This window comes from Pseudomonas sp. GW821-FHT07G06, assembly GCF_058986625.1.
Genome location: NZ_JBYSVW010000013.1, coordinates 113,951 through 170,724, shown reverse-complemented (window position 1 = coordinate 170,724; position 56,774 = coordinate 113,951). Strand labels below are relative to the sequence as shown.

53 protein-coding genes and 1 pseudogene (2 of these 54 running past the window's edge) are annotated in these 56,774 nt (G+C 59.4%); 26 read left to right on the top strand and 28 right to left on the bottom strand.

Features of this window, described 5'->3' with window-relative positions:
* From AC3WJW_RS21895 to mhpA, 3 genes are all read right to left on the bottom strand, one after another.
* Nucleotides 1-435: the 5' portion of a TetR/AcrR family transcriptional regulator gene (locus AC3WJW_RS21895; protein WP_104448546.1), read on the bottom strand. The gene continues 180 nt to the left of window position 1, outside the view; 435 of the gene's 615 nt are visible here — the first part of the coding sequence; the start codon lies at nt 433-435; its stop codon lies beyond the left edge, outside the window.
* Nucleotides 436-658: 223 nt separating this feature from the next.
* Entirely contained in the window at nt 659-1,306 is a 648-nt protein-coding gene (locus AC3WJW_RS21890; protein WP_493727405.1) for a TetR/AcrR family transcriptional regulator, read from the bottom strand.
* Between the two features lie 2 nt (nt 1,307-1,308).
* Complete coding sequence (mhpA, locus tag AC3WJW_RS21885) at nt 1,309-2,967, bottom strand: bifunctional 3-(3-hydroxy-phenyl)propionate/3-hydroxycinnamic acid hydroxylase MhpA (protein ID WP_493727356.1); 1,659 nt, start codon at nt 2,965-2,967, stop codon at nt 1,309-1,311.
* Between the two features lie 324 nt (nt 2,968-3,291).
* Between mhpA and AC3WJW_RS21880 the strand changes: the two genes are divergently transcribed.
* Together AC3WJW_RS21880 and AC3WJW_RS21875 are read left to right on the top strand one after the other, a co-directional pair.
* Complete coding sequence (locus AC3WJW_RS21880) at nt 3,292-3,633, top strand: YciI family protein (protein WP_493727355.1); 342 nt, start codon at nt 3,292-3,294, stop codon at nt 3,631-3,633.
* 71 nt (nt 3,634-3,704) lie between these two features.
* Nucleotides 3,705-4,112, top strand: a complete 408-nt coding sequence (locus AC3WJW_RS21875; RefSeq protein WP_493727354.1) for a hypothetical protein — start codon at nt 3,705-3,707, stop codon at nt 4,110-4,112.
* A gap of 94 nt (nt 4,113-4,206) precedes the next feature.
* On the opposite strand, the gene AC3WJW_RS21870 is transcribed toward AC3WJW_RS21875, so the two are convergent.
* Nucleotides 4,207-4,659 (bottom strand): Lrp/AsnC family transcriptional regulator, encoded by a 453-nt coding sequence (locus AC3WJW_RS21870; RefSeq protein ID WP_493727353.1) that lies wholly within the window; start codon nt 4,657-4,659, stop codon nt 4,207-4,209.
* 151 nt (nt 4,660-4,810) lie between these two features.
* Here AC3WJW_RS21870 and AC3WJW_RS21865 point away from each other — a divergent pair, with 151 nt between their 5' ends.
* Nucleotides 4,811-5,428: a LysE family translocator gene (locus AC3WJW_RS21865; protein ID WP_493727352.1), complete on the top strand. Its 618-nt coding sequence runs from the start codon at nt 4,811-4,813 to the stop codon at nt 5,426-5,428.
* Nucleotides 5,429-5,489: 61 nt separating this feature from the next.
* On the top strand, nt 5,490-5,975 hold the full coding sequence (locus AC3WJW_RS21860; RefSeq protein WP_493727351.1) for a MaoC family dehydratase: 486 nt from the start codon (nt 5,490-5,492) through the stop codon (nt 5,973-5,975).
* Between the two features lie 124 nt (nt 5,976-6,099).
* Here AC3WJW_RS21860 and AC3WJW_RS21855 read toward each other — a convergent pair whose 3' ends face one another.
* A complete protein-coding gene (locus tag AC3WJW_RS21855) occupies nt 6,100-6,447 on the bottom strand; it encodes a hypothetical protein (protein WP_493727350.1) in 348 nt (115 codons plus the stop codon).
* Between the two features lie 73 nt (nt 6,448-6,520).
* Nucleotides 6,521-7,000: an NUDIX hydrolase gene (locus AC3WJW_RS21850; protein ID WP_493727349.1), complete on the bottom strand. Its 480-nt coding sequence runs from the start codon at nt 6,998-7,000 to the stop codon at nt 6,521-6,523.
* 188 nt (nt 7,001-7,188) lie between these two features.
* Here AC3WJW_RS21850 and AC3WJW_RS21845 point away from each other — a divergent pair, with 188 nt between their 5' ends.
* The 4 genes from AC3WJW_RS21845 to AC3WJW_RS21830 all read left to right on the top strand — a co-directional run bounded on the left by AC3WJW_RS21845 (nt 7,189) and on the right by AC3WJW_RS21830 (nt 13,346).
* Nucleotides 7,189-7,641 carry a thiol-disulfide oxidoreductase DCC family protein gene (locus AC3WJW_RS21845; RefSeq protein ID WP_493727348.1) on the top strand — a complete coding sequence of 151 codons (453 nt, stop codon included), beginning with the start codon at nt 7,189-7,191 and terminating at the stop codon, nt 7,639-7,641.
* Between the two features lie 113 nt (nt 7,642-7,754).
* A complete protein-coding gene (locus AC3WJW_RS21840; protein ID WP_493727347.1) occupies nt 7,755-8,627 on the top strand; it encodes a GNAT family N-acetyltransferase in 873 nt (290 codons plus the stop codon).
* Nucleotides 8,627-9,520: a polysaccharide deacetylase family protein gene (locus AC3WJW_RS21835; RefSeq protein ID WP_493727346.1), complete on the top strand. Its 894-nt coding sequence runs from the start codon at nt 8,627-8,629 to the stop codon at nt 9,518-9,520. Before AC3WJW_RS21840 ends, AC3WJW_RS21835 begins: the two co-directional genes overlap by 1 nt.
* Before the next feature lie 400 nt (nt 9,521-9,920).
* Nucleotides 9,921-13,346 carry a P-loop NTPase fold protein gene (locus AC3WJW_RS21830; RefSeq protein WP_493727345.1) on the top strand — a complete coding sequence of 1,142 codons (3,426 nt, stop codon included), beginning with the start codon at nt 9,921-9,923 and terminating at the stop codon, nt 13,344-13,346.
* A 629-nt stretch (nt 13,347-13,975) separates the two neighbouring features.
* Here AC3WJW_RS21830 and AC3WJW_RS21825 read toward each other — a convergent pair.
* Genes AC3WJW_RS21825 through AC3WJW_RS21810 form a run of 4 tightly spaced genes read right to left on the bottom strand, consistent with a single transcriptional unit; the run spans nt 13,976 to nt 18,217 of the window.
* Entirely contained in the window at nt 13,976-15,172 is a 1,197-nt protein-coding gene (locus tag AC3WJW_RS21825) for an ABC transporter permease (protein ID WP_493727344.1), read from the bottom strand.
* Nucleotides 15,172-16,383 carry an ABC transporter permease gene (locus tag AC3WJW_RS21820; protein WP_493727343.1) on the bottom strand — a complete coding sequence of 404 codons (1,212 nt, stop codon included), beginning with the start codon at nt 16,381-16,383 and terminating at the stop codon, nt 15,172-15,174. The genes AC3WJW_RS21825 and AC3WJW_RS21820 overlap by 1 nt, the downstream gene beginning before the upstream one ends.
* Nucleotides 16,383-17,069 carry an ABC transporter ATP-binding protein gene (locus tag AC3WJW_RS21815; protein WP_493727342.1) on the bottom strand — a complete coding sequence of 229 codons (687 nt, stop codon included), beginning with the start codon at nt 17,067-17,069 and terminating at the stop codon, nt 16,383-16,385. Before AC3WJW_RS21815 ends, AC3WJW_RS21820 begins: the two co-directional genes overlap by 1 nt.
* Complete coding sequence (locus AC3WJW_RS21810; protein ID WP_493727341.1) at nt 17,066-18,217, bottom strand: efflux RND transporter periplasmic adaptor subunit; 1,152 nt, start codon at nt 18,215-18,217, stop codon at nt 17,066-17,068. Before AC3WJW_RS21810 ends, AC3WJW_RS21815 begins: the two co-directional genes overlap by 4 nt.
* Nucleotides 18,218-18,570: 353 nt before the next feature.
* Here AC3WJW_RS21810 and msrA point away from each other — a divergent pair, with 353 nt between their 5' ends.
* On the top strand, nt 18,571-19,077 hold the full coding sequence (msrA, locus tag AC3WJW_RS21805; protein ID WP_493727340.1) for a peptide-methionine (S)-S-oxide reductase MsrA: 507 nt from the start codon (nt 18,571-18,573) through the stop codon (nt 19,075-19,077).
* Nucleotides 19,078-19,214: 137 nt separating this feature from the next.
* On the opposite strand, the gene AC3WJW_RS21800 is transcribed toward msrA, so the two are convergent.
* On the bottom strand, nt 19,215-19,658 hold the full coding sequence (locus AC3WJW_RS21800; protein WP_033047670.1) for a hypothetical protein: 444 nt from the start codon (nt 19,656-19,658) through the stop codon (nt 19,215-19,217).
* A 792-nt stretch (nt 19,659-20,450) separates the two neighbouring features.
* On the opposite strand from AC3WJW_RS21800, the gene gabP reads away from it, so the two are divergent.
* The 4 genes from gabP to AC3WJW_RS21780 all read left to right on the top strand — a co-directional run bounded on the left by gabP (nt 20,451) and on the right by AC3WJW_RS21780 (nt 24,586).
* Nucleotides 20,451-21,851: a GABA permease gene (gene gabP, locus AC3WJW_RS21795; protein WP_493727339.1), complete on the top strand. Its 1,401-nt coding sequence runs from the start codon at nt 20,451-20,453 to the stop codon at nt 21,849-21,851.
* A 110-nt stretch (nt 21,852-21,961) separates the two neighbouring features.
* The gene (gene gbdR, locus AC3WJW_RS21790; protein ID WP_493727338.1) at nt 21,962-23,074 is read left to right on the top strand and encodes a choline metabolism transcriptional regulator GbdR; all 1,113 of its coding nucleotides are present in this window, start codon (nt 21,962-21,964) and stop codon (nt 23,072-23,074) included.
* Nucleotides 23,075-23,247: 173 nt separating this feature from the next.
* Nucleotides 23,248-23,625 carry a c-type cytochrome gene (locus AC3WJW_RS21785; protein WP_493727337.1) on the top strand — a complete coding sequence of 126 codons (378 nt, stop codon included), beginning with the start codon at nt 23,248-23,250 and terminating at the stop codon, nt 23,623-23,625.
* A gap of 391 nt (nt 23,626-24,016) precedes the next feature.
* Complete coding sequence (locus AC3WJW_RS21780; RefSeq protein ID WP_493727336.1) at nt 24,017-24,586, top strand: hypothetical protein; 570 nt, start codon at nt 24,017-24,019, stop codon at nt 24,584-24,586.
* A gap of 187 nt (nt 24,587-24,773) precedes the next feature.
* Here the strand turns inward: AC3WJW_RS21780 and AC3WJW_RS21775 are convergent, their stop codons facing one another.
* Nucleotides 24,774-25,538, bottom strand: coding sequence for a tetratricopeptide repeat protein (locus AC3WJW_RS21775; RefSeq protein ID WP_493727404.1), 765 nt, complete (start codon nt 25,536-25,538; stop codon nt 24,774-24,776).
* A gap of 461 nt (nt 25,539-25,999) precedes the next feature.
* Between AC3WJW_RS21775 and AC3WJW_RS21770 the strand changes: the two genes are divergently transcribed.
* A complete protein-coding gene (locus AC3WJW_RS21770) occupies nt 26,000-26,413 on the top strand; it encodes a hypothetical protein (protein WP_493727335.1) in 414 nt (137 codons plus the stop codon).
* Between the two features lie 117 nt (nt 26,414-26,530).
* Here AC3WJW_RS21770 and AC3WJW_RS21765 read toward each other — a convergent pair whose 3' ends face one another.
* From AC3WJW_RS21765 to AC3WJW_RS21755, 3 genes are all read right to left on the bottom strand, one after another.
* Nucleotides 26,531-27,631 carry a polyamine ABC transporter substrate-binding protein gene (locus AC3WJW_RS21765; protein WP_493727334.1) on the bottom strand — a complete coding sequence of 367 codons (1,101 nt, stop codon included), beginning with the start codon at nt 27,629-27,631 and terminating at the stop codon, nt 26,531-26,533.
* A 128-nt stretch (nt 27,632-27,759) separates the two neighbouring features.
* Entirely contained in the window at nt 27,760-28,575 is an 816-nt protein-coding gene (locus AC3WJW_RS21760) for a carbon-nitrogen hydrolase family protein (RefSeq protein ID WP_493727333.1), read from the bottom strand.
* A 307-nt stretch (nt 28,576-28,882) separates the two neighbouring features.
* Complete coding sequence (locus tag AC3WJW_RS21755; RefSeq protein ID WP_493727332.1) at nt 28,883-29,839, bottom strand: AraC family transcriptional regulator; 957 nt, start codon at nt 29,837-29,839, stop codon at nt 28,883-28,885.
* Nucleotides 29,840-30,038: 199 nt separating this feature from the next.
* Here AC3WJW_RS21755 and AC3WJW_RS21750 point away from each other — a divergent pair, with 199 nt between their 5' ends.
* The 4 genes from AC3WJW_RS21750 (at nt 30,039) to AC3WJW_RS21735 (ending at nt 33,111) form a co-directional block, all read left to right on the top strand.
* On the top strand, nt 30,039-30,992 hold the full coding sequence (locus tag AC3WJW_RS21750; RefSeq protein ID WP_493727331.1) for a diiron oxygenase: 954 nt from the start codon (nt 30,039-30,041) through the stop codon (nt 30,990-30,992).
* Nucleotides 30,993-31,074: 82 nt separating this feature from the next.
* Nucleotides 31,075-31,509, top strand: coding sequence for an MAPEG family protein (locus tag AC3WJW_RS21745; protein ID WP_493727330.1), 435 nt, complete (start codon nt 31,075-31,077; stop codon nt 31,507-31,509).
* A gap of 87 nt (nt 31,510-31,596) precedes the next feature.
* Nucleotides 31,597-32,229 (top strand): dihydrofolate reductase family protein, encoded by a 633-nt coding sequence (locus tag AC3WJW_RS21740; protein ID WP_493727329.1) that lies wholly within the window; start codon nt 31,597-31,599, stop codon nt 32,227-32,229.
* 75 nt (nt 32,230-32,304) lie between these two features.
* Nucleotides 32,305-33,111: a glycosyltransferase family 2 protein gene (locus AC3WJW_RS21735; RefSeq protein WP_493727328.1), complete on the top strand. Its 807-nt coding sequence runs from the start codon at nt 32,305-32,307 to the stop codon at nt 33,109-33,111.
* A gap of 241 nt (nt 33,112-33,352) precedes the next feature.
* On the opposite strand, the gene sorB is transcribed toward AC3WJW_RS21735, so the two are convergent.
* The 3 genes from sorB to mqo form a co-directional block, all read right to left on the bottom strand.
* Entirely contained in the window at nt 33,353-33,988 is a 636-nt protein-coding gene (gene sorB / locus AC3WJW_RS21730) for a SorB family sulfite dehydrogenase c-type cytochrome subunit (RefSeq protein WP_493727327.1), read from the bottom strand.
* 10 nt (nt 33,989-33,998) lie between these two features.
* Nucleotides 33,999-35,240, bottom strand: coding sequence for a SorA family sulfite dehydrogenase catalytic subunit (gene sorA / locus AC3WJW_RS21725; RefSeq protein ID WP_493727326.1), 1,242 nt, complete (start codon nt 35,238-35,240; stop codon nt 33,999-34,001).
* Nucleotides 35,241-35,746: 506 nt separating this feature from the next.
* Nucleotides 35,747-37,390 (bottom strand): malate dehydrogenase (quinone), encoded by a 1,644-nt coding sequence (gene mqo, locus AC3WJW_RS21720; protein ID WP_493727325.1) that lies wholly within the window; start codon nt 37,388-37,390, stop codon nt 35,747-35,749.
* A gap of 465 nt (nt 37,391-37,855) precedes the next feature.
* Between mqo and ilvD the strand changes: the two genes are divergently transcribed.
* A complete protein-coding gene (gene ilvD, locus AC3WJW_RS21715; RefSeq protein WP_493727324.1) occupies nt 37,856-39,538 on the top strand; it encodes a dihydroxy-acid dehydratase in 1,683 nt (560 codons plus the stop codon).
* A 132-nt stretch (nt 39,539-39,670) separates the two neighbouring features.
* Here ilvD and AC3WJW_RS21710 read toward each other — a convergent pair whose 3' ends face one another.
* The 3 genes and pseudogenes from AC3WJW_RS21710 to AC3WJW_RS21700 form a co-directional block, all read right to left on the bottom strand.
* On the bottom strand, nt 39,671-40,396 hold the full coding sequence (locus tag AC3WJW_RS21710; RefSeq protein ID WP_407802995.1) for a methyl-accepting chemotaxis protein: 726 nt from the start codon (nt 40,394-40,396) through the stop codon (nt 39,671-39,673).
* 132 nt (nt 40,397-40,528) lie between these two features.
* A pseudogene (locus AC3WJW_RS21705) lies at nt 40,529-41,284 on the bottom strand (MCP four helix bundle domain-containing protein); the annotation flags it as partial.
* A 96-nt stretch (nt 41,285-41,380) separates the two neighbouring features.
* Nucleotides 41,381-42,055: a DUF2238 domain-containing protein gene (locus AC3WJW_RS21700; RefSeq protein ID WP_493727323.1), complete on the bottom strand. Its 675-nt coding sequence runs from the start codon at nt 42,053-42,055 to the stop codon at nt 41,381-41,383.
* A gap of 158 nt (nt 42,056-42,213) precedes the next feature.
* Here AC3WJW_RS21700 and AC3WJW_RS21695 point away from each other — a divergent pair, with 158 nt between their 5' ends.
* Nucleotides 42,214-42,645 carry a nuclear transport factor 2 family protein gene (locus AC3WJW_RS21695; protein ID WP_102699839.1) on the top strand — a complete coding sequence of 144 codons (432 nt, stop codon included), beginning with the start codon at nt 42,214-42,216 and terminating at the stop codon, nt 42,643-42,645.
* A gap of 135 nt (nt 42,646-42,780) precedes the next feature.
* Here AC3WJW_RS21695 and AC3WJW_RS21690 read toward each other — a convergent pair whose 3' ends face one another.
* Nucleotides 42,781-43,596: an AraC family transcriptional regulator gene (locus tag AC3WJW_RS21690; RefSeq protein WP_217837951.1), complete on the bottom strand. Its 816-nt coding sequence runs from the start codon at nt 43,594-43,596 to the stop codon at nt 42,781-42,783.
* Nucleotides 43,597-43,729: 133 nt separating this feature from the next.
* On the opposite strand from AC3WJW_RS21690, the gene AC3WJW_RS21685 reads away from it, so the two are divergent.
* Complete coding sequence (locus AC3WJW_RS21685; RefSeq protein WP_493727403.1) at nt 43,730-44,248, top strand: carboxymuconolactone decarboxylase family protein; 519 nt, start codon at nt 43,730-43,732, stop codon at nt 44,246-44,248.
* Nucleotides 44,249-44,432: 184 nt separating this feature from the next.
* On the opposite strand, the gene AC3WJW_RS21680 is transcribed toward AC3WJW_RS21685, so the two are convergent.
* Nucleotides 44,433-45,521, bottom strand: a complete 1,089-nt coding sequence (locus AC3WJW_RS21680; RefSeq protein ID WP_493727322.1) for a polyamine ABC transporter substrate-binding protein — start codon at nt 45,519-45,521, stop codon at nt 44,433-44,435.
* A 55-nt stretch (nt 45,522-45,576) separates the two neighbouring features.
* Nucleotides 45,577-46,878: an NAD(P)/FAD-dependent oxidoreductase gene (locus AC3WJW_RS21675; protein WP_493727321.1), complete on the bottom strand. Its 1,302-nt coding sequence runs from the start codon at nt 46,876-46,878 to the stop codon at nt 45,577-45,579.
* Between the two features lie 157 nt (nt 46,879-47,035).
* On the opposite strand from AC3WJW_RS21675, the gene AC3WJW_RS21670 reads away from it, so the two are divergent.
* Nucleotides 47,036-47,923 (top strand): LysR substrate-binding domain-containing protein, encoded by an 888-nt coding sequence (locus tag AC3WJW_RS21670; RefSeq protein ID WP_493727320.1) that lies wholly within the window; start codon nt 47,036-47,038, stop codon nt 47,921-47,923.
* 283 nt (nt 47,924-48,206) lie between these two features.
* On the opposite strand, the gene AC3WJW_RS21665 is transcribed toward AC3WJW_RS21670, so the two are convergent.
* The 3 genes from AC3WJW_RS21665 to AC3WJW_RS21655 are packed head-to-tail and all read right to left on the bottom strand — an operon-like array spanning nt 48,207 to nt 51,183.
* Entirely contained in the window at nt 48,207-49,715 is a 1,509-nt protein-coding gene (locus AC3WJW_RS21665; RefSeq protein ID WP_493727319.1) for a tripartite tricarboxylate transporter permease, read from the bottom strand.
* Nucleotides 49,716-49,730: 15 nt separating this feature from the next.
* Entirely contained in the window at nt 49,731-50,216 is a 486-nt protein-coding gene (locus AC3WJW_RS21660) for a tripartite tricarboxylate transporter TctB family protein (protein ID WP_493727318.1), read from the bottom strand.
* Between the two features lies 1 nt (nt 50,217).
* On the bottom strand, nt 50,218-51,183 hold the full coding sequence (locus AC3WJW_RS21655; RefSeq protein ID WP_493727317.1) for a Bug family tripartite tricarboxylate transporter substrate binding protein: 966 nt from the start codon (nt 51,181-51,183) through the stop codon (nt 50,218-50,220).
* 359 nt (nt 51,184-51,542) lie between these two features.
* Here AC3WJW_RS21655 and AC3WJW_RS21650 point away from each other — a divergent pair, with 359 nt between their 5' ends.
* From AC3WJW_RS21650 to AC3WJW_RS21635, 4 genes are all read left to right on the top strand, one after another.
* On the top strand, nt 51,543-51,800 hold the full coding sequence (locus AC3WJW_RS21650) for a DUF2790 domain-containing protein (protein WP_493727316.1): 258 nt from the start codon (nt 51,543-51,545) through the stop codon (nt 51,798-51,800).
* An 85-nt stretch (nt 51,801-51,885) separates the two neighbouring features.
* Nucleotides 51,886-52,557, top strand: coding sequence for a heavy metal response regulator transcription factor (locus tag AC3WJW_RS21645; protein WP_007979096.1), 672 nt, complete (start codon nt 51,886-51,888; stop codon nt 52,555-52,557).
* Between the two features lie 8 nt (nt 52,558-52,565).
* On the top strand, nt 52,566-53,996 hold the full coding sequence (locus AC3WJW_RS21640; RefSeq protein WP_493727315.1) for a heavy metal sensor histidine kinase: 1,431 nt from the start codon (nt 52,566-52,568) through the stop codon (nt 53,994-53,996).
* Between the two features lie 107 nt (nt 53,997-54,103).
* The gene (locus AC3WJW_RS21635; RefSeq protein ID WP_493727314.1) at nt 54,104-56,491 is read left to right on the top strand and encodes a DUF3772 domain-containing protein; all 2,388 of its coding nucleotides are present in this window, start codon (nt 54,104-54,106) and stop codon (nt 56,489-56,491) included.
* A gap of 98 nt (nt 56,492-56,589) precedes the next feature.
* On the opposite strand, the gene AC3WJW_RS21630 is transcribed toward AC3WJW_RS21635, so the two are convergent.
* Nucleotides 56,590-56,774 carry the final stretch of an aldehyde dehydrogenase family protein gene (locus tag AC3WJW_RS21630; protein WP_493727313.1) on the bottom strand. 1,306 nt of this gene lie beyond the right edge of the window, so the window shows 185 of its 1,491 coding nt (coding positions 1,307-1,491); the start codon falls outside the window, past its right edge; it ends in the stop codon at nt 56,590-56,592.

The following is a 56,774-nucleotide window of genomic DNA, read 5'->3' as shown; positions in this document are numbered from 1 at the left end:
TATCGAGAGCAATTGCTCCTGGCGAAAGGTGTAGCGCCCACTGGAAAGTCCGTTCAGAAGATCGGTCGTCGCCTGGCCGCTGAACATTTCGCGCAATGCCGGGGTGCTCATGGCGAACTTATGGATAAAGGCCCCCCATTGGGAATCCTCATGCGCTCGACGGATAAAGAACCGGATTCCATTGGCAAGCCGCTGAGCGGGATCGGACAGGGAGTTGAAGCTCTTGCTGACGCGCTCATGCATCTCCGCCGCAAGCTGCCCGGCAACGGCCTCGAACAGGCTTTCCATGTTGTCGATGTTGCTATAGACCGTTCCGCGCGCCACGCCGGCCGCTTGTGCAAGGTCCAGGATGTTCACTTGCGAGGTACCTCGTTCAGCGAACAGGCGAAAAGCGGCTTGATGAAGGCGGCGTTGCGTTGGATTCAGGGATTCCACGGTTCTCTCTCCAGGATTACCTTTATGACGTCAATTGAACACGCGTGTTCAATTGACGTCAACAGTGGTTTTTGAATTAAATCCCTCAATCCCGATGAAAAGCGTTATATCTCTTGAAAAAAGAGCGTACAAAGCCATAGAAGGCTCAAAATGAGCTCTTCGCACAAAACGCAAATGAACATTCATGTTCAGTATTTTTGGGCAACGTCGGGATGACATCCGATCAGGCGGGAAGCGGCTTGCTGGCAATTTTCCTGGCTCTGGCAGGTGTTGCACCCAGCGCCTGGAGAATCATTTCGCTGACCCGCAGATCGTGTTCCAGCGCTGCACGGCCCTCGACAACCGAGCGCATTGCTCCAGTGGTGCATGACAAGACCATGTCCAGGGCAACGCCTTCGTCCACGTAGGCGAAAGTGCCCGCACGCAGCCCCTCGCGCAAATCGTCAAGGACGTGGGTAGCCAGGCGCGAGCGCATTGCCTGATCGAAATGGATGATGCGCAGCAGCGCATTTGCCCATTGATGGTCGGTAGCGGCCCGACAGATAAACATGCGCACGCCAATCGAAAGCCGCTGCGCACCGCACTGCACGTCCGAGGTCAACTCGGAAATGGCGTCAGAGAACTCGGCGGCCATGGCGATGCCCACCGCCTCCAGCACTTCGTCGCGCGTGCGGAAATAGTTGTAGATGGTCCCGTTGGATACCTCCGCTTCCGCGGCCACCTCCAACAGTGCGATCTCCCCCACCTCTTTGCGCGCAACCAGACGCAATGCCGCGTCCACCAGGCCGCGGCGGGTGCGCTCTCGCTTCTTGTAGCCCCTGGTAAGCGGTTGGGGCGCGGCATCGTCTAACGAAAGTGTGGGGGAAGGCATGATCAAGCTCGCAATCGGGTGGGCTCGTTGATAGTAATGGAAACGCGGTCAGGCGTGGCGTCATCACTCATCAGCAGGCCCCGGCAGTCGCGAAGGAGTCTGCTGGCCTCTGTGCCAGGGACGTGATGCATGATGATACGGTCAGGACGAACGGCGACCAGTGTTCCTTTTGCAGCCAGCGGCAGGATGTCATGGTTCATGTCTTCGATGAAGTCACAACGGCCGCCGGAACGTTGACCGCGAGGTCTGACCTCCAGGAAGTGGCCCCCCATCTTTTCCCAGGCAACGATCTGATCAGGGGTGAGCAGCGACAACGGGTCAACACCGAATCCAACCAGGGTCAGGTTGTCTCCCAGTGCATCGTCGCTCAGCTTGATCTGCTTTTGCAGGGTGCGAATCCAGGCCTGGGGAAATAGGCTGCCACGGACCAACTTGTCACCCCTGCGATGCTGCACGAACAGACCGTGCTTGAAGGTGTTTTTCGGCTTGATGTCCAACTGCTCGAAGTACCTCCTGGTAGAGGGGGTCAACGCCAGCGTGCGCATCAGGCCATGGATGAAGAATGCGGCGATCCTGTTCTTGGGCATCACCAGGCGGCCCATGAGTTTTGCCAGATTGATCATCGCCTGGGCATGCGGGCGGCGCTCTGCATCATAGGTATCGAGTATCGCAGGCGCGGCGTGACCACGAAGGACCCAAGCCAGCTTCCAGGCAAGGTTGGCACCATCACGCAGGCCCGCGACGAGACCTTGCCCCACAAAAGGAGGGGTGATGTGTGCGGCGTCGCCGACGAGGAAGGTACGTCCCTTGCTGAATCGATTGCAGCAACGCGCGTGGAATCGATACACCGCCTTGCGCTCGATTTCCAGTTCCTGCGGATTGACCCATGGCGCAATGAGCCGCGCGATGCTTTCCGGGCTTTCCAGCTCCTCCCGGGATTCGCCGGGCTGCAGCATGAATTCCCAACGCTCCCTGCCACCGGGGGCGGGCATGTGCGGCGTGGGCCGCCGCGGATCACAGATAAACTCAATGTGATCAATGGCTGACTGATGCCGGTTCCTGGCATCGACAATCAGCCAATCCTCTGCATAGGTTTGCCCTTCGAACTCCTGGCCGATCAGAGCCCTGACCCTGGAGCTGGCGCCATCCGCTCCGATCAGGTACTGGGCGCGAACGGCATGCGACTGCCCATTTTCATCCCGTACGGTGGCGACCACGCCGTCCGCTTCCTCAACCAGACTCTCCAGCTCGAAACCACCCAGGCTGGTCACTGATTTCAGTCGGGAAACCTGGCCACGCATCGCTCGCTCGAGGTCGGGTTGATAGAACGTCACAAGCTTGGGATGGCCATCGATGCACCCTTGGGTATCGGCTCGACCGAATTGCCCGAGGACCGGAGAGTGCATCCTCACTTCAGGGATAGCGATCTTCTCGAAAGCGTCCTCCGACAGTCCGGCCAGTTGCAGGATGCGCAGGGCCTCGTTGTCCAGGGCAATGGCACGAGGCATCAGTACGATGTCATGGAGCTTGTCCAGCACCAGGGTCGTAACCCCATAGCGGCCGAGCAGGGCCGCGATTGTCGCCCCTACCGGACCGTTACCGACGATCAGTACATCGACAGTGGAGGTAGGCAATTCGGAAACTTTCTTGTTGTTGTTCATCTCGAGCCCTTGTTGTGATTGAAGTCGTGAGGCGCACAGGTCTCATCGTCAGGCAGGGCCAAGGTATGCAATATTGAGGAATATTTCAATATTGATGTTTTCGTCATTATTGTTTTCGAATCATTGCCAGGCCAATCGGGAGGCATGCCGAACAGCCCTTCGCGACGGGCAGCTTTCGCCAGGCGCTGTCGCCGACGAGCGGCAGCCTTGCGGCGGCCCAATGCGCTAGCCTTTAAACGCTTGCCCGAGCAGCCAGCGAGCCCATTGGACGGTGCATGCCGCCCACAGGCATCACGACCGCCATCAATTCCCGGAAGAAGCACCGTGGCCAAATACCTGATCTCTTTTCCAAGCGCGGCGATGGTTGTGCCCGATGGCGAATGGGAAGCGGTGCGCCGCGACTCACACGCTGTGATTGATGAGGCGAAAACCGCCGGTGTCTACGTCTTCGGTGGCGGAATCGACGACGGCGTACCGCCCATACTCGTCTCTGCCGACGGCGCGGTTGCACTGGGCGGCTATCCTTGGGCGCCCACGCTCGACGGCGGCTTCACCGTGCTGGAACTGCCTTCGCGCGATGAGGCCATCGCGTGGGCGGCGCGCATTGCCAAGGCCTGTCGCTGCGACCAGGAACTGCGCGTCTTCGGGTTCGACCCGCAGTCCTGAGGGCAGCACTGAAACCGGCAAGCGCGGCCTGACACTTCATTCATTGCAGATCATCACAGGTACGCCCCACCATGCGAAATCCACTCAAGCATTCAAGCGTTCGTCTTGGTTTTTTACTGGGTGTTATCTCAATGGGGCTGACCGCTTGCAGCAGCGACGAGAACATGACTTCAGCGACTAAAGAAATTACTCGACCCCCTGTCGATGACAGCGAGACGTCGTCTGTGCGAATCACAACCAGTTGGCTACAACACTCACTTAGTCAAACGGGTTGCCTGCAGCACGCCAGAGCGGCTCTTACAAAAGCGAGATACTTTGTTGAAGCAGGAGAAAGATCAGTCTATGGGTTGCGTGAAGGCATGACTTTTTCGATTCGCTGCGACTACGAAGGTGTTGCTTTTCTCGCAGTTGCTTATCGCCACAGGCCAAGTACTCAGACCCAGGATCGGATCCTGAATGAAATCACCAGGCTATTTTAAGGACTTACCCTTCCCGGACGGTGCCTGGAATACGTCTTCGAGGGATTCTTGCATCACTCCTGCCCCTCATGAAGAACCACATGCAGCCTGTCCATCAGAAAGGAAGGGGCCGATCCTGGACGACCCGTTTCATGACGAGCGTCGAGGTCAGCCGTTGCACGTTGGGTAACGTCGAGAGGCTCTCATCGTAAAGCCTCTGGAAGGCCGGCAGATCCTGGGTTACCACGTGCAGCAGGTAGTCCGGCTCCCCAAACAGACGCTGGGCATCGACCACCTGGGGTATTTCGACGAGCGCTGTCTCGAAAGCTTCTACAGCTTGCCTGTCACCCTCTCGAAGGGTGGCAAACACCATGGCGGAAAAGTTCAGTCCGAGTGCGCCGGGGTCCAGCCGTGCGCGATAACCCAGCAACACCCCAGACTCCTCCAGGGCCCTGACTCGCCGATGGCACGGGGAAAGGCTCAGGCCCACGCGCTCGGCCAGTTCGGTGACCGACAGGCGACCATCCTTTTGTAGCTCGGAAAGAATGTTTCGATCAATCCTGTCCATATAGAAGAATCTCCCAACCAGAGCCGTTCTGATGACCATCTTTGAAAGTAAATTCTAACAAGATTTCATTATTCTTCCTTCAATCATTCATTGCCGCGCAGCGCTCGAAACGATGCAGATGCGGCCGTTGATTCAAGGAGTAGGTAGCATCATGACCTTTAGCGTTTTCGTTGCGTTCTGGGCTGTATCGATTCTGTTCATCATCACGCCAGGCGCCGATTGGGCCTACGCGATTTCGGCAGGGTTGAAGCATCGAGTCGTCCTGCCCGCAGTGGGCGGTCTGTTATCCGGCCATTTAATCGCCACAATGATTGTTGCCGGCGGTGTGGGCACATTGATCGCCAATCATCCTGTGGCCTTGTCGGGGCTTACGATTGCCGGAGCGGGTTACCTGCTTTGGTTGGGCGCCAATATGCTTGCCCGCCCTTCTACACCTCACGCGGATGAAACTCAGGCGTCGGGCTCATGGAAGCGCTGGGCGCTCAAGGGGCTTTGCGTGAGCGGGCTGAATCCGAAAGTGTTCCTGCTGTTCCTGGCGCTCTTGCCTCAATTTGCCGACGCGACCGCTCCCTGGCCCGTACCGATACAAATGATTGCGCTGGGACTGGTCCACACTGTCAGTTGTGGCGTGATCTACCTGCTGGTCGGATTTGGCTCGCAAGTTATTCTTCGGGCGCGCCCTGCGGCCGCTCAACGAGTCAGCCGATTTTCTGGAGCCGCCATGATCATCATCGCGCTGGTGCTGCTGATCGAACAGACCCGCGGCTGATCCTTTATCAGCCATACATTTTACATTTCAGCCACTGCTTCACCGCTACCAGGGAGCGCTTATGAAAAGCCCGAGAGAACGTGCCGCCGAAGGTCTCCAGGTCGGTGAACGGTTCACCATAGTCCGCTGTTTTACAGAGGATGATATTCGTCAGTTCGCGCAAATCTCTCGAGACTACAACCCCGTTCACTGCGACGCGCACTACGCGGAACTGCGCAGGTTCAAGGCGCCCATTGCCCATGGCCTTCTGACCGCCAGCCTCGTCACCGAAATTGGCGGGCAAATCGGCTGGCTGGCGACAGGGATGAGTTTCGAATTCAAACGACCGGTTTATCCAGGCGAGCCAATCACCTGTCACTGGCTCATCGCTGACATCGATGAACGTGGTCATGCAAAAGCCGAAGTCCGGATTCTCAACGCGCAGGGAGTCACGGTGCTGGAGGCGACGACGACCGGGGTGCTACCCGGTACTGAAGAACGGGAGCGCCTCAGGCAAATGCTGGCTGAGGGCGATGTCACTAACGGAGCTGTCATGCCCATGACTTGATGTCGTGGAATGGTTGGCGCCTGGTGGTTCCTTCGTGACAGGCCACAATCAGCCAAAACAGTCATCCACCGAGTTGTTGGCGAAACAGGAGAAATCGCCTCATCGGCCGTTTCATTTGACAGGGTTATTGTGGATCACCGACCCGCTTGCGTACTGCTTTTGCAAGCAGCGAATAGAAAACGATGAGCAAGGGAATTGGCAAAGCCACCAACAACAATGCGCGAGTGACGTCCGACAGGCCGCCAGTATTGAGGGTCCCCGGCAACGAGGCCAGTGTAATCATGATCACCAGAGACGCACCCAGATTGCACATGCAGATGGCCATGGCCCGGTAAAAAATTCGCCAGGGCCTGGAGGGGTGATCGATGTTCCTGGTAGATGGCGGGATAACACCAGGGCGGGGTAATACGATACAAGTGCCAATAAGCCCGGTAATGGACTGAAAGGCAAAGACGAAAAATGTCAGTGTCATGAGGGATCAATCAATTCGGTGGAAGCGCGATGACGGAGTTTTGCACAGTCTCGGCTAGAAGCAGACGCTCTAGTCACAGCGTCATTGGAGCCTTCAAGTCGGGGATAGTCGTCTCGGGTATTGATGTTGGGGACTTCAGGTAACCACCCTTCGACAACGTAGACTTCACATGCATCAATGCTCGATAAAAGACCGGATGACATTCGGTAAATGGTAAATCATCAAGGGATGCCCAAAAAAAACTAAAGGCGTGGCCATGGTCGTCGAGCGTGTAGTGAGTCCATTCTTCTGGCAACTGTACTTGCGCTTCACAAAGTTGAAACGACCAAATCTGATCCAGATGCTCAGCAATCCAACAGCCCATATCACAAACAACCGTGGCAGCAATACCGGACTCCTCTTTCAATTCGCGTAGCGCGGCCTGAGGTGGTGTTTCGCCGGGCTCGATTGTACCTTTGACCAGTTGCACGCCTGCCAGTGGGTGACGGAACAATAGAATGCGTGGGACCGACGAATTCAAAAGAATAACGGGGCAGGCTTTGTTGGGTGACATAGCGATCTCCTTATCGACTGCGCATCACATAATATCGCCATCCCCTGCCTCCATGACCAGATTCTGGATGTCCGCTTTGGGCTGTCAATTGCACCTCTGCGCGACCGAGAGCAATCAGCCAATTGCAGACTGCACCGCCAGCACGCGGTTATGATCGCGGATACCCAGGCGCCCTTGGACCCACGCTCATGCCAGCCTCGAAAATCCTCCCCTCCCCCGCGCCGCTGCTCAAACCCGGAGAGACGGTGGTGTTGTTCGACGGTGTCTGCAAGCTGTGCAATGGCTGGGTGAGGTTCGTGATTCGCCATGACCGCCAGCGGCGCGTGCGGTTGGCGGCGGTTCAGTCACCCGAGGGACAGGCTCTGCTCGTCTGGGCAGGTCTGCCCATGGATCAATTCCACAGCATGGCGGTGATCCGCGACCGATACTACTGGGAGCGTTCCCAAGCATTTTTCGAAATCTTTGCCCAGTTGCCCGCCATCTGGCGCCCGGTGAACCTGTTGCGCATCATCCCTCGCCCACTTCGAGATTGGGCCTACGACCGCATTGCCCTCAATCGTTATCGGCTCTTCGGGAAGTACGACACCTGCCTGTTGCCGGATCCTGATCATGAACAGCGCTTTTTGAAAGCGCCCCGCTGAACGCCTAAAGGCGACGTGACGAGCTGGATCAATACTCGGGTTGAAGCTATACCGAAAGGGTTCCGGGCGGGGATGGAACACACGCTCGATTAGCGTCTGAGGAGCATTTCACGGTGTCGAATCAGCTGGTCATACGCAACATGACCCGTCCCGAGCTGGACGAACTCGTCGAGTGGGCTGCCCGTGAGGGTTGGAATCCCGGCCTTCACGATGCCGAGCTGTTTTGGGCCACGGACCCTGCCGCCTTCATCGCGGCGTCCCGGGACGGCGAATTGATCGGCGGCGGTGCCATCACCTCCTACCATGGCGAATTCGGTTTCATGGGCTTTTTCATCGTCCGGCCTGAGTATCGCAGCCAGGGCCTGGGCAATACCCTCTGGCACGCACGCCGCGAGCGACTCCTCGCCCGCCTGCACCCGGGCGCGAGCATCGGCATGGACGGCGTCTTCGCGATGCAGGACTACTACGCCAAGGGTGGCTTCGTCTTCTCCCATCGCAACCTGCGTTTTCGTGCCGAGATCAACGAGCGCCCGACGACCTCCCAGGCAGACGACCAAGACATCGTCCCGTTGGCCGCCGTCCCGTTCGATCAGCTGGTCGATTACGACCGCACCTGCTTCCCCGCCCCGCGCGCAACCTTCCTGAGCGGGTGGATAGCCCAGGCCGATGCACTCGCCTTGGGTTGCCGGCGCGAGGGCAGGCTGAGCGGCTATGGCGTGATAAGGCGCTGCCGGGAAGGCTGCAAGATCGGCCCCTTGTTCGCCGATGACGCCCTGGCGGCCAATGCCCTCTACACGCGCCTGGCGGAATTTGCGCAGGGTGGCCCGCTGTTTCTCGATGCCCCGGAGAACAACCCCGCAGCGATGGCACTCGTGCACCAACAGGGCATGACCGAAGTGTTCGGCTGCGCACGCATGTACCTCGGCCCTCCTCCGGCGATCGCGCACGAACGTGTGTTCGGCGTCACTACCTTCGAGCTGGGCTGATGTCCGCCCGCGACCTCATCGGTTATGGCGGCCGTCCACCCCACCCGCGATGGCCCGGTGAAGCGCGCGTCGCGGTCCAGTTCGTACTCAACATCGAAGAAGGCGCGGAATCCTGCCTCGTCAATGGCGACGCCCAGTCGGAGGCCTGGCTTCACGAGCTACCGGGCCGCCCGCCGCGCGTGGGGGAACCGGACTTGAGCGTCGAGGGCATGTACGAATACGGATCGCGCGCAGGTGTGTGGCGCATTCTGGAACTGTTCCGCGCCCGAGGCCTGCCGCTGACTGCCTTCGCCGTCGGCCGGGCACTGGAACTCACCCCGGCGATCGGCCAGGCGCTCTGCGCGGCCGGCCATGAGATTGCCGGGCACGGCTACCGTTGGCTGGACTATCGCGACATGCCTGAAGACGAGGAGCGGCGCCATATCCGCCTCACCCTCGACGTGATCGAGCAGGCCTGCGGTAAACGCCCCGTCGGTTGGTACACAGGAAGGGTCAGCCAGAACACCCGTCGCCTGTTGCGTGAGGAAGGCGGGTTTCTCTACAGCTCGGACGCCTACAACGATGACCTGCCCTACTGGCTCCCGGGCTCGCCCGCCCACCTGGTGATCCCCTACACACTGGTCAACAACGACGCCCGCTATCTGCTGCCGAACGGTTTCGCCTGCGGTGAAGACTTCTTCCGGCTGCTCAAGGATGCGTTCGACCTGCTGTGGCAGGAAGGCGCGCAACACCCGAAGATGATGAGCATCGGCCTGCATGGGCGGATCAGTGGCCATCCCGCTCGTGCGATGGCGCTGGCGCGCTTTCTCGATTACGTGCAAGGCCACGACGCGGTGTGGATCTGCCGGCGCGAAGAGATTGCCAGGCACTGGATAGCCCGGTTCCCTGCCTGAGTGGGGTTCGGAACGGCCATGCCGGTTTATCAATATCGTCCGCTCTGCATCAGGCGCCCTGCTCCTCCTTGAACATCGCCGGGGCGTTGCCTGCCACTGATGTGCGTTTTGGGTCAGTTTCAGCCGGTCATGGAAGGCAGAAACCGACCCAAAGCTGATGGTGGCGACGGGCAGAAATCGGCCAGAAGCGGACGTTCGCATGCGACCGCATCGGCCAGCATCGGACACATCAAAGATGTCTAAAATGGCGATTCAGAGCCTAGAAGGGAGGCAGATAGCTAAGAGATAGCGTAAGGCAGTTGCTCGGAAAATCAGTAACTCCCTTGTCATCACGTGCGGTCGCCCGTGATATTAATGTGCTATTTTATTTCCTGATCTGACCCCTCGAAAAGGATTTTCCGTGTCACGCATATCCTTCCAAAATGAGCAGCCGTCTGAGCTGGACGTGTTTCCTGGTGGTAGCCATGACAAGGTGGCCTCTGCGATGTGTGACTACATTGCGGACGACAAAAACTCCAGGGTTATCGGGCTCGATGGTGAGTTCGGGTCAGGCAAGAGCTCCATCCTAAAGATGCTGCAGCAAAAGCTCGTGAAGGTCGATCAGAATTACAAGGTGTGGTTTTTTGATTGTGAGCAAAACTATCAGGGCTCAATAAAGAGCAATTTTATCGAACTATTTACCGAAGAGTTAATTGACAAGGTCGGCTCTAAAGAGAAGGTAAAGGAATCACTTAAAGATAGTCGAGATCGTGCTTTAGGACGGCAATTCACGTATACCAAGAGTACGGTGAGTCGTGTCAGTTCCTGGGCATTGATCCTCGTGATTGCCCTGTTTTTCTCGACTAGCTCTTTTAAAGAGCTATTTGGGATAAGCAAAATGAAAGATCCTGTTGTTGCTTGGATCTTTGTCCATATTGCTTCCCTGATAAGTCCCTTGATTGTGTTGCTTGTTGCGCATTTCAAGCTGAAAAACACTACGGTGGGCGACCAGCCTTGGAGTATTCTTCACCTCTTCAAGGGAGGGTCTGATGATACAATCAACGAAAAAATTAAGGTTGCTAAGGAAGTAACGCCTTTAGATCTCAAGCGTACACTTGAAGATGATTTGAAACTGGTAGGTGATCTTCATTATGTCGTCATCCTGGACAACCTAGATCGCTTGCCGAAAGAGAGTTTGCGAGCAGTATGGAGCGATCTAGAGATTTTTACCTGGGTCTCGGCAGACAATAACTTTACGGTTGTCGTGCCGTTTTGCTCAAATAAAGTTGCGAAATATCTCGCACCCGAGAATGAGCGAACTTATGATTCGCGAGACTTTATAGCAAAAAAATTCCCAGTTGTTTTTCGTGCTCCGCCTATTATTGCTGCGGGTTGGAAGGATGGCTTCTACCAATTGTGGAAAAATACCTTTCCAGATGTCTCTAAAGACGTTGCGGAAAAATGCGCGCTGCTGCTTCAACGCCATAGTCCAATGAGAAACAAGTTGGTAACTCCTCGCTTGCAAAAGCGCTTCATCAACGATATTGCCACAACTTCTCTGACGCTGGGTGATGATATAGATATCGTCTGCATTGGGGCGCATCTGTTACTGTGCAAGTACGATGAACTACCACTTACAGAAGTGATCAGGGCAAATGGCCTTTCGGATGCCTATAAGGAAGCCAATCCAAAATTTGATGATGCTGACCTTATTATTACCCAGAATCTTCTAGTAAGGCATGCGGGCTCTGACTTGGAGGGTGGGTGGCAGATACAGTTTCTTCAAATCCACTTCCTGACCGACAGAGCCATTGCGATGGCCGAATTGATTGATGAGCCTTTGCTGTTGTCGGTCAGTGAGAGAGATGGTGAGCGGTTTGCTGAGCTCGTATCAACATTCGGGTTTAATGATGCCTTCAAGCGGTACCTCTCGAAAGATGTCTTTAACAAGGATCTGATTCGAGTACTTGCGGATGCATCTGAGAAACTATCCGAAGAGAATTTACAGCGTGTAATTTCTCTATTGAATTCCGAAGGAAAGGCGTTTCAGGGTGGTGTCTCAGATGAAGGAGACGAGTTCTTTGCTGCATTGAAGATCTGTCGACTGGCAGGTTTGAACACTGCCGGAATGGAGCGGCTGAAGGCTGACTTGGCGAAATCTCTGAGGTTGGCTGTTAATGCTGGCGTCGATACTGAAACCCTTGAGGTTCAGCGAGGTCTGCTAAGGGACTACGACCTCTTTATCGATGCACTTGGTCATGAGCCAATTACGTTTAGCGTAAGTAATGCTGCTTACTTTATTCACGTTTTTGCTGAGTGCAAGGATCTGAAGGTTGTAAGCGTTGATCACTTTAAATTTACGCCGGCTGGACTAAAGAGTGTGAAGCAACACATAGTTGCGCTGCCGGATTCGACTGAGATTTTGCTTGTCAACGAAACTCAGCGGGAAATACTATTGGATGTCCTCAATGGTGCCCGTAAAATAGGGCAAGACCTCCAAGTTCCCGTGACTGATGAGGAAGTTTTGCAGCTTTCGCAATCGCTAACGGCTTATCCAAATAACGAAGCACTTCTTTACGGCATGGCTCTGACCAAAGAGTTGCCGGAAATAGCTATCACTCAACTCATTGGCCAATCCTTCGAAAATAGAACTGTAAATCAAAATGCTGCAGTGGCTGTGGCATTGATGGTGGCCAAGAAATTTGATGACTTAGCCAAGGTGGAAGGTCTTGATAAGATTGTAGAAGGCAATGTTTTCAAGCTACTTTTTCGAGGTGTGGGTAATGCAGATACACTCATTTCGGGATATCTTGATCCGACAGTAGGGGCATTTATTTCCAAAGTTTGGGCCTGGATCATTCATGATAACGCGGCATGGAAGATGAATTCCGTTTATGTTTGTCGTAATTTCAGCAAGATAGCTACCGCCATTTCGTCTAGCGGTGTCGATGTGCAATCGCTATTCGATTGGTTTGGAGACTGGCAGCATAACTTTAAAGCGGACTTCGACACTCTTGATAAACTTGATGTAGTTTTTATAGATAAGTTTGTCACATCCTCCGTCGAGCAGTACAAAGACTTCAAGCTTAAAGTTCTGGATTTTTACAGTTCCGACCGCAGTAGCGAAGAATGGGAGCGAATTTTGTTGAGCGGTAGTGACAATCATAATAGATTGATCGGATGGAGCTACGAGCAGGAAGGTTTTACCCTCGCCTCCACCTACCGCAACTGCTTTATCGGTATTTTGAGAAAAATCATGGTGGGCGAGTTGGAGAGCCACGAATGCGCTCGTGCTCTGCGTAGCCTAGCTCCACTGATCACGGTCGCAGACCAGGCTCAGAAAAATCTATTGGGTGCTGACCTTCGAGATGTTGTGTATGTGGAAGGCGGCACTGCCGAATCAGCAGTCTGGCTTTTAAGAAACTTCGGCAACCTCATAGTCGATATTCAGCCTGCCAATACTGCTGAAGTTGGCAGACTGATGGGACTCCTGGATTACCTGAGGATGCATGCGCAGGAGACGGATGATGTACTGGCTTACCTCGAAGGTCGTGCGAAACAAATCGCCAGTTTCAATTACTCTGAGGAACTTCGTGAGGCAATGGCTACTGCCGTAGCCAAGCTTAAAAAGTCTGCGCCAAAGCTCTATCAAGCGTTCGCTAAGCGATCTATGTTTAAAAGTATCTTCAAGAATATCCTGAGTTCTGAAAAAAAGGCCGAGCAGACGAGAGCGGAGTTGCTCGAGGCAGAGCAGGCGAGCGCTCAAGATGTTATTGAGACAAAGCCCGAAGAGCCAGACTCGCTTTCAACACTGCCTGACGCCGGCGCCTCTAATCCAAAAAAGTAAAGCTGAAGCCCCCCCAGGCCCGCACGGGCCTGGTAACAAATCGTTCAGGGCCAAGTCCCTAAGCTTTCTGTGCGCGACGTACGCTTTGCCCATGCCAGAGAGCCTGCGATTGCAGCTCAGAATGCTCCTACGCAAATTCCAAGAGAGCGCGGATCAGCATGACGTAATGGAGAGACCCCAAAGTAGATTCGTCCTCACAGACGAGATGCGACGATCCCATGGCAGCGTCGCAAAAGGAATATTACCGACAGCAACGCCGCCATCGATAGGACGAGCTCAGTGGATCTCCTAGTTTTTTAATGAATACTCCAGTGAGGATATGTATAGGCTTGCGGCTGCAGAGCGCCGCAAAAGCTTTGCAACCAAAGATGTGAATGACCGCTCCTGGCCGATCGCTGCCTGTCGCGAAGGGCTGCATCCGACCCTAAGCGGTCCCTCGAAACTTTGATCAACGTAAACCCGCAGGAATGTATCCTCTATGGACACTCTGAATTCCGAGGACTTGCTGCCGGAGTTTTGCACTCGGTTTTTGCCGCCACCACCCCATTAAAATCACCGGCCCAGCGCCGGCATTTTCGTTATCGTCACGCAGCGTACCGCCAGCCCGTTCAGACTCATCGGCCTGGCTGCTATTCACTGCGCAGAGCCGCCACCGGATGCAGGCGGGCCGCTCGCAGTGCCGGCGCCAGGCCGGCGAGAATGCCGAGCACCGCCGCCAGCAGCAGTGCCAGCAGCAGAAACAGCGGCTGCAGCGCCAAGGGCAGGCTCGGCATGGCCAGGTGCAGTAGCCCGAGCAGCAGGCCCATCAACAGCAGACCCAGCAGACCACCGGCCAGGGACAGCAGCGTCGCTTCGGCGAGGAACAGCCCGAGCACCTGCCGCGGACTGGCACCTATCGCCCGCAACAGGCCGATTTCCGCCGTGCGCTCGCCCACAGTGGTGGTCATGATGGTGAGAATGCCGACGGCGCCGACCAACAGGGAAATGCCCCCCAAGGCACCGATGGCCAGGCTCAGGGTGCCGAGAACGCGGTTGAAGCTGCGCAGCATGTCGTCCTGGGTGCTCAGACTGAAGTCCTCCTCGCCGTGCCGTTCGCCGAGCACCTGGCGAATCTGCTGACTCAATGCCCGCGAAGTGGTGCCGGCGCCGAACACCACATGGACTTTGACCACCCCGGTACGGTTGAACAGGCTTTCGGCCCAGTCCACCGGGATGTAGGCGATATCGTCGAGGTTGAAGCCGAGCAGCTGGCCCTTCTGCGCCATCACCCCGATCACCCGGAAACGCACGCCGCCGACGCGGATCAGCTCGCCCAGCGGATTGCGTGCACCGAACAGCTCGACACGCAGCTGATGGCCGAGCACCACATAGGGCGGCGAACGACCGTCACGGGCCACGGGCAGGAACTCGCCCAGGCTCAGCTGCATGCGCCAGGCCTGCGCCAGCTGATGGCCGCCACCGAGAATGTCGCTGCGCCGGCTCAGTTGACCGAACTGGATATCCCCGCTGCCCGGAATGATCGGCACCGCCGCCTCGACATGCGGCAAGCGCCGCAGGGCGTCGGTATCACTGATGGTCAGTGGCCGTACGCTGCCGAGCAGACCGCCGAGGCCGCTGGTCTGGGTCTTGCCCGGGCGCACGGTGATGATCCGCGTACCAAACTGCGAGAAGTTCTCCAGCACATAGCCGCGCACGCCTTCGCCTATGGCCGTGAGCAGCGCCACGGCGGCTATCCCGATCGCTATCCCGAGCAGGGTCAGCAGGCTGCGCAAGGGGCGACAGGTCAGCGCCGAGCTGGTCAGCCGGAAACCATCTTGCCAGCGCATCAGTGCGCTCCCGGCGGGCGTAGCGCCGCCACCGGCTCCAGCGCCGCGGCCCGAGCGGCCGGCAGCCAGGCGAACAGCAGCGCCGTGCCGAGTGCCAGCAGCACCGCGCTGGCCCGCGCCCACCAGGGTGCATAGAGCGGCAGATCGAACGCCAGGCGCCCCAGCCAGAGCAAGGTTTCGGCCAGCAATAGCCCCGTCAGCGCCCCCGCCAGGGCGAGCAGCGCTGCCTCGCCGAGGAACAGCAGGCGCAACTGCGCCGCCGTCACACCTATGGCTTTGAGCAGGCCGATCTCGGCGCTGCGCTGACTCACCGCAATCCAGGTCACGTTCATGATCAGGATGCCTGCCACCAGCAGGCTGATCGCGGCAATCCCGGCCACCGCCAGGGTCAGCACCGTGAGTATCTCGTCGAAGGCGCTGAGCAGGCTGTCCTGGCTGATCAGGGTGACGTCTTCCTCACCCTCGTGGCGCTCCTTGAGCGTGGCGAGTATCAGCTGCTTGCTGCGCTCGAGAAAGCTCGGCCCACGCACCTCGACAAACACCCGCAACAACCCCTCGCGATTGAACAAGGCCTGGGCACTGGCCACCGGGATGATCAACATTTCGGCGAAATCCATCCCCAGGGATTCGCCCCGCTCATCGAGGATACCGACCACCCGGAAGCGCCGGTCGCCGGCGCGCAACCATTCACCCAGCGCCGGGCGCGCACCGAAAAGCTCGCGCCGGAGTTTGCCGCCGATCACGCAGACGGCCTCGCCCTGCTCAGGGTCCAGCGCCGGCAGGGGCTGGCCCTGGACGACCGTCAGTTGGCGAATGGCGAAGAAGTCCCGGGTGGTGCCCAGGGTCAGCACCTCACGATTGCGGTTGCCGACTATCACCTCCATCTGCCCGGCCTGCATCGGCGCGACCCGGCGGATGCCCGGCAACCGGGTGATGGCCTGGACGTCCTGCAAGGTCAACTCGTGCGGTGTCAGGCCGGTGAGCGGCGGCATGCGCCCCGTGGTTTCCTTGCGGCCCGGGAAAACGATCAGGATGTCGCGCCCGAGCAGCGAGAACTCGTTCAGGACGAAGGCCCGCGCGCCCGCGCCGAGACCGGTGAGCAGATTGACCGCCACCACCCCGATAGCGATGGCCAGCAGCAGCATCAGGCTGCGCGAGCGATGCCCACGCAAGGCGCCGAGCCAGAAGGCCAGGGCATCGGCGGCACGCATCAGGCCAGCGCCCGCTGCGACGCAGCACTGTGGATCCGCCCGTCGCGCATGTGCAACTGGCGCTGCGCGCGGGCGCCCAGGCTGACGTCGTGGGTCACCACTATCAGGGTCAGCCCCTCGTCGTTGAGCTCCTCCAGCAGGCTGAAGACTTCGGCGCCGGCCTGGCTATCGAGATTGCCGGTGGGCTCGTCGGCCAACAACAGCGCCGGCTGCATGACCATCGCCCGGGCGATGGCGACGCGCTGGCGCTGACCACCGGACAGCTCGCCCGGGCGGTGGGCAATACGATCGCCCAGCCCCAGGCGCGCCACCAATTGGCTGCTGCGCTTGTGCCGTTGCGCCGCGCCGATGCCGGCGAGGACCATCGGCAGCTCGATGTTTTCCAGCACCGTCAGCCGTGCGATCAGGTGGTAGGACTGGAACACGAAACCTATCAGTTGGCTGCGCAATTGGGCACGCCGCGCCTCGCTCAGCGTCGCCGTGGCCTCGCCCTGCAGCCAGTATTCGCCGGCGCTCGGCGCATCGAGCAAACCGAGGATGTTCAGCAGGGTCGACTTGCCCGAGCCCGACGGGCCCATCACCGCCATGTAGTCACCGGCGGCGATGTCCAGATCCAGGCCGTCCAGCCCCATCACCTGCTGCTCGCCCAACTGGAAGGTGCGGCTGCCGCCGCGCAGGCGGATCATTGCCTGGTCTCCGCCGCATCCACCGGGATCACCGACACGGTGTCCTTGAGCCCTTCCTGCTCGAGGCTGGCGACTATGCGCGCGTCCTCGTCCAGCCCTGCGAGCACCTCGGTCCAGCGCCAGTTGCTCAACCCGGTTTGCACCTCCACCTCGCGCAACACCCGGGCGCTCGGGTCATAGCGCAGCACGCGCTGCCCCTCCAGCAGGGTTTCGGTGGGGATGCGCAAAGTACGTTCGCGCTGCTCCAGGAGGATCTCGACATCGGCGCTATAGCCGGTGAGCAGGACCAGATCGGGCGGCGGCTGGTCGAAGCGCACCTCGACATCGACGGTGCGCGCCTGCTTCTCCAGTTCACGCACATAGGGCGCGATGCGGCTGACGCGGCCAGCGAATTGCTGGCCACGGAAGGCATCCAGGGTGATCCGCACGGCGGTTCCGGGGCGAACCCGGGCTGCGTCCACCTCATCGATCGGCGCCTCGACATACAGGCAGCTGTCGTCGATCAAGTCGACTGCCGGCGGCGTGGGAATACCCGGCGGCGAAGGGGTGACGAACTCGCCGAGTTCGCCGTTGATTTCTGCAACTATGCCGGCGAATGGCGCACGCAGGGTCGTCTGCTCCAGCAGTGAACGCTGCAACTGCAGGCTGGCGTCGGCCTCGCGGATCAGCACGGCACTGGCATTGCACATCAGCTTCGCCAGGTTAGCCTTGGTCTCGGCCTGATCGAGGCGATCGGCGGCAACCAGCTTGCGGTCGGCCAACTGGCCCAGGCGATCGAGGTCGCGCCGGTCCAGATGAGCCTGCTGGCAGCGCTGTTCGCGGGCGTTGCGTTGGGCCTCCAGCCGCGCCTCGGCCTCCTGCAGCCGGGCCTGTTGCTCGTCCTGCCGCAAGCGCATGAGCACCTGACCCGCCTGGACCCGCTGGCCCTCGGCGATCAGCAACTCGGCAACCTGGCCGCCGACATTGAAGGACAGATGCGAGCGCCGACAGGACTTCAGCGTACCCGCGCGGGTGTTGGCCACCAGCGTCTCCACCGGCCCGCGCTCAACCTCCAGCAGCCTGACCGGCAACGGCTGTGGTCGACTCAACCAGCCGCCCAGCACCACCAGACAGGCCAGCATCGACGAGCCAATCAATAATCTGCGCATGGACTTCACCTCCTCCCCACATGGCTTGAGCCTAGGTCAGGAGGGTAAAAGAACAACGCGAAACGTCATTTATCCGACGTTTTTCAGACGAGCGTCAGATAAATGGCGAATGAGATTTATTTCACTCGCAACGGCTATTCGCCAAGCCATGCCAACTCAATAGAACTCCTTGCCGTGGCAACGCTGCGACGTCGAAATATCTTCGGAAACTGTGCCACGCTTTGCCTATACCCGAGTGTCTTCAAGCGGCCAGGAGCGGTCATTCCAGTTCTGTTTGCGCGAAACCTTGGAATTGGCCAGCACGCCCTCATAACAGTGGCTATACACAACGTCCCCGAGAGGAAGGACAGACCATGACCAGACAAACCGAAACTGCCATTCTCGCCGGCGGCTGCTTCTGGGGCATGCAGGATCTGCTGCGGCGCTATCCCGGTGTGCTGCACACGCGGGTCGGTTATACCGGCGGCGATGTGCCGAATGCCACTTATCGCAACCATGGCAACCACGCCGAAGCCATCGAGATCGTCTTCGACCCTGCCGCGATCAGCTACCGGCAGATCCTTGAGTTCTTCTTCCAGATACACGACCCCAGCACGCCCAACCGTCAGGGTAATGACCAGGGCCCCAGCTATCGTTCGGCGATCTACTACCTCAATGAACAGCAACGCGACATTGCCGAGGACACCGCTGCCGATGTCGATGCTTCACACCTTTGGCCAGGCCGAGTAGTCACCGAAATAGAACCGGCGGGGCCTTTTTGGGAAGCGGAACCAGAGCACCAGGATTACCTCGAACGCATACCGAATGGCTACACATGCCACTTCATCCGCCCGAACTGGAAGCTCCCCAAGCGCGCCTGAAAGTCGAGTTCATGAGGCGCAGAGGAAACCGACTCTGACCGCTGGCTGCCTTTCGCGAAGGGCAGCCCTGGATTGATGAATGTCCCCTGGTGACAGGCAGAAAACGGCCGATAGGGGACACTCATCAAAACACCCAATCAGTCCACTTCGGACGCACACTGCGCACGCAAACCAAGATCATTGATGCCATTGCAATCGCTGCTGCGGCCGCTCTGCCTGGCACTGCAATAGGCTCGCTGGTTGAGATCATTGATGCTATAGCAAGAACCACCTCCCACCTCTGCGCTGCACTGCGCACGCAAACCAAGATCATTGATGCCGTTGCAATCGCTGCTGCGGCCGCTCTGCCTGGCACTGCAATAGGCTCGCTGGTTGAGATCATTGATGCTATTGCAAGAACCATCTCCTACCTGTGCGCTGCACTGCGCACGCAAACCAAGATCATTGATGCTGTTGCAATCGCTGCCCCGGCCGCTCTGCTTGGCACTGCAATAGGCTCGCTGGTCAAGATCATTGATGCTGTTGCAACCGGCAAACGCGTAACCGCTGAACATCAACAACATCGCAAGAATCAGTTTCATTTCACACTTCCTTGGGCTTGCCAGGAAACAGCCTGGCGCTGGGTGATCCTGTTTCAACAAACATCGCGACACGCCATCAAATTGACATCATCTAAAGAAAAAGTTCCGGAAGCGGATTGAGGGTTTCTGCAGTTCAGCAGAACGTCGTCCTGATTTCACAATCACTCGATTACGACATGCCATGGAAATGCTGATTGATGTCCTGTTTAGCGGGTTTTGCTACTGAGTCCCCCTACCCTATTAAAAGGTTCTTCACGCAATCCCGGGGGAAAACAGATCTGTAGGAGCTGCCGAAGGCTGCGATCTTTTGATCTTGATTTTGCGATCTGGAAATTGCTGAAGATCAAGATCAAAAGATCGCAGCCTTCGGCAGCTCCTACAGGGGAACGCGTGCACCACCAACAAAATCCGCCAGCCCGCCATCGCCAGCAAGCCGGCTCCTGCCGTTATCGGTGCTCCCCGGAATTACGTGAACAACCTATTAAAAGCCCTCTCAATAAACCGAGATGATTACCTTTGGCCGCTTAGTGACCAGTCGGTTTTCATCGCGAACACAATGTCTTCCTGTGTCGATATCAGACACGGATGTGACGTGATCAGGTAACTGAATCATCGGACAAGCCGGGTAAGGTGGCGCACCTTTTCATCGAAACGACCACGTCACGATGATGGGCTTGATAAGAACTGCAGCGTTTGAAGGGTGCTTCTTTCAGGAAGCCCGGCAGGCAGCAATGATGATCTGTTGCCCCTATCCATCCGCTTAAATGTCGATCGGCAGAGAATAAAAAACCAATGATTAGCCCGAGCTCCAAGGATTCGAGTGGCCAATTGGCGCAGGGCTTCAAGCCTCGTCACGTAACAATGCTGTCAATCGCCGGTATTATCGGCGCCGGTTTGTTCGTTGGCTCAGGGCACGCCATTGCGGCGGCCGGCCCGGCGGTCCTGCTGGCCTATCTATTCTCTGGCCTGCTCGTGGTTCTGGTCATGCGCATGCTCGGTGAAATGGCGGTGGCCAACCCGGACACCGGCTCTTTCTCCACCTATGCCGACCAGGCCATCGGCCGTTGGGCCGGCTTTACCGTCGGTTGGCTCTACTGGTGGTTCTGGGTGCTGGTGATCCCTATCGAAGCGCTGGCCGCCGGGCATGTATTGAACCAGTGGTTTCCCCAGATCGATGCCTGGCTGTTCGCCCTGGGGTCGATCATTGCACTGGTGGTGACCAACCTGTTCAGCGTGTCCAAGTACGGCGAATTCGAGTTCTGGTTCGCCATGGCCAAGGTGGTGGCGATCATCGGTTTCATCGGCGTGGGTTTTGCCGTGTTGATGGGCTGGGTTCCCGATCGGGAAGTCAGCGGATTGAGCGGCCTCATGGCCGAACACGGCGGGTTTGCTCCAAACGGGCTGTCGGCGGTAGTCGGCGCCTTCATCACCATCATGTTCAGTTTCATCGGTACCGAAGCGGTCACCATCGCCGCCGCCGAATCCGACAATCCCTCGCAGAACATTGCCAAGGCCACCCGCTCGGTGATCTGGCGCATCGGGGTGTTTTACCTGCTGTCGATTTTCGTGGTCATCTCCGTGGTGCCCTGGAATGACCCACTGCTGGCTTCGGTAGGTTCCTACCAGCGGGCGCTGGAAATCATGAACATTCCCCACGCCAAGTTCATGGTGGACGTGGTGGTGCTGATCGCCGTGGCCAGTTGCATGAACTCCTCGATCTACATTGCCTCGCGCATGCTGTACTCGCTGGGTCGTCGCGGTGATGCGCCGAAGGCACTCAAGGCGACCTCCTCCGAAGGCGTGCCGCGGGCAGCCGTCATCGCCAGCACTGTGCTGGGCGCGGCGATCACCGTGTGGAGCTACTTCATGCCCGCCGGGTTGTTCGAATTCCTGCTGGCCAGTTCCGGCGCGATTGCCTTGGTGGTGTACCTGGCCATTGCGGTGTCGCAGCTGCGCATGCGCCGGATGTTGCGTCGGCAGAACGTCGAGCTGACCTTTCGCATGTGGCTGTTTCCCTGGCTCACCTGGTTGGTGATCCTGTTCATCTGCGCGGCGCTGGCCGTGATGATGGCCTCCCCTGATCACCGTACCGAAGTGAGCACGACCATTGGCCTGGCGCTGGCGATTTCCTTTATCGGCCTGGTGACATCGCGTCACCCTGCGCAGGCTGCGAGGGTGACATCGGCGGGATAAAACCAGCGAGGTAGTTGCGCCGAACCTGATACCCCCTTCGCCAGGACAGGGGGGTATTACCCGCACCTGTGTCTCAGGCCGTCATCGCTTTTTGTGAGGACATGACCACGATGTCATCGAACTCCACCGTGTCCGACGGTACGACTCAATCCGTCGGTTTTCTGCTGCTGGACAAATTCACACTTATTTCCCTGGCGTCCGCAGTAGAGCCACTGCGCATGGCCAATCAGTTGTCGGGGCGAGAGCTGTATCGCTGGCATACGTTCAGCCCCGGTGGAAAGCCTGTCTGGGCCAGTGACGGCGTGTCGATCACTCCGGATGCTTCGTGGAACAATCCGTTGGTGGCGGACACTGTAATCGTGTGCGGCGGTATTGGAATCCAGAGCGTGATTACCCGCGAGCACACTACCTGGCTGCAAGCCTTGGCGCGTCAATCCAGACGCTTGGGAGGTGTGTGCACCGGTAGCTGGGCGCTCGCAAAAGCCGGGCTGCTCGACGGCTACGAGTGCAGCGTGCATTGGGAATTTCTGGCCGCCATGCAGGAAGCTTTCCCGCGAGTCAGCATCAGCGCGAGCCTGTTCACCCTCGACCGAAACCGCTTTACAAGCTCCGGCGGAACGGCCCCCATGGACATGATGCTGCACCTGATCGGTCGCGATCATGGTCGTGAATTATCCGCAGCCATCTCCGAGATGTTTGTCTACGAGCGCATACGCAACGAACAGGACCATCAGCGCGTTCCCCTCAGGCATGTACTGGGAACTCATCAGCCCAAGCTGCAGGACATCGTCGCGTTGATGGAAGCCAATCTCGAGGAACCGATCGACCTGGATAACCTTGCAGAATACGTTGACCTGTCACGTCGACAGTTGGAGCGGCTATTTCAGAAATACCTTCACTGTACGCCGTCACGCTACTACATGAGGTTACGTCTTGTTCGAGCGCGACAACTGCTCAAGCAAACATCATTGTCGATCATTGAGTTGGCGTATGTATGCGGTTTCGTGTCCACACCGCATTTTTCCAAATGCTATCGCGAGTACTTTGGTGTTCCACCCAGTGAGGAGCGTTCCGGCTCTGAAGCGAGTCGCAAATTGGCAACGCTTGCGACTACGCAACAGTCATCGACCAAACCGTTGACAGCGCTCGACCAGGCGCGAAACGAGTCGACCTTTGCCAGTGTTCGCATGATGGATCGTTCCGCTTTGGTGGAGTCGTGCTGATCGGCCGCCCCAGCTGCATTCTTCGTAGTGAATGAGTTTACTCAATAAGATCACGCAGGAGATTCAACGAGCATCAGAAAAGACTGTATGTATGCCGACACGATGACTGATATCTTTCCCGCGCACCTGATCGCGCCCAATCGACGCTGATCCCATCAAGGAAGATGAAAACAATGAAAACATTATTCATCGCTACGCTAGGAATTTTATCGCTCATTCAAACATCACTGTCCTTCGCGGATAATGCTAACGGAAAAAGTCTCTACTCACAGAGATGTATCATGTGCCACGGAACAGATCTCAAAGGAACAGGACCATTGGCTAATAAAAGCAATCCTCCTACGCCTGACCTTACAACCTCCGCGTTCAAAAAACGGTTAAATGATTATCCGGGCGTTATTGTGTCATCGATAATACTTCGTCCAAATGGAGACTTGATTCCGAGAACTTTGCAAGAGAATGGTGTAAAGCTATCGCCGTACGCCTGGAGGGTTAAGGATCTGCGCGATATAAATCAATACATGAGTAGTGTGATTTCAAAAGATCGATGATTTTGAGTTGAGAGGTGGGCACAGAAATCCAGGAGCCCTTTCAAACTTGAGGGTTTGTGGGGCAATACCCGTGAGCCCGTCGACCTCTCGCGGTCACATCGCTGATGACCAATCTCTGATTGATACAAGTTCGGGCGGCTCTTCGCATCCGGCAGCACTCGGCTGCGGTCGTGACAGACAAATAACGGCCAGGAGCGGCCTTTCCCGGTTAGAACCGAACACCTGTACCTGCACATATCCGACTGGATCCAATCGGCATGTACTGGCAAGCGCCAAAAATGCTGCCTGGAGGGTTTTGAAACTTGTTGTTACAAGCAGGAATACGTATCATTAATATTCAAAATCAGGACGCAGGGAGAGCATTGTCCATACAATAAGGTCAAAAAAAATAATGCTTAAAATGCTCCTCGTGTACGTTCATCTGCTCGCCAGCTGTATTGCCCTCGGCAGGGTATTGCTAGCCGATCACAAGCTTTGGAATTGGCGCAAGGAAGCGCTGGATCAGGCGAAGCTTGAGTATCTGGAAGAAACCAGGAAAATCGCCACCCTCGCGTTACTGGCCCTTTGGGGCAGCGGTCTGCTGTTGATACTTCAGGGGTATCTCCTCGAGGGCACTGCGTACTTGCTCAACCAGAAACTCTGGGCCAAGGTGGCGGTTGTCGCGCTGCTGACCCTGAACGGCGGTCTGTTGCATCGCGTCGGCTTCCCGCTGTTGCAAAAAGCCCCCTTCGTCTTGTTACCGGGTTCCGACCGCGGTCGCCTTGCACTCTTGGGGGCGTTCTCCATGAGTGGCTGGCTGTTCGCCGCTTTCCTGGGGGTGGCTCGAGCCTGGAATCATGTCATGCCATGCTTGCATGTGATGGGGGTTTTCACGGCATTCGCATTGCTGGCTTGTGCCGTGGCGCTTGTGGTCGCCAGCACGGCGGGCACGATACGGGGTGAGGAGCCTACGGTTTCATAGTGGGTGTAGCACCAACTCAAGCGTGGATAGCATGACACCTCCCTCGACACAGGAGTCCAGCCAGGCATCCATGCTTGAAGTTGTGGTTTCGTCCGTTCCAGGCCACTGGAATCGCTGGCAGACACAATGGCTCGAAAGAAGCCCTTCGTAACAGGCAGCAGTCGGCCAAAAGCGGACACCCGCAAACTCACCCGCGCACCAGGTAGGCCCCTGAGGGAACCCGATATCGCAGCTTCTTGCATTTGCCGGGTTTAGGCTGATGCCCCGGCGGACGATCAGGAAACCAGATTCGGCATTTGCCCGGAGGCGGCATATGGCCGCGGGGAATCTCGACCTCGGCGTACGCCCGCTCTGGCCCGATATTAGCCATTTGCAATTGCCCCTCGGCCCCTACTCTGCCCGCCGTCGGTACATCCGAAACCCGATTTGCCTCTGCAGTAATGAAGTTGCCAGCCTCACGCCCGGTGTCCGCAGTGGATTGCCCGACAACCGCCACTTCCGCTTCGCGGCGCCTTTGGGTTTCCTCTTCCAGCGCCTTCTGTACGGCAACCACGTCCTCCTTGGCATTGGGTGGATTACCCGAAGATTGGGCTTGCTGCGCCGCCTGGATCAATTGGAAGTTGCGGTTGCGCAACTGGACGTTGTTACCCACCCGCATATTCGAGCGCGCCGCCAAGGTTTCAGCCTGCTGGTACTGCCCCTGCTGAAGTCGCAAAACACCGAGGTAATGCAGCGTCGCGGGATTGTTCGGCTGGATATGCAGGGCACGCTCAAGCGTGGCGGCGGCCTGGTCCAGTTGGCCGTTTTCATACTGCCGCGAGGCTGTTTCGATCAGGGTGGTTGATGCGCTGTTGCTCTGCGCGGGCGCTCTTCGCTCGGCAGCGACAGAACAAAACGACGCGACAGCGCAGAACACCAGGATGAGGACCGGCAGAGAACTCTTGTTTGGCATCAGGGGGCGGACTCGACTGAACTCGGACGGCACTGCCGATACAGGGCCGCTATAGACCCGGCCAATACCCTGAAGTTCCTGCTGCAAGGGCCGTCGCAACCGGTACTTTTTTTGGTACTTCACGGAATCCCGGGGGAACACAGATTACGAAATATCTGTAGGAGCTGCCGAAGGCTGCGATCTTTTGATCTTGCTTTTGCGATCTGGAGATTGCTGAAGGTCAAGATCAAAAGATCGCAGCCTTCGGCAGCTCCTACAGTTTCCCGGGATTATGTGATGAACCTTTTTTTTACCACCCCACGACCGAGACCGTTGGCTATTTAAGCACCGGCCCTCTAGAACTTTTCCCTATTTACCGGTCTATGTGGATAGGCACATCCGCTCGGTAAGCACGCCCCCCGCAGGCTACCCGCCGCCAGATGGCCACACGTCCGATTGTCCATCAGAGGTTGTCTTCGCTCATGAAATTCCATGTCCCACGGAGAGTGCTCTTCGGCCTGTTCGCGTTCGCGGCAGTGGGCTCGGCATCCGCCACACAGATGAAGGACTCAACCCCTGTTTTTGCAACTCAAGCCCCAGCCATCCAGACTCCCGTCCAGGCCGCCGACAACCCTTGGCCGACCTTGGCCAGCATGGCCGGCAAGCAGCCAGGGCCGTTGCTTGCCCATGACGATCGATACTGGCATGACGGCCGTTGGCACGATCGTAGAGACGATTGGCGCCGAGACGACTGGCGCAGGGATCAGTGGCGTAGAGACCAGTGGCGTAGAGAGCAAGCCCGCCGAGAAGCTGAGCGCCATCGTGATTGGGAGCGCCATCAGGAAAGAGCCATGCGGCACCGTTACGAGGACGATCGCCGTTACTATCGTCGCTAGTGCGAAGCCCCGGAGCAATCCGGGGCGCAAGCAGGGCCACAAACGGCCAAAAGCAATCTCAATGGATTTCCGGGGCGGTGCGAACAATAGCCCCTGATCGTCCTTGCGCAGATACGATCAACTGCCAGTCCTGATCTTGCTCCAGAGACGGGTGCGTACGCGTTCCATTTTCAGCGAGATCGGCTCCAGCGGGAACAGAGTATCCAAAACCTGCTTCGACGGATAAACATCAGGATTATTGCGAATATTCTCATCGACCAGCGCGGTGGCGTCCTTGTTGGCATTCGGATATGCCAAGTAGTTGGAGGACTTGGCGATGACCTCAGGGCGTAGCATGTAATTGATGAAGGCCATTCCTTCCGCTGGATTCGGGGAGTCGTTAAGCAGCACAAGGTTTTCCACCCAAACCGGTGCACCTTCGCGAGGAATGCTATAGATGATATTGCGTCCGTTACCAGCAAGTCTGGAACTCTCTTGTGCCCCGAAAACTCCGCCAGCCCAGCCGAGCACAACACAGATGTCGCCATTGGCCAAGTCAGCGCTGAATTTGGATGAGTCGAAGTAACGGATGTAAGGGCGCAGCTTCAGCAACAGCGCCTCAGCTTTGCGGAAGTCCTCAGGATTCTGACTGTTATAGGGCAGCCCAAGGTAATGCATTACTATCGGAAAAATCTCGCCCGGTGCGTCCAGCATGGCCACGCCGCATTGGCTTAACTTGGCGAGGTTCTCCTCCTTTAAAATCAGGTCCCATGAATTGACCGGAGCATCCGGACCAAGGATCGACTTGACCTTGTCCGCATCATAACCAATCCCGGTGGTCGCCCACATATACGGAATTGCGTATCGATTACCGGGATCGTTAGCTTGTAACTTGGCAAGGATATCCGGGTTGAGATGGTGATAATTGGACAATTGCGCGCGGTCTATTTCCTTGAGGACACCGGCCTTTATCAGGTTTGGTAACAGCCCATCGGTAGCAATCACCACGTCATAGCCGCTACGACCGGCCATGACTTTACTTTGCATGACATCGGCGTTATCGAACGAGTCATACGTCGCTTTGATGCCGGTTTCTTTGTGAAAATCTTTCGTCGCATCCGGTGCGATAAAGTCGTACCAGCTGTAGATATTCATCTGGGGCTCAGCAGCCTCAGTGCAGAGAATGCTTGTACTCAACAGTGAGGCAAGGACTAGCTGTAAACCGACTTTCGGGTTCATCTGGAGACTCCGGAGCGGTAGCGCTGTTTAAAATACCAGCGCTGCGCCTGCTGATTGTTAGATTTATATGGCAGGGCCGACATCGGCAAGATCAATAACGTATTACTGGGGAAAAGAATTCGAGCGACTCAAGAAATCAGCAGCTCGCGACGACCGTCCGTATGCTCGAGTTGTACCCCTGTCAGATGCAGGCGACGGTCGTTGAGATAGTCGTAATCCCGACGGGACTCCTTGAGCTGGCCAAGGTCAAGCGTGACCACCTGTTGACACTCCTCGCGACCGGCCTCAAACATTATTTGCCCGAACGGGTTGACCACCGCGCTGCCCCCCGCGAACACCAGGCCGTCGTCCCCTTCTCCCACCCGATTCACCATGACAGCAAACGCCTGGTTTTCCTGGGCGCGAGCCATGATTGCCGTGCGATGGACCGGGCCGTAGGGATCCATGTTGCCGTTAGTGACCAGTATCAGCTCGGCGCCGAGCTGCCCGAGGGCGCGGGCACTTTCCGGGAGTTCGATGTCGTAGCAAATCAGGATGCCTACACGTACGCCCTTCCACAGTGCCGTGACATAGCGGTCACCCGGCTGGAACAGACCACGCTCCGATGGCCACAAGTGGGTCTTGCGGTAGTGCAAGGCGATACCTTCTGGGGTCACCAGTACCGAGGTGTTGTAAAAGATACCGCCATCATTCTCCGCAATGCCGACGACAACCGAGACATTACGCTTGCGCACTAGCTGCTGGACGGCCTGTAAGGTGGGGCCATCCAAGGGTTCGGCCACACTCGCCAATTGCTCGGCATCGACAAATCCCGTCAGGTGGGTTTCCGGGAAGATCAACAGATCCGTGTCAACCGCGCAGGTAGCGATAGCCTCCAAGGTTCGCCCGAGGTTGTGAACGACATCGCCGTCACGGCCAGCCAGTTGCACCAACTCAATCTTCATCTCTGTTCCTTGCACAGTTAAGTAAGGGCCCAATCCGCCAGGGTTGGCCAGAGTATGCTGCGCGGTAGAGCGATACGTAATTACCCCCCAGGGGTAACCACAAATGAGTAGTGACGTGAAAGCAACATTGCAGGATGGGGTTGAAATCAAGTGAGCGTCCGCTGATTCAGACGGAGGATCGCTCCAATTTCTGATGGGTTCAATCACCCTGCTGGACCCTACGTCCACACAGGGAATGGCCGCTTCACGCTACGAGGAGACATTCTCCGCCTGGCTCGATCAGACTGCCCACAGGCACCGGACCTTCTCATGCCGATTGTCTGCGCCAGGTACCGGGTGATGTGCCGAACTGGCGCTTGAATGCGCGACTGAACGCCGCTTCGGATTCGTAGCCCACTGCAAAGCCGATTTGCGCCACGTTACCGCGACCTTCGCGCAGCTGTTGAGCCGCCACGTGCATACGCCAGAGCGTCAGGTATTGCATCGGTGGCTGTCCAACCAATGCCGTGAATCGCTCCGCGAATACCGAGCGCGACATGCCCACTTCAAGCGCCAGGGCTTCTGCCGTCCAGCCCTCGGTTGGACGGGCATGGAGCAGCGCCAGTGCGCGCCCGATATGCGGATCTCGCAAACCCGCCAGCCACCCGCGCCGTTCAGGGGCGAGGTTCGCGACATACTGGCTGACGGCTTCGACGAACAGCAGTTCGGAGAGCTTGGCGATGACCGTTGTCGAGCCGACGCGCCCTGCCGCGATCTCGCTGACAGCGAAACGGAACGAGCTTTCAATCCAGGCGCCCGAAGCCGTCGCGCGGACATCCAGCTTCAACAAGGATGGCAGCGACGAAAGCAACGGGCTGAACGGTGTTTCAGAGCCGAGGAATCCGCACAGTAGCTGTGTGGCCTCGCCGCCCCCGCCGCACTTGATGCGTGATATGCCGCCGACTTCCGGCGGCTGAATGACTTCGCGCGCCGACATGGGCGCAACGCCTAGATCACTGCCAAAGGTATGAACGTCATTGCGAGGAAGCAGAATGAGTTCGCCTGCCCGCACGTCGAGAGTGGGGCCATCGTCGATGCGCAATTGCATGTGCCCCGCCGCGACAAAATGCGAGGCAATGATATGTCGAGGGGCGGCCAGGAACGGTTTGCAATCGTCGGCGGAGATTCTTCCGCTCAGACACCAGGGCGCAGTGAACTCCGCCTCGAGGAAGACCCCTCCAGACAGCCGGATCACCCGCAATACATCAGATAGCGCATCCAGCAATTGCCAGCCCTCCTTTCCGGAGTCCCGAGCATGTAATCAGGCGCACTGGTCATTCGCCGCCTGAACGGCGAGGCCTAGATTAGCACCAACGCGGACTCAGTGATCGAGACCATCCCCAGACGCTTCACCGATTGTCATTGACTCCCGCGCTAACCGTAATTGGCCCATTCCAACTCGACCACGCCAGCCGGAGATCAGTATGAACACCGCCGCCACCCTGCCCCGCCCGGACTCGGGCAACGCCGTCCGTTATGCGCAACTTGTCAGATCCTCGAAGAAAGCGGAATGGCAGATCGATCGCGACTTGCTGCAGGAGCGCAGCTTCGACTTCTCGCGCAAATTCTTGCCCGACGGCCTATCGCATATCGACCGCCTGACCTTCCTCGGCGCAGACGAGGCGCGCCTGCTCAGCCAGATTCAAGGCCGAACCTATGCGTACATTTTTGGCCTGGTCGAGCGCTTTATCAGTGCCAAGATGCTCGATCAGGGTCGGGCCCATGTATTTGACGATCAGCTCGCACTCGAAGCGCTGGTGCGCTTTTCCAACGACGAGATCAAGCATCAGGAGCTGTTCCGGCGCATCGAGACGATGATGGGCACTCGATTGCCGGCGGGATATCGTCAGGTTGCCGATCCGAACGATGTGGCGCGCGCGGTGCTGGCGGCCAGCACCTGGGCGGTACTGGCGCTGACCTGTCATATCGAGTTGTTCGTTCAGACGCACTACGTGCAGAGCATCGCCCCACGCGAGGAGTTGTGCCCACTGTTCAAGGACGTCTTCAAGTTTCACTGGAAGGATGAAAGCCGCCACGTCGTACTCGATGAACTGGAGTGGGAGGCGGAAAACGCGAAACTCTCCCCGGCCGAGCGCGACCAGGCCGTGAACGATCTGATTGCCCTGGTGGCGGCCGTCGATGCGATCCTGCGGGCACAATCGGCAGCCGATGCCGACTACTTCATGGGAAATGCTTCACGATCGTTCAGTGTCGATGAGACCGCGCAAATCAAGGCCTGCGTGCTGAGCGCCTACCGCTGGCAATACATTGTCTCGGGCATGCAGCACCCACACTTTGGCCGGCTGCTTGCGCGCATGACAACGCCAGCACAGATGTCCAGGGTCCAGACTGCACTGGCACCCATCATGGGCCAGTGATCGACAAGGGGGCGACCGACCGCGCGTCGGTCGCGCGACACTGGGATGACGGGCTGAAAATGATTGATTGAGGATGGCAGCCATGACGACTCCAATGTGGATGCTGCTTGGCTTTGCGACCTGGACCTTGCTGTTGTTGATGGCAACCGTCGGGGTCTATCGCTGGGTCAGAATCCTGTTCTCGAATGTTCCGATCGCTTCTTTCCGAAGCGATCAGCTCGAAGGCGAGGATTGGTACCGGCGCGGGACAAGAGCACACGCCAACTGTGTGGAAAACCTGCCGGTCTTTGGCGTCATCGTGTTCGTGATTTCCGCCCTGGGGGTCGACGGACCTGCGGTGAGCTACTTGTCCATCATCGTCCTGATCGCTCGTGTGTGTCAGTCTCTGGTTCACGTATCCCATGTGCAGACCGATGGGTTCGTGGCGGTTCGGTTTACCTTCTTTTGCCTACAATTGATCTGTTTTCTCGCACTCATTGTCATCGCCGCTGGTTACGGCGCAGGCATACTCAAATAGAGGTTCGACTGTCCGGCAGGGAGCGTCTCGACTGATCGCAGACTCCCCCGTCTAACCTCCTTCACCAGGACGAATCAGGAGAAAAACATGCGCACACTGACCGTTGCCGCGTTCGTCAGTCTGGACGGTGTCATGCAAGCGCCCGGCGGGCCCGAAGAGGACACCAGTGGCGGATTCCGCTTCGGTGGCTGGATCGTGCCCTACGCCGACCAGACAACCGGCCAGGCCGTACAGGACCTGTTCTCGCAGCCGTTCGAGTTGCTGCTGGGGCGTCGTACCTACGACATCTTCGCCGCCTATTGGCCGCACGCTTCGGCCGACTCACCCCACCACACCATTGCCGATCTGTTCAACGGCGTCCCCAAGCACGTGGCCACCCATCGCGGCGATTCGCTGGAATGGCACAACAGTCATGCGCTGCAGGGCAACCTGGTCGACGCGATCAGCGCGCTCAAGCGCCAGGACGGTCCTGGGCTACTGACCCAAGGCAGCGGCGACCTGGTGCGCCAACTGCTCGCCGCCGGCCTGGTGGACGAGTTGCGGCTGATGATTCACCCCATCCTGCTGGGACGCGGCAAGCGCCTGTTCGACGACAACGCACAGCCGGCGGCCTTCACCTTGCTGAACTCGATCAGCTCACCCGGGGGTGTGCTGATCGCCCGCTACAGCCGCAGCGGCGAGGTGCGCACAGGTACGTTCCAAGGCGGCGGGGGTCGATAGCCAAGGTGAAATTAAGCTTGGGCTAAGGTTGCTGCTTTAGTCTTCGAGGCTTTCAGGTAGTCGAGCATTTCGAAGATGGGCCGTGTCGATACAAGCGCCAAACCGCCGTTCAGCATCGTGCTGGTGAATTACAAAACCCTCGATCTGACCAGGATCTGCCTGGACCTTTTGCGTGAGCCTGCACGCAAAGCCGGCATTCCAGTCTGGGTGGTGGACAACGATTCGGCGGACGCCAGCGTCGAGTATCTGCGCTCACTGGACTGGATCAACCTGATCGAGCGCGATGCTCCCACCAAAGAGCCCGGCCATATCGCCCATGGCAAGGCCCTGGACATGGCGCTGGCCAAGGTCAATACCGACCATCTGTTCCTGATGCACACCGACACCTTCGTCTTCGATCCCAACATCTTTGCGCTGATGATGGAGCACTGCACCAGGGATCGAAACGTCATCGCGGTCGGCTGCACCGAGCAACTCAATCGCGGGTTGCCAAGGACTGTCTGGCGCTTCACCTCACGCTTCGCAAAGCACCATTTGCGGCGCCTGAAACTGTCCCTGGGCCTGCGTTCAAGAGAACCTAAGCCCTACACCGAAACCTACCTGAAAAGCTTTTGCACGCTATGGAATTGCAGGCTGATGAAGCAGCAGGGTCTGCATTTCCAGATCGATGACCGGGTGCCCGGTTATGAGCTGCAGGACCGCGCGATCGGTCTCGGCTACAAGGTGGTGTTTCTGTCGCCCGGCAAAATCTTCAAGTACCTGGACCACGTCCAGGCCGGCACCGTCGCCGCCGCGGGCGGATATGGCCGGGATCACCGGCGGACCAAAATGTACCAGGACATTCTCAAGCGCTTCAGTGCCGCCAACCCCTCGATGGATTGAACAAATCGCACTCACAGAAAAGCCCACTGAGCGTCGCCGGTTCAGTGGGCGGAATCCCGGGGGAACACAGATAACGAAATATCTGTAGGAGCTGCCGAAGGCTGCGATCTTTTGATCTTGCTTTGGCGATCTGGAGACTGCTGAAGATCAAGATCAAAAGATCGCAGCCTTCGGCAGCTCCTACAGGGGAACGCGTGCTCCACCAAACTGGCGACCATTGCCAGCTACCTGTACGGCGGACTCACTGGCTCATGATGAACGTCGCCAGGCTTTTCAGGTCGTCCGGACCCAATTGTGCGAAGGGCGGCATGGGAACATCCCCCCACTTTCCGCTGCCGCCATGCTGAATGCTGGACATTACCCGGGCCAGCGCCTGGGGGTCATTGGCATATTTGGCCGCAACATCGTGATAGGCCGGGCCAACGACCTTATGGTCGATTGCATGACAGGACAGGCAGGCGTTGTCCTTGAGCAAGGCCGAAGCCACTTTTGCCACCGACACCGTCGGCGGCTGCTCCACCGGCGGGTTCGAGGCCGCCTGGACATCGGCGTCGCTGGCCTTGGCACTGCCGTAGGTCGCCGCCAGGTAGGCGCCTATCACACTCACGTCCTGGTCGCTGATCGGAGCACCGTATACGTGCTGCATCTTGCCCGCTTCGGCGGTCCACTGTGCCAGGCTCATGCCGGGCGGCTGGAAATTGATGTAGTCGGCCGAATGGCAGGTGGAGCACTTCTGCTGCGCCAATAGGTAACCAGGCAGCGAACTGGGCTTGAACGCTGCCGTTTCGGGCGGCAAGGTGATCGAGAGTGGCGCGGCGTCAGCCAGGGTCATCAGGCAAACCTGAGCGGCGCACAGCATGGAGGTCAAAAATTTCATGCAGCCCTCCTCAGGCGACGGTCACGTGGCGGGTTTCGACGACGTGGCGGCGGTAGCCACCGGGGTTCCAGTCCGCTTGCAGTGGCTGCGTCTCGCCGGCCCTGTTGCTGGCTCGCACCATCAACTGAGTGGCGCCCTTGCGGGTAAAGGTGACCGGCAGCGTCCACTCACGAAAGGAGAAACGGCCCAGGTCCTGCCCGAGGGTGGATTCGCGCCATGTAGCTCCGCCGTCGATCGACACCTCAACCTTGTTGACCCCGGCGCCGCCATCGAACGCGATGCCCTTGAGCACCAGGTTTTTGTTCAGCGGCAATACATCGCCGTGTTTGACGCTGGTGATGAAACTGCGCACCGGCAATCTGGAAATCGGTTGGGTGTTCGCCGCCGTGGTGCCGGGGGCAATGCACAGGCAATCGTTATCCGGAACCCGGTACCCCTTGGCCATGAAGAAACCGTCGTAGGTATGGTCGACGACTTCGATCTCACTCAGGTGCTTGACCCAGTACGTACCGAAGTAACCGGGCACCACCAGACGAATCGGGTAACCGTTGAGAAATGGCAGGTCGGAGCCATTCATCGACCAGGCGATCATCGGCTCGCCGTCCATGGCATGGCTGATGTCCAGCGCCTTGATGAACTCCGGCGTGCTCGGCAGCACCGGCTTATCGAGCCCACGGAAGGTCACTTGCATGGCACCGGCCTTCACCCCCGCCTTTTCCAGTACCGCCTTGAGCGGCACCCCCAGCCACCGCGCATTGCCCATCGAGCCATTGCCCAACTGAGCCCCGAACACCCGCGGCATCGAAAAGCCACGGCTGTTGCCCGAGCACTGATTGACGGCCACCACCTCCACCGGCTCGGCAAGCGCCTTGAGTTCGGCAAGGGAAAGCGACAGCGGCGTGTCGACCAAGCCCTTGATCGTCAGGCGGTAGCTGTCCGGATCGATGCTGGTCGGGAAATCGGCCAGGTGGTAACGCACGAAAAACGCGTCATTGGGCGTGATGACCCCTTCGTTGAAGACAGAGAACGGCGTCTCCAGGTGCGGCGGGCGAGTGGTCACCAGGGTCAATGGGCGTTTTTGCGGGTATTGCACCAGCGGTCGCGGGCCCGCGGCAAAGGTCACTTCTTCAGTGTTTTCCTCGGCGGCACTGGCGAGACTTGCCAACGGCGAAGACGCCAACGCCAACGTGAAAGCATCGCGTAAAACCCGCCGACGGCTCGGCTGGCGGCTGTCTATAAAACTGAACTTCATTCTGCGCTCTCTATGATTGTTTTATCGAGATGCAACTGACTACTGTGGGAGCGAGCTCGCCCCTACAAATTCCCGCCAGGGCAAAGAGGTATCAGACTTACGGTTTCGCGTTACCCAGGTCGGTAAACAAACCAGTATCAACACAGCCAACCTGTCTGCTTCACATTGAGCGTCAGATACTTGGCAATTGATGACAGGGAGTGCCGATATGTGCGGCAAATAGAGAGTGCTGTTCACTTAAGCAGATGCCTCAGACACACCTGCTTTTTGTGGCGAGGGAGCTTGCTCCCGCTGGGCTGCGCAGCGGCCCCAAAAAATGAGACAACAATGCCGCTTTTTTTGTGAGTGCTACGCACTCAAGCGGGAGCAAGCTCCCTCGCCACGGGTTTCTCTCTGACTGAAGACACGCTTAAGTGAACAGCTTTTCGGCATGTCCTGATCATCGCCCACAAAAAAGCCCACTGACCGTCGCCGGTTCAGTGGGCTTTTTTTGATCCGGCGTCTAGTTACAGAGCCATATCACTCGCAGCACTAGGCTTCGGTGCCTTCGCATCCGTGTCGACAGTCACTGGCTTCACGGCCGGTGCGATCACCGGTGGCGGAGTCAGTTCCAGCACCTTGGCGGTGTAGGCCCACTCTTCAGCAACCTTCTCGGGGTTGTTGTTCAGCTGGGTGCCGTAGCTCGGTACGATCTGGTGCAGTTTTGCCTGCCACTCAGGGCTCGCGACCTTGTCCTTGAACACTTTCTGCAGCACGGTCAGCATGATCGGTGCGGCGGTCGATGCGCCTGGGGAGGCGCCCAGCAGGCCGGCGATGCTGCCGTCTTGCGAAGCGACGATTTCGGTGCCCAGTTTCAGCACGCCACCGGCGGCTTCGTCACGCTTGATGATCTGCACGCGCTGGCCGGCTTGCCACAGGCGCCAGTCTTCAGCCTTGGCGTTCGGGAAGTATTCCTTCAGGGCGTTGAGGCGGTCTTCGTCAGACAGCATCAGCTGGCCGGCGAGGTACTCGACCAGCGGGTATTCCTTGATGCCGACCTTGGTCATTGGCCACACGTTGTGGGTGGTCGTGGTGGTCAGCAGGTCCAGGTAGGAACCTTCCTTGAGGAACTTGGTGCTGAAGGTCGCGAACGGGCCAAACAGGATCACGCGCTTGCCGTCCAGCACGCGGGTGTCCAGGTGCGGAACCGACATCGGCGGTGCGCCCACCGAAGCCTTGCCGTAGGCCTTGGCCAGGTGTTGTTCGGCGATGGTCGGGTTCTCGGTCACCAGGAACGAGCCGCCGACCGGGAAGCCTGCGTATTCCTGGGCTTCAGGAATGCCGGACTTCTGCAGCAGGTGCAGGGCACCGCCGCCGGCGCCGATGAACACGAACTTGGCGTCGGTTTCGGTCTTGCTGCCGTCTTTCAGGTTTTTGTAGCTGACGCGCCAGCTGCCGTCGGCGTTCTTGGTGATGTCCTGCACTTCGCTGGACAGCTTCAAGTCGAACTTCGGCGTGGTTTGCAGGTGTGCAACGAACTGACGCGTGATTTCACCGAAGTTCACATCGGTGCCGATCGGGCTCCAGGTGGCCGCGACTTTCTGGTTCGGGTCACGCCCTTCCATCATCAGCGGTACCCACTGTTTGATCACAGCCGGGTCTTCGGAGTACTGCATGCCGGCGAACAGCGGGCTCGCCTGCAGGGCGTCGTAGCGTTTTTTCAGGAACTTGATGTTGTCATCACCCCACACGAAGCTCATGTGCGGCGTGGAATTGATGAACGAACGCGGGTTCTTCAGCACGCCTTGCTGAACCTGCCAGGCCCAGAACTGACGGGAAATCTGGAAGGCTTCGTTGATTTCAACGGCCTTCGGGATCGAGACCTTGCCGTTCTCGTCTTCCGGGGTGTAGTTCAGCTCGGCCAGGGCGGAGTGACCGGTACCGGCGTTGTTCCAGCCGTTGGAGCTTTCCAGGGCGACGCCGTCGAGGCGCTCGATCATTTCCATCGAAGTGCCAGGTTCCAGCTCGTTGAGCCAGACACCCAGGGTCGCGCTCATGATGCCGCCGCCAATCAGCAGTACGTCGACTTTCTTGGCTTCTTCGGCCTGGGCTGTCGTCATCCCCAACGACAAGGCCAGCCCCAGCAGGGCTGTGTTCACTTTCTTAAACATCTGTAGCACCTATGATAAAACGCCATCCGCCCTTCCATCCTCATGCGCACAGCCCCGTGTTTCATGGCAGTCACGGGTGCGGCACTCAAGGATTGCAGGGTGGGCACACAAGGCCGACTGACTGCATCGACCCCAGTTATATGTCCCTTCTGAACTGACTTCTTATCTTTTTTGGCTTCAGCTACTTGAGCGACAGTGATTCGTTCGCCCGTCGCGAGGACAGGTAAACAGAATAGGTCAAACCAAGTTGGGGCGAAGAATATCACGACATGGCTAACCCGCGCGTCTGTTCGCGACTGCGTGGTCCGGCATCAAAAGATCGCAGCCTTCGGCAGCTCCTACATTGACCGGATACGCCGCCAGTGCAAAAAACCCTGTAGGAGCTGCCGAAGGCTGCGATCTTTTGCCTTTCAGGAGGAGAACTATACTCACTGGGCTTTTTCCGCCGAGGCTTGAGGTGTTGTCATGAGCGATAAAGACGATCTGCGCAAATATTCATCCCAAGTGATCGACGGCGTCGAAGCCGCACCCGCCCGGGCCATGCTGCGGGCCGTGGGTTTTACCGATGCAGACTTCGACAAGCCGCAGATCGGCATCGCGTCCACCTGGGCCATGGTCACGCCCTGCAACATGCACATCGACAAGCTGGCGCGCGAAGCCGAAAAAGGCGCGAATGCCGCCGGCGCCAAGGGCGTGATCTTCAACACCATCACCATCTCCGACGGCATCGCCAACGGCACCGAAGGCATGAAGTATTCGCTGGTTTCGCGCGAAGTGATCGCCGACTCCATCGAAGTGGTCACCGGTTGCGAGGGTTTCGACGGCCTGGTGACCATCGGCGGCTGCGACAAGAACATGCCGGGCTGCCTGATCGGCATGGCGCGGCTCAATCGCCCGTCGATCTTTGTCTATGGCGGCACCATCCAGCCGGGCGCCGGGCATACCGACATCATTTCCGTGTTCGAGGCCGTGGGCCAGCACGCGCGGGGCGACATCAGCGAGATCCAGGTCAAGCAGATCGAGGAAGTGGCGATTCCCGGTCCCGGCTCCTGTGGCGGCATGTACACCGCCAATACCATGGCCTCGGCCATCGAGGCGCTGGGCATGAGCCTGCCCGGCTCCAGCTCCCAGGACGCCATCGGCGGCGACAAGGCCTCGGACAGTTTCCGCGCCGGCCAGCAGGTGATGGAGTTGCTCAAGCTCGACCTCAAGCCCCGGGACATCATGACCCGCAAAGCCTTCGAGAATGCGATACGCGTGGTGATCGCCCTCGCCGGCTCAACCAACGCCGTGCTGCATCTGCTGGCCATGGCCAACGCGGTGGATGTCGAACTGACGCTGGACGACTTCGTCGAGCTGGGCAAGATTTCCCCGGTGGTCGCCGACCTGCGTCCCAGCGGCAAGTACATGATGAGCGAACTGGTGGCCATCGGCGGCATTCAACCGCTGATGAAGCGCATGCTCGATGCTGGCATGCTGCACGGCGATGTGCTGACCGTCACCGGCCAGACCCTGGCGGAAAACCTCGCCGGCGTGTCCGACTACCCGGCCGGCCAGGACGTGATCCGGCCGTTCGACCAGCCGATCAAGAAGGACTCCCACCTGGTCATCCTGCGCGGCAACCTCTCGCCCACCGGCGCCGTGGCCAAGATCACCGGCAAGGAAGGCCTGCGCTTCGAAGGCACGGCGCGGGTCTATCACGGCGAGGAAGGTGCGCTGGCCGGCATTCTCAATGGCGAAGTGCAGCCCGGCGAAGTGATCGTGATCCGCTACGAAGGGCCCAAGGGCGGGCCGGGCATGCGCGAAATGCTCTCGCCGACCTCAGCGGTCATGGGCAAGGGTTTGGGCAAGGAGGTGGCGCTGATCACCGACGGACGTTTTTCCGGTGGTTCCCACGGTTTCGTGGTCGGTCACATCACGCCGGAAGCCTTTGAAGGCGGGCCGATTGCGCTGGTCAAGAATGGCGACAGGATCATCATCGATGCTGAAACCCGGCAGATTACCGTTGATGTGTCCGATGCCGTGCTGGCCGAGCGCAAGACGCGTTGGGTGCGGCCACCATCCAAATACACGCGCGGGGTGTTGGCCAAGTATGCGAAGACGGTGTCCAGCGCTTCGGAGGGGGCTGTGACGGATAAGTATCTTTAGGCCACTGGTCCAGCGTTGTCTGGACTATTGCCATCGCGAGCAAGCTCGCTCCCACAAGGGATCTTCGTCATAAGGAGATCCTCTGTGGGAGCGAGCTTGCTCGCGATGGCGTCCTGTCAGGCAACCTCTACCTCAAAGCCTGAACCGATCCACCGACTGCGACAGCTGCCCCGCCAGGCTCGACAATTCATCCGTGGTCGAAGCCGTCTGCCCGATCACCTTGCTGTTGCCTTCGGACATGCCGGCAATCATCTCCACCTGATGGGCGATCTCGTTGCTGGCCAGGCTCTGCTCGCCGATGGTACGGCTGATGTCATTGACCAGTTGCGTGGTATGCAGCGTGGCATCGAGGATCTCGCGGATGGCACGCTCGACATCGGCCGTCACCGCCATGCCTTTGTCGACCTGGGCCACGCCCTCCTCCATGCTGATCACCGCCTCGCGGGTGCTTTGCTGGATGCGCGCGACCATGCTGGCGATTTCCTGAGTGGACGCGCTGGTGCGCCCCGCCAGGCTGCGGACCTCATCGGCCACCACGGCAAAACCGCGTCCCTGCTCGCCGGCGCGGGCGGCTTCGATGGCGGCGTTGAGGGCCAGCAGGTTGGTCTGGTCGGCAATACCCTTGATCACCTGGATGATGTTGAAAATCCCCTCGGACTCCTTGTCCAGCGTGCGGATCACCTGCGCCGACTGCTGCGCCGAACGCGCGATGCCGTCCATGTCGCTGACCACCTGGTGGATCACCCGGCCGCCGTCCTTGGCCAGGGCTTCTGCCTGATTGGCCATGTTCAGCGCCCGCTCGGCATGCCGGGTGATCTCCTCGATGCTCGCGGTCATTTCGCTGGCGGCCGCGGCCATGGTGCTGGCCGCCGCGCTTTGCTGCTGGCTGCTGCCGGCCACTTCATGACAGCCGTTGCTCAATAGTTCGCTCATGCCGCTGACGCCGTGGGCGTTGCTGCGCACGACTTCGATCATGCCGCGCAAATCCCGCTGCATGGTTGCCAGGCTACGAATCAAGGCGCTGGCTTCGTCCTTGTGGGTGGGCTCGACAATCGGCTCGCTGAGGTTGCCATGGGCAATGCTCTCGGCAATGTGGCTGGCGGTTTGCAACGGGCCCATGATGCTCTGGATCGCCGAACGCCCCAGGGCCAGCAGCAACAACAGGCTGGCGATCAGCACACCGCCGAGGGTCAGGTTGGCGTTGCTGATGGCAAGCGCTGTGCCTTGGCTGGTCTGTTGCGTGTCGCTTTCGATCAACTCGCTGAGGGCCTCCATCTGGTCTTCCAGTTGGCTGAAGGCGTTGTTGAACGTGCCCAGGTCCTGTTGCGCGGCTTCCGGGGTTTCCAGGGCCAGCGCGACGATACGCTCGGCAGTGCCGATGTAGGTGTCGAGGCTGGGCTTGATCTTGTTCAGGCCGGCCTTGATGGTGTCGTTGACCGGCAGCTTGAGGTTTTCCCCGAGCACTTCGCGAAAGCGTTGGGTGTGCTCCTCGATGGAACTGCGCACCTCGGCTTTGCTGCTGGTGCTCTTGTTCAAGCCCACCAACATGGCCGACAGCACGTCGGCGCGCAACGCGTCGTGCATCATGTCGGCTTCGAGGTGGTTGCGCAGCGCGGCCATGCTGACGTTGTTGTCGTCCACAGCCTCGGCCATCCGAGCGTTCCCCAGGTAACTGACCAGGCTCATGATCAACGCAGCCAGTAGTCCCGTGCCGATCAGCAACATTAAACGCAGTTTTATGGACACTCTGTGGTTCCTCTCTGGCACGTTAGGCGGCGGGGTTGCCCCGCGCGGATGGCACTCTTGAAGAGGTTATCGACGGGGCCGCGCAGTAATTGAAGCCTATTGCCACAAATTGTGTTTTTTTCGACATGCGGTCGTCACCGGTTGCTTTTGCAGCATGCCGCGCAGGGACACCAGCGACAGGCTGGCAAACGCACCGGCGACCGCGATGGCCATATCCTTTTGCGAATCCCACGGATCGTTTTGCGCGCCGACGAAGGCCTTCGCCGTGTCATTGCCCAGGAAGGCACCGCCGATCCACTCCACCAGTTCGTACACGGCGGAGGTCGACAGCATGATGTTCAGGGTCACGAAAAACAGCCAGAACCCGCGCAGCGGCGTCAGCCGCCGCAGGACTTCGCGCACCGGATAAGCCAGCAGCAGCCCGTAGCTCAGATGCACCAGCCGGTCGTAGTGATTACGGTGAGCACCTGCCGCCTGGTCGAAACTGAAGCCCAACCACGCCGAAGACCAACGATCGTAAGGCACCAGGGAATAGGTGTAATGGGCGCCCAGTTCATGCACGCACAGAAACGCAAACACCAGGGTGACGGACATCGTCGACAAGCGGAATCGCCGAGAAACCGCGACCAGCGTCCCCACCAGCAACAGCACCAGCAGGTTTTCCAGCGCCCAGTCCACCCGGCTGCGGGGAGAAAAACCCGACACCACCACGATCACCAGGAACACCATGAGCAACGTCAGGTCGTGCCGTATACGTTGGTTCGGCTGCATGGCTGGAATACCTCGAAGTCAGGACATCGCCCTTTTAACTTCGAGGCAAGGTCACCGGGCAAGTTCGCTTTTTCCCTCCAGCACATGATAAGTTGTACGATGACTGATGAATGCTCATCCATTCATCGCGTCATCCCTACAACAACAAGGAAACACCCATGAAAAAAGCAAAAGTGCTGATTGGTTTTCTGTGCCTGTTCACCGGCTACGTCGCCGCCACCCCGGCCGCCTCGGACAAGGACGTGGCCCAAGCGGTCGACCACCTGACCCAGGCCATGCTGCACAAGGACATCCCGGAGCTGAAAGCCTTGACCGCCGAGAACCTGACCTACGGGCATTCCAGCGGCAAGATCCAGGACAAGCAGGCCTTCATCGCCGACATCGAAACCGGCAAAAGCGCGTTCAAGACCCTAGAGATGCAAAACCAGACCATCACCGTTTCCGGCGATGTCGCGCTGGTCCGCCACCATTTCTCGGCACAAGCACTCAAAGGCACCGAAGTGGTGCCCACTGAAATCGAAAACTTCCAGATCTGGCAAAAGCAGGACGGTAAATGGCTGTTGGTGGGACGGCAGGCGTTCAAGTTCTGATATTCGCGTAAGCAGCTGCACCGCGGGACCTGTGGGAGCGAGCCTGCTCGCGAAAGCGGTGTGTCAGACACCCATGATGTCAACTGACACTCCGCCATCGCGAGCGGGCTCGCTCCCACAGGGGATTTGCGGTGGTCAGCTGCCCTTCCACTCCCGCGGGCTCAGCCCGGTCTTGCGCCGGAACGCCCGGGCCAGCGCCGAGGGGCTCTCATAACCCACTTCCTCGGCGATCAGCGCTATCGGCCGGCCCTCGCGCAGGCGCTTCTGTGCCAGGCTGATGCGCCAGCTCACCAGGTAATCCACCGGCGTCTGCCCGACCACCCGGCGAAAGTGTTCGGCGAAACTGGCCCGCGACATGTTGGCGGCGACCGAGAGTTCGGCCACGCTCCAGGCCTTGGCCGGGCTTTGATGCATCAGGCTCAGGGGCCGCGCCAGGCGCGCATCGGCAAGGCCCGCCATCATGCCCGGTTGCTGGCCCGTGGTGCTCAGGATGTGCCGCAGCAACAGAATCACCAGCAGCTCGAACAGGCGATCCATCACCGCTTCACGCCCGCACGTACCGTCGAACGCCTCGTTGAACAGCCATTCCAGGGTCCCGGCCAGGGTCGGGATTTCATCGAGCTTGAGCACCAGGTAATCCGGCAGCGCCGCCGCCAGGGCATTGCCCGCACCGCCGTCGAAATCCAGGGTCGCACACACCAGTTGCGTGCCGGATGCTTCAGACGCAAACAGACGATGTCGATAGGGCCGGGGGAAAAAGATCAGGCTCGGCTCGGTCAGTTGCAGGTCCGGCTGGTCGCCCATTTTGAGCAACAACTCGCCGGCCTGAAGCAGGTGTAAATGACCGCTGGCCTGCTGGCCGTCGTAGGCGACGGTGCCGCAGAACATACCGCTATGGAAAGTGCCGGCATTGACGCCGAAATGGGTGAGCAACGTGGACAAGCGATCCATGACAAGGCTCCCGAAGGCAGTTCTGGACGATCTGTCGCATATCCTCGACGATTTGCATCCAATACACCAGACCTTCTCCCTAACATGCGCTCCGTACCCAGCGCATTCCGCGCCTCACACCACGGAGTATAACCTGACCCGCATTGCCCCGATCAGCCTGGAAAACGCCACCGACACAACCCGCCCGCTGCTGGAAGGCGTGCAGAAGAAAATCGGTTTTCTGCCCAACGTCTTCAAAGTCCTGGCCCACGCACCGGCGGTGCTGGCCTCATACCTGCAAAACTCGGCCGCACTGGGCAAGACGTCCCTGAGCGCCACGGAAAAGGAAGCGGTGTCCCTCGCCACTTCGCAAGTCAACGGCTGCGACTACTGCCTGGCGGCTCACTCGGTGTTCGCCGGTAAGGCCGGGCTGTCGAAGCAGGAGATCCTCAGCGCACGACATGGCGAGCTTAACGCCATTGCCACCCTCGCCCGCCAGGTCACCGAAAGCCGTGGCCACCTGAGCGTCGAGCAGATCGCCGCTGCCCGTAACGCGGGTATCGACGACGGTAAGATCATCGAAGTGATCGCCCATGTGGCATCGCAGACGCTCACCAACTACCTGAACAACGCAATCCTGACCGACATCGACTTCCCGGCCATCGACGCCTGAACCCATCTAGCGTAAATCCTGCCTGAAACATTCTGTCGGAGCGAACCGAAACCTGTGGGAGCGAGCTTGCTCGCGATCGCGGTGGTCCATTCAACATCAATGTCGTCTGGCCTGACGCTATCGCGAGCAAGCTCGCTCCCACAGTGATTTTGCTCAAGCGAACGATATGCGCACGACCTCGCGATCAGGTATTGGTTTTCAGCTTGGTCCACAACCGCGTGCTGAGGCGTGCGATGGCCGCGGGCAAGTCCTCGACGGTGAACAGCTTGTCCATCACGGTTTTCGGCGGGTAGATCGCCAGGTCCTGCTTCACCGCCGGGTCGACGAAGGCATCCGCCGCGCTGTTGGGGTTGGCGTAGTGGATGCTGTTGCTGATGTTGGCAATCACCTTCGGCTCCAGCAGGTAGTTCATGTAGGCGTAGCCGTTCTTCTCGTGTGGCGCGCTCTTGGGCATGACCACCATGTCCAGCCACAAGGTGGAACCTTCGTCCGGGATCGAGTAGGCGATGTCGATCCCGTTCCTGGCTTCCCTGGCGCTGGCGGCGGCCTGCACGATGTCGCCGTTGAAACCGATCACCGCGCAGACATTGCCGTTGGCCAGGTCGCTGATGTACTTGGACGCATGGAAATACTGGACGTATGGCCGGATCTTCAGCAGCGCCTGCTCGGCTTTCTTGTAGTCGGCCGGCTCGTGGCTATGAGGCGGCAGCCCCAGGTAGTTGAGGGTGATCGGCAGGATCTGCGTCGGGTTGTCGATGATCGCCACGCCGCACTCGCTGAGCTTCTTGATGTTGTTCTCGTCGAAGAACAGCTTCCAGGAATGGGTGACGTCGGTATTGCCGAAGATTGCCTTGATCTTCTCGACGTTGTAGCCGATGCCCGCCGTGCCCCACATGTAAGGGAAGCCGTACTGGTTGCCCGGGTCGTTGACCTCAAGCTTCTTCATCAGCGCCGGGTCGAGGTTTTTCCAGTTGGGCAACTGGCTCCTGTCGAGTTTCTGGATCGCGCCGGCCTTGATCAGGCGCGACAGGAAGTGGTTCGACGGGCTGACCACGTCATACCCGGTATTGCCAGTCATCAGTTTCGATTCCAGCACTTCGTTGCTGTCGTGGATGTCGTAGGTCGCCTTGATCCCGGTTGCCTTGGTGAAGTCGGGCAAGGTGTCGTCGGCGATGTAACCGTTCCAGTTGGAGATATTGACGGTTTCGTCGGCGTAGGCGACAGCGGAAAAGGTCGAGATCAGGGCCACAAGGGAAAGCGTATTGACGCGCATGTTGAATCACCTTCGATGGGAAGTGCTGTTGTTCTTGTTGTGAAGTTCGTGTTGTTCAGACTTCGCTTCTGGCCCGGACCGTTTCCACGCGCATACGCAGCATGGCACCGATGTCGAGCAGCGGCTTGGGCGGTAGCCAGCCGGGTTGTGCCCGCGAGATCACCGATTGCAGCAGCGGTGAATCAGCGCCCGAGGCCCACTCCGCGAGCAAGCGTCCCCACAACGTGCCCCGCGCTACGCCCGAACCGTTGCACCCGGCCACGGCGAACACGCCCTCCTCGACTTTCGCAAAGTACGGTTGCCCGGAGCGCGAAGCGCTGAGATGACCGGTCCAGGTGTATTCGATGTCCTGCTCGCCGAGCATCGGGAAACGCCGTTGCAACCCCAGCACGTGGTGTTGGCGACGGGCCGACAGCTCGCTCAATGACAAATCCCGGGAGCGGTATTCCGCGGTGTTGCGGATCATCACCCGGCGATCTGGCGTCAGGCGCACCGTGGCGCCCAACGGCCGGGTCGACAGCACGCCCCAGGACGCTGGCGCCCCCAGGGCTTGAAACTCTTGATCGCTGAGCGGCCGCGTGAGGCTGGCGCTGAGTTCCATCGCGAAGGTGCCGCTGTCGTCGATCCCTGAACGAGGAATGAAGGCGTTCAGGCAGACCAGCACCTGCCTGGCTTCAACGCAGCCGTTTTGACCCCGGGCACGAATCCGGCCGTCGCCAAGGCGCTGAAGACCTGCGATATCGCTGTTCTCATAGACCGTCACTGTCGGAGGCAAGGCATCGAGCAGGCCCTTCACGTACTTGGCCGGTTGCAGCAGCGCATTGCCATTGCCGCACCAGATTCCGGCACGGTAGTGGCGGGTGCCGAGTTTCTCGATCAGTTGCTCGCCTTGCAGGAACTGCGCGCTGGCGCCAACGGCCCGCAAGGTCTGCAACTTGGCCTCGACCTGGGTCAGCTTGCGTGGATCGCTGACGGCAAAGAAATAGCCCGATTCCCTGAAGTCGCATTCGATGCCCAGCCGGGCGATCTGCTTGCGCACTTCATCGGCGGCGGCGCGGCTGATCGCCGTATCCACTTGATAGCCGGCGAACCCGGCGCTGCCCGACAGCTCGCCGGCGGCGGGATGTTCGTGGGCCACCACAAACCCGGAGTTACGCGCCGATGCCCCCTGCGCAGCCCGCTGGCGGTCAACAACCACAATGCGTGCCTGGGGATGCATGTGCGCCAGAGCGTGCGCCGCACTGAGGCCGGTAATGCCGGCGCCGATCACCAGCCAGTCGGCGTGCTGCGTGCCTTTGAGCGGCTCGCGCAACGGAGAACTCCCCGCTTGCGCGATCCAGCCACAGATATTTTCCATGCGTCACCTCAGGTTCTTGTTCTGTGAACCGTCTCGATCAGCGCTTTATGCAGGATTCGCATAAATGGTTTTCGTGAACGGTGTCTATGACTAGAATCTAAAGGCTGATAACGCGGACAACCAACGTTATTAAATCATCGAGGCATTCCGGAAACGCATGGATAAAGTACGCCACGTGCCCTCGCTGCAGGGCTTGCAGGCCCTGGTCGAGGTCGCCGGGTCAGGCAGCTTCACCCAGGCGGCGCAAAAGCTCTGCCTGACCCAAAGCGCCGTGAGCCGACAGATCCAGCAACTGGAGAGCCACTTCGGTGTCGCGTTGTTCGTGCGCAGCAGCCGCAGCCTGCAACTGACCCCGGAAGGCGACCAGGTGCTGGCCAGCGCTCGCACCATCCTTGAGCAACTAAGGTCGCTGGAAGACCGGCTCGCGCCCAGACAACGCCCGTTCCGCATTCGCATGCACGTGTCACTGGCGGTGCGCTGGCTGTTGCCCAAACTGAACGATTTCTACCGGCATCACCCGGACGTATCCCTGGCAATCGAAACCGTGGCCACCGAAGTCGTGGAACCTGCCAGTGACAGCGACGCCTACATTCTCTATCTGCCTGAACCGTCCACGGCGCCCGATTGCCTGACGCTGTTCGAGGAAGCACTGGTGCCGGTGTGTGCGCCTGGGCTGGGCACCCCGACCCGGCCATTGGCTTCGCTGGAGGATCTGTCGGGGTTCGCGTTGCTGCACCGCTCCTCCGATCAACATGACTGGCAGCTATGGTTGTCCGCCAATGGCGGCAAGGCGCTGCAGGAGTATCGGCATATCCCCTTCAACCTCGACGAACTGGCACTCGATGCCGCCGCCCGGGGGCTGGGGGTGGCGATGACCGACATGACCCTGGCAGGCGAGTCGATCCAGCGCGGCGAACTGGTGATTCCGTTTGGTGAGCCATTGAAGACCCGGGGGATTTACTCGTTGTGCCTGCAACCCTCGGCGACCTCCCATCCGGCGTGCGCACCGGTCATGCAGTGGTTCACCGCACAAACCACTGCATGACCCTGTGGGAGCGGGCTTGCTCGCGAAGGCGTCGGGTCAGTTGACAATTATTTCACTGACATACCGCCTTCGCGGGCAAGCCCGCTCCCACAGGGTTGGTGGGTGTACGCAGTATTCGTGATCGACCGAAATTACTGTGGGAGCAGGCTCGCTCCCACAGGGTTAGTGGGTGTACGCAGTATTCGTGAACAACCGAAATTACTGTGGGAGCGAGCCTGCTCGCGAAGGCGTCGGGTCAGTTGACATTCATTTCGCTGACACACCGCCGCTCCCACAGGGGGATTCAATCATCCTCATGCAACTTGATCCCGCGTTTATGCAACACATAGGGCACCAACAGCACCAGCAGCGTCAGGGCGAGAAAGAACGCCGAGATCGGTTGCGTGACGAACACCGTCCAGTCGCCCTGGCCGATGGACAAGGCGTTGCGCAGTTGTTTCTCGGCCATCGGCCCCAACAACATACCGACGATCACCGGGGCGACGGGGAAGTCGAACCGCCGCATCAGCACCCCACCCCAGCCAATCGCCAACATCAGCAGCAGGTCGAAGGATGAGTGGCGCATGCCATACACGCCGATGGTGGCGAACACCAGGATGCCGGCATTCAGGTACGGCCGGGGGATCTGCAGCAGTTTGACCCACAGCCCCACCAGCGGCAGGTTCAACACCAGCAGGATAACGTTGCCGATGTACAGCGAGGCCACCAGCGTCCAGACCAGGTCGGCGGAGGTTTCGAACAGCATCGGCCCCGGTTGCAGGTTGTAGTTCTGGAACGCGGCCAGGAGGATCGCCGCGGTCGCGGACGTCGGGATGCCCAGGGTCAGCAACGGCACCAGGGATCCGGTCGCGCTGGCGTTGTTGGCCGCTTCGGGACCGGCGACGCCTTCGATGGCACCCTCGCCCTTGTTGGCGGAAAACTCCTTGGGGTACTTGCTGAGCTTGCGCTCGGTGGAATAGGACAAAAAGGTCGGAATCTCCGCACCACCGGCCGGAATCGAACCAAACGGAAAGCCGATCAGCGTGCCGCGAAACCACGCAGGCACCGAACGCTTCCAGTCGGCACGGGTCATCCACAACGAGGTCAGGCGATGCCGCCCTTCGTTCGATTCCTTTTGATAAAGCAAGCTGTACAAGGCCTCACCCACGGCGAACAAGCCGACCGCCACCAACACCACCTCGATACCGTCCACCAGTTCGGGAACGCCCAGGGTGTAGCGGGCAATGCCCGAGGTCGAGTCCAGGCCGATCAAACCGATGGTCAACCCGACGCCCAGCGAAGCAAACCCGCGCAGCATCGAGGCGCCAAGCACCGCCGAGACGGTGGTGAACGACAGCACCAGGATCGCGAAGTATTCGGTCGGGCCGAAATTCAGCGCCAGCCTGGCCACAACCGGCGCAAACAGCGTCAGCAACACCGTGGCGATGGTACCGGCGACGAAGGAGCCTATCGCCGCCGTTGCCAGCGCAGGGCCGGCGCGGCCGTTGCGCGCCATCAGGTTGCCCTCCAGGGCCGTGACCATGGAGGACGATTCACCCGGGGTGTTGAGCAGGATCGAGGTGGTGGAACCGCCGAACTGCGCACCGTAGTAGATACCGGCGAACATGATCAGCGCGCCGGTGGGGTCGACCTTGGCGGTGATCGGCAACAGCAGGGCCACCGTCAGCGCCGGGCCGATCCCCGGCAACACGCCGATGGCGGTGCCGAGCAGGCAGCCGATGAAACCCCACATCAGGTTGATCGGCGTCAGTGCCGCGGCAAAACCCATCGCCAGGCTTGAAAGAATGTCCACGGTGTCGATCTCCTTTCAAAGCCAGATGTTGATCAGCGACGGCAGGGAAACCCCCAGCCCGGCGTTGAACAGCCAGTAGATCGGCAGGGTCAGGGCTATGCCGATGGCCAGGTCCCGCAGCGGATGACGGCTGCCGAACCCCCGCGCCGAACAGGCGAACAACAACCCGGCGGCCAGCACAAAACCGATGAGATTGATCAGCAGTGCCACACCGACAAGCCCGGCGGTCACCCAGGCGGCGCCGGTTTTTCCACCGGGCACCGTGCCCGTGTCGTCGTTATCCAGCTCGCGAAAACCGCCGCTGAGCGCCTGATAGCTCAGCAACAGGCCCACACCGCCGAGAAAGCCCGCCACGACATAGGGGTAAACGTAGGCCGGGAGGATGACGAAACCCATTTCCGGCGGAAACCGGTAGGCCCCCATCGCCAACACCACGCTGATGGCGATCAGGCCGAGGCCGACCGCCAATTGCGTCGGCACCACTGCGCGCAGTGTGGCCATCTCAAAGCAGCCCGACCTTGACCAGCATGGCGTGCAACCGCACGTGTTCTTCGTCGACGAATTTGCCGAACTCATCGCCGGTCAACACGCTGGGGGTCCAGGCGTTGGTCTGGATATTGTCCTGCCAGACCTTGCTGTTGGTGGCGGCCACGACAGCGTCGATCACCTCTTTACGCTGCTCCGGGGTGAGGCCCGCCGCACCGTAGACGCCGCGCCAGTTGCCGATCGTCACGTCATAGCCGCTCTCCTTGAGGGTCGGCGCGTCAATGCCGGGAACACGCTCCGGCGCGCCGATGGCCAGGACACGGAACTGACCGTTCTTGATGTACTGGCCCAGCTCGGCGAAACCGCCGGTGATCACCTTGAGCTGGCCGCCCAGCGCCTGGGCGACCACCTCGCCACCGCCACCAAATGCCACGTAGTTCACCTTGTTGACCGGCACGTCCAGCTTGCCCGCCAGCTCGGCAATGCCGATATGATCCACCGAGCCCTTGGAACCGCCGCCCCAGGTGATGCTCGTCGGGTTGGCCTTGAAGGCCTTGATCAGGTCATCAAGGGTCTTGTATTCCGATTCCTTGCGCACGGCGATCACGTTGTACTCGGTGAACAAGCGGGCAATGGGCGTCACATCCTTCAGGCTGATCTGCGACTTGTTCTGCTCGATGCCCGCGACCATGATCGCGCCGACCACCAGCAACGCATTCGGATCGCCCTTGGTGCTGTTGGCAAATTGCGCCAGCCCCAGGGTCCCGCCCGCCCCGCCCTTGTTCTCGAAGGTCACGGACTTGGCCGTATTGGCCTCGACCATGGCCTTGCCCAGCACACGGGCAGTCTGGTCATAACCACCGCCCACCGAGCCCGGGGCCATGAACTTCACGGTATCGAGCGCGAAGGCAGGTGCGACAAGCACGGCAGCGGTCAAACCGGCGGCCATGCAGCGACTGAAACGACGGATCAAAGCGGACATGGGCATCTCCTGATTGCATTGTTTTTATAGGTGCCGCTTGCCCATCGAGGTGTTCGATGAACATGGGCCTGCCAACAAGCTTAGGCCATGGATCCGCGGGTTGCTGCTGCCCCCCTGTGGGAGCGAGCTTGCTCGCGATGGTCGTTAACGATTACACGGGGCATCTGTATAAACGCGGTGCCTTTACGTCCATCGCGAGCAAGCTCGCTCCCACAGGGGGGGGTGCGGTGTTGCAGGGGCGTTTCATTACAACTTTGTAATCGAGTTGTTGGTCGGCTGTCCGGATCACACCGTTAGCCTGAACTCACTGTCAGGCAAATCACCGGCAGCCCCCTCAACCCTGAAAAGAGAGACTTGTGATGAAACTGTTGATCCTAGGTTTTGCCACCCTGCTCGCCACCGGTTCGGCGTTTGCCGCCACCCAGCCCTCCTCGCCAATCATCCACGATCAGGACGGCTTCTATGTCCCGGTGGAAGTGGCCAAGGTCCTGTCCATGACCGACCTCAACGGCAAGTGCGGCATCGTGCCCGCGCAGTTCAACTACCTCGACCACCAGGGTCGCGAGCATCAACTGGACTATCAGGTTCAGGGGGTGAACTGCCTTGGCGAGAACTGAGCGGATGCCTGCCATCACCGCCGATCGGGCTACACTTGCGCCACTGATGCGTCCCCGTAGCCCGACCGAACCAGGCAGATTGTCCATGAACATCCTCGTAGTCGAAGACGAACCCAAGGCCGGCAATTACCTGCTCAACGGCCTGCAGGAACTCGGATACACCGTGAACCTGGCGCGCGACGGCGTCGATGGCCTGCACCTGGCCCTGGAGCACGACTTCGACGTGATCGTGCTGGACGTCATGATGCCGAAGATGGATGGCTGGGAAGTCCTGCGCCGCCTGCGCAAGGAAGCCGACACACCGGTGCTGTTCCTCACCGCCCGGGATGACATCGCCGACCGCATCAAAGGCCTCGAACTGGGCGCCGACGATTACCTGATCAAACCGTTTTCCTTCGCCGAACTGGTGGCGCGCCTGCGCACCCTGACCCGCCGCGGCCCTACCCGGGAAGACGAACACCTGCACGTCGACGACCTGCAGATCGACGTGCTCAAGCGTCGCGTCAGCCGTGCCGGCAACCGCATCACCCTGACCAACAAGGAATTTGCCCTGCTGCACCTGTTCGCCACGCATCAGGGCGAAGTGCTGTCACGCTCGATGATCGCCTCGCGGGTCTGGGACATGAATTTCGACAGCGACACCAATGTCGTCGATGTCGCGGTGCGCCGCCTGCGCCTGAAAATCGACGATCCGTTCCAGCTCAAGCTGATCCACAGCGTGCGCGGCATCGGCTATCGCTTCGACACTCAACCTTGAATGCCCCCATGAATGCCATGACGCCGCTGCGATCCGCCTCCCGTCTCAGCCACTCCCTGACGCTGCGCCTGGCGCTGGTGTTCGCCCTGCTGGCGTTTGTCTCGCTGGCGCTGCTTGGCGTGGCGCTGTACCGCGACCTGGAACGCGAGTTGATCCATCGCGACGACATTGCCCTGATCACCCGCATCGACCAGTTGCGCACCTTCCTCAATGACAGCAACACCCTGGACCTGATCAAGGCCAAACCCGCGCTGTTCCAGAACATGATGGGTAACCGCGAGGCCCTGCTGACCATTGGCACTCCAGGGCAACCACCGTTGCTGGTGGTCAACCCGGGCAACCTGAAAATGCCGGTGCTGACCCCGGTGGCGATGGATCATCGACTGACCCTGGACGACGTGCAGCATTTGCCCAACGTCAACGGCGTGCCGTTTTCCGCCCTGGCGGCGACCATCGACTCCGGAGACCTCGGCAGCCTGCAAGTGGTGACCGGGCGCCTGATGACCGAACGCACCGCCGTGCTCGCCGATTACCGGCTCAACGTCTACCTGTTCGCCACCGTGGCCGCGATTCTGCTGGCGTTGTCCGGTTATGTGCTGGTGCATCGAGGCCTGTTGCCGGTGCGGCGCCTGGCCCGCCACACCCAGAGCATCGACGTCGGCAACCTCAACGACCGGCTCGACAGCCAGGGCGCACCCCTGGAGCTGCTGCCGATGATCGACGCCTTCAACGCCATGCTCGACCGCCTGGACAAAGGTTTTGTGCAATTGGGTCAGGTATCGACCGACATGGCCCACGAACTGCGCACGCCGATCAACAACCTGCTCGGCGAAACCCAGGTGGCCTTGCAGCAGAACCGCAGCACCGACGCCTATCAGCAGTTGCTGGCCTCCAATGTCGAAGAGCTCGAACGCCTGGCGCGCATGCTCGACAACATGCTGTTCCTGGCCCGCACCGATCCGCGCAGCGCCTTGCGCCAGCGCCAGGAACTGGATGCCGCCGACGAAATGCAACGCATGGCCGACTATTTCGAAGGCCCGGCGACCGACGTAGGCATCAGCATCAATGCCCACGGCAGCGGCTTGATCTGGGCCGAGCCCATGTTGCTGCGTCGTGCCCTGGCCAACCTGTGTGCCAACGCCATCAAGTATGGCGCGCCGCATTCCGAGCTGTGCATTCACGCCAACCCGACCGCCGAAGGCATCCAGGTGCAGGTGCGCAACCACGGCCAGACCATCCCGGCGCAGCATCTGCCACGGCTGTTCGAACGCTTCTATCGGGTCGATGAATCCCGCGAGCGCTCGGCCCAGTCCAATGGCCTGGGCCTGTCGATCGTGGCGACGATCATGCAACTGCACAACGGCGCCTGCCATGTCAGCAGTGCCGACGGCATCACCTGCTTCGAACTGTTTTTCCCGGCGCGGCAACAGCATGAGTAGCGCCCGGGCGAAAACCGGCCGGACACTTTCGACAAAACATCGCTCAAGGGTGCGTGTCATGACCTAACCTCATTGGCTAAGTGACTAACAACCCGTCGAGCACGCCGATGTTCAATGTATGGAAGTCAATGATTTACGTCGCCTTCGCACTGCTGGCGGCGACCCCGGGATGGCTGTCGGCGGCGACCATGGCCGACACCCTTGCTCCCGCCCCCACCGCCCCGGTCATCAGCATCTCCGACAGCGAATTGCTGGGGTTGCAAAACCAGCTGAACAGCCTCAAGCAGCAGGTTTCCCAGGCCAGCACCTACACCCAGCTGGAAAGCTCACAGGACCTGGTGCTGGCACTGATCCAGAATATTGAACGCCTCTCCACATCGCTGCTGCCTGGGCAGGCGCAGTTGCAGGCGCAACTCAACGTGCTGGGGCCAGTGCCGCTCGACGAGAACGCCCAGGTGACGTCTGCCATTACCACCCAACGAGACACCCTCGGCGAGCAAAAAGACAGGATCGACAACCAGCTCAAAACCCTGGCTGCGCTGAAAGTCAGTGCCGCCGAGCTGATCACCCAGATTGCCAGCATCCGCCGCAGCCTGCTGGAGGCGGAGGTGACCCAGCAGACCAACAGCATCCTGAACCCGCGGTTCTGGTCGCCATTGTTCGATCTTCCGCTCGATGACCGCCAACGTTTCAGCGCCCTCGTCCAGCAACTCAATGTCACGCACCAGGCGGCCTGGCAACCCGGTCAACGCGCAATCACGGCCTCCCTGCTGGTGCTGGCCCTGGTCATCTGGAGCCTGGGGCGAAAACTCGCCGGTCGGGGGCTGGCGTGGCTGTGCATTCATCGAATGCCCGAAGGCCGGTTACGGCGCAGCTCCCTGGCACTGGCCTCGGTACTGGCGACGGTGCTGAGCGCCGGCATCGCCCTGCAGTTGCTGCACTATGCCGCGACCCGGCAACTGCCCTACACCCCGCTGCTGGCCGACCTGGCGCAATACCTGGAAAAGCTGGCCTATACCTGCGTGATGATCACCGGATTGAGCCGCGCGTTGCTGTCGACCAAACATCCTTCATGGCGCCTGCCCGATATCGCCGATCCGGTGGCGCTGGCGATGGAGCCCTACCCCAGGCGGCTGGCCAGCCTGCTGCTGGTGCTGGTGACACTGGTGCAGATGAGCAACGTCACCGGCATGAGCGCCGAAGTGGTGTTGTTCGGCCGGGGAATCGTGGCGTTGGTCGTGACACTGGTGATCGGCGCGCTGCTGTTGCGCGTCAGCAAGACCCGACGGGCGCTGATCGTTGCCGGAGAAACTCCCGAAGGCGTCACCACCTCCGCCGGCCTGATTTATGTGTTTGCCGGCGTTGCCGTGGTGGTGTCCCTGTTCGCCCTGGTGATCGGCTACGTGACGATGGCCCGGTTCATCACCTATGAAATGGTGTGGATTTTCATCGTCTTCTCCGCGTTCTACCTGCTCACGCAGGTGTACCAGGACACCTGCGAATCGCTTTTTTCACCCAGACAACCTACCGGCAAGGCGATCAAACAGCTGCTGGGCATCGGTAATCCACGCCTGGAGCAGATATGCACGGTGTTTTCCGGGGCGGGCCGCGCGATCCTGATGCTGGTCGGCGTCATTGCGTTGTTTGTCGGCGGCGTAGGTACGACGTTCGGGCAATTGGTCACCAGCACCGCGGCCATTCTCGGTGGCGAAGGGCTGCGCAAGCTGAACATCGTTCCGGACAACTTGATGCGTGCCTTCCTGACACTGTTGATCGGTGTCTACCTGATTCGCACGCTACGCCGCTGGCTGGACGGCGAGTTCCTGCCGAAAACCGAGATGGACCCGGGCATGTGCGCCTCGCTGAGCACCCTGTTCGCCAACATCGGATACGCGTTGGTCGTGCTGCTCACGCTGTCGTCGCTGGGGATCAAGTGGACCAACCTGGCCTGGATCGTCAGCGCCCTGTCAGTGGGCATCGGCTTCGGCCTGCAGGAGATCGTGAAGAACTTCATCTCCGGCCTGATCCTGCTGACCGAGCGCCCGGTGAAGGTCGGCGACCTGATCAGCATCAGTGGCGTCGAAGGCGACATACGACGGATCAACGTGCGGGCCACGGAAATACAACTCGCCGACCGCTCGATCATGATCGTGCCCAACTCCCACCTGATTTCGCAGAACCTGCGCAACGTCACCCTCGGCGGCAGCGCCCAGGGCGTGGTGATACTCGAGCTGATGTTCCCGCTGGATATCGATCCGGAACTGGTGCAAAACCTGCTGATGGACAGCTACACCGCGCACGAATCCATCCTGGATAAACCGGCGCCGTTCTTGCGCTTCAGCCAGTTGAAACCGGAAGGCATCACCTTGACCATCACCGGCTACGTCGGCAGCCCGCGCACGGTCGGGGCGATCAAGAGCGAGTTGCTGTTTGAAATTCTCAAGCGGCTGGGCGCCGCCGGCATTGAACTGGCGAAACCGCCCCCTACCCCGTAACACCCATCCGTAGGAGCTGCCGAAGGCTGCGATCTTTTGATCCTGATTTTTAAAACAAGAGCAAAAGATCGCAGCCTTCGGCAGCTCCTACAGGTTTATCAGTGGGCGATGCACACTGACTTGAGCTCGGTGTAGGCCTCGATCACCGCGCGACCGAACTCACGCCCCATGCCCGATTGCTTGACGCCACCGAACGGCATCGCCGGGTCGAGCAGTACGTGGGCGTTGACCCATACGGTACCGGCTTCGATACGTGGCACCAGGTTCATGGCTTTGCCCAGGT

Coding starts and splice junctions, on each gene's coding strand:
- AC3WJW_RS21780 (WP_493727336.1), top strand. CDS start 24,017: ATGCTTAAAATGCTCCTCGTGTACGTTCATCTGCTCGCCAGCTGTATT.
- AC3WJW_RS21835 (WP_493727346.1), top strand. CDS start 8,627: ATGTCCGCCCGCGACCTCATCGGTTATGGCGGCCGTCCACCCCACCCG.
- sorB (WP_493727327.1), bottom strand. CDS start 33,988: ATGAAATTTTTGACCTCCATGCTGTGCGCCGCTCAGGTTTGCCTGATG.
- AC3WJW_RS21870 (WP_493727353.1), bottom strand. CDS start 4,659: ATGGACAGGATTGATCGAAACATTCTTTCCGAGCTACAAAAGGATGGT.
- gbdR (WP_493727338.1), top strand. CDS start 21,962: ATGTCATCGAACTCCACCGTGTCCGACGGTACGACTCAATCCGTCGGT.
- AC3WJW_RS21785 (WP_493727337.1), top strand. CDS start 23,248: ATGAAAACATTATTCATCGCTACGCTAGGAATTTTATCGCTCATTCAA.
- msrA (WP_493727340.1), top strand. CDS start 18,571: ATGACCAGACAAACCGAAACTGCCATTCTCGCCGGCGGCTGCTTCTGG.
- AC3WJW_RS21640 (WP_493727315.1), top strand. CDS start 52,566: ATGAATGCCATGACGCCGCTGCGATCCGCCTCCCGTCTCAGCCACTCC.
- AC3WJW_RS21815 (WP_493727342.1), bottom strand. CDS start 17,069: ATGATCCGCCTGCGCGGCGGCAGCCGCACCTTCCAGTTGGGCGAGCAG.
- AC3WJW_RS21680 (WP_493727322.1), bottom strand. CDS start 45,521: ATGCGCGTCAATACGCTTTCCCTTGTGGCCCTGATCTCGACCTTTTCC.
- AC3WJW_RS21675 (WP_493727321.1), bottom strand. CDS start 46,878: ATGGAAAATATCTGTGGCTGGATCGCGCAAGCGGGGAGTTCTCCGTTG.
- sorA (WP_493727326.1), bottom strand. CDS start 35,240: ATGAAGTTCAGTTTTATAGACAGCCGCCAGCCGAGCCGTCGGCGGGTT.
- AC3WJW_RS21865 (WP_493727352.1), top strand. CDS start 4,811: ATGACCTTTAGCGTTTTCGTTGCGTTCTGGGCTGTATCGATTCTGTTC.
- AC3WJW_RS21660 (WP_493727318.1), bottom strand. CDS start 50,216: ATGGCCACACTGCGCGCAGTGGTGCCGACGCAATTGGCGGTCGGCCTC.
- AC3WJW_RS21775 (WP_493727404.1), bottom strand. CDS start 25,538: ATGCCAAACAAGAGTTCTCTGCCGGTCCTCATCCTGGTGTTCTGCGCT.
- AC3WJW_RS21825 (WP_493727344.1), bottom strand. CDS start 15,172: ATGCGCTGGCAAGATGGTTTCCGGCTGACCAGCTCGGCGCTGACCTGT.
- AC3WJW_RS21695 (WP_102699839.1), top strand. CDS start 42,214: ATGAAAAAAGCAAAAGTGCTGATTGGTTTTCTGTGCCTGTTCACCGGC.
- AC3WJW_RS21655 (WP_493727317.1), bottom strand. CDS start 51,183: ATGTCCGCTTTGATCCGTCGTTTCAGTCGCTGCATGGCCGCCGGTTTG.
- AC3WJW_RS21645 (WP_007979096.1), top strand. CDS start 51,886: ATGAACATCCTCGTAGTCGAAGACGAACCCAAGGCCGGCAATTACCTG.
- AC3WJW_RS21810 (WP_493727341.1), bottom strand. CDS start 18,217: ATGCGCAGATTATTGATTGGCTCGTCGATGCTGGCCTGTCTGGTGGTG.
- mhpA (WP_493727356.1), bottom strand. CDS start 2,967: ATGAACAACAACAAGAAAGTTTCCGAATTGCCTACCTCCACTGTCGAT.
- AC3WJW_RS21635 (WP_493727314.1), top strand. CDS start 54,104: ATGTTCAATGTATGGAAGTCAATGATTTACGTCGCCTTCGCACTGCTG.
- gabP (WP_493727339.1), top strand. CDS start 20,451: ATGATTAGCCCGAGCTCCAAGGATTCGAGTGGCCAATTGGCGCAGGGC.
- ilvD (WP_493727324.1), top strand. CDS start 37,856: ATGAGCGATAAAGACGATCTGCGCAAATATTCATCCCAAGTGATCGAC.
- AC3WJW_RS21760 (WP_493727333.1), bottom strand. CDS start 28,575: ATGAAGATTGAGTTGGTGCAACTGGCTGGCCGTGACGGCGATGTCGTT.
- AC3WJW_RS21770 (WP_493727335.1), top strand. CDS start 26,000: ATGAAATTCCATGTCCCACGGAGAGTGCTCTTCGGCCTGTTCGCGTTC.
- AC3WJW_RS21670 (WP_493727320.1), top strand. CDS start 47,036: ATGGATAAAGTACGCCACGTGCCCTCGCTGCAGGGCTTGCAGGCCCTG.
- AC3WJW_RS21875 (WP_493727354.1), top strand. CDS start 3,705: ATGCGAAATCCACTCAAGCATTCAAGCGTTCGTCTTGGTTTTTTACTG.
- AC3WJW_RS21890 (WP_493727405.1), bottom strand. CDS start 1,306: ATGCCTTCCCCCACACTTTCGTTAGACGATGCCGCGCCCCAACCGCTT.
- AC3WJW_RS21700 (WP_493727323.1), bottom strand. CDS start 42,055: ATGCAGCCGAACCAACGTATACGGCACGACCTGACGTTGCTCATGGTG.
- mqo (WP_493727325.1), bottom strand. CDS start 37,390: ATGTTTAAGAAAGTGAACACAGCCCTGCTGGGGCTGGCCTTGTCGTTG.
- AC3WJW_RS21855 (WP_493727350.1), bottom strand. CDS start 6,447: ATGACACTGACATTTTTCGTCTTTGCCTTTCAGTCCATTACCGGGCTT.
- AC3WJW_RS21735 (WP_493727328.1), top strand. CDS start 32,305: ATGGGCCGTGTCGATACAAGCGCCAAACCGCCGTTCAGCATCGTGCTG.
- AC3WJW_RS21710 (WP_407802995.1), bottom strand. CDS start 40,396: ATGGCCGCGGCCGCCAGCGAAATGACCGCGAGCATCGAGGAGATCACC.
- AC3WJW_RS21765 (WP_493727334.1), bottom strand. CDS start 27,631: ATGAACCCGAAAGTCGGTTTACAGCTAGTCCTTGCCTCACTGTTGAGT.
- AC3WJW_RS21750 (WP_493727331.1), top strand. CDS start 30,039: ATGAACACCGCCGCCACCCTGCCCCGCCCGGACTCGGGCAACGCCGTC.
- AC3WJW_RS21740 (WP_493727329.1), top strand. CDS start 31,597: ATGCGCACACTGACCGTTGCCGCGTTCGTCAGTCTGGACGGTGTCATG.
- AC3WJW_RS21820 (WP_493727343.1), bottom strand. CDS start 16,383: ATGCGTGCCGCCGATGCCCTGGCCTTCTGGCTCGGCGCCTTGCGTGGG.
- AC3WJW_RS21860 (WP_493727351.1), top strand. CDS start 5,490: ATGAAAAGCCCGAGAGAACGTGCCGCCGAAGGTCTCCAGGTCGGTGAA.
- AC3WJW_RS21800 (WP_033047670.1), bottom strand. CDS start 19,658: ATGAAACTGATTCTTGCGATGTTGTTGATGTTCAGCGGTTACGCGTTT.
- AC3WJW_RS21850 (WP_493727349.1), bottom strand. CDS start 7,000: ATGTCACCCAACAAAGCCTGCCCCGTTATTCTTTTGAATTCGTCGGTC.
- AC3WJW_RS21745 (WP_493727330.1), top strand. CDS start 31,075: ATGACGACTCCAATGTGGATGCTGCTTGGCTTTGCGACCTGGACCTTG.
- AC3WJW_RS21690 (WP_217837951.1), bottom strand. CDS start 43,596: ATGGATCGCTTGTCCACGTTGCTCACCCATTTCGGCGTCAATGCCGGC.
- AC3WJW_RS21650 (WP_493727316.1), top strand. CDS start 51,543: ATGAAACTGTTGATCCTAGGTTTTGCCACCCTGCTCGCCACCGGTTCG.
- AC3WJW_RS21845 (WP_493727348.1), top strand. CDS start 7,189: ATGCCAGCCTCGAAAATCCTCCCCTCCCCCGCGCCGCTGCTCAAACCC.